Source organism: Streptomyces capillispiralis, from assembly GCF_007829875.1.
GTDB classification, from domain to species: Bacteria; Actinomycetota; Actinomycetes; order Streptomycetales; family Streptomycetaceae; genus Streptomyces; species Streptomyces capillispiralis.
In genome coordinates, this window is the sequence record NZ_VIWV01000001.1 from 1,881,454 (window position 1) to 1,939,124 (window position 57,671).

Here is a 57,671-nt window from a genome sequence, read left to right on the forward strand (position 1 = left end):
CACCGCCGACAGCAAGATGCACTTCCTCGCCGGTCTGCCCCGCCTGGACGGCAGCGGGTCCCTGGAGGACCTCGGCGAGGGCGTCGCCCACCTGGTCTCCGAGGTGTCCCGGCACTGGTCCGGCCCGGCCGCCCCGCAGGTGCGGATGCTGCCGCACCGGCTCCCGCTGGCCGACCTGCCCGCGCCGGAGCCGACCGAGGGCGGCGGCATGCGCCTCGCGCTCGGCATCGACCAGGACGCGCTGGAACCGGTCTGGCACGACTTCAGCCGCACCCCGCACCTGATCGTGGTCGGTGACACCGAGAGCGGCAAGACCAACCTGCTGCGCCGCATCACCCAGGGCATCACCGCCCGTTACGCCCCCCACGAGGCGAAGATCATCGCGGTGGACTACCGCCGCACGCTGGTGGAGGCCATCCCGGAGGAGTACCGCATCGGGCACGTGATCTCCCTGGACAACCTCCAGGAGACCATCGACGGCGCGGCCCGCGCGATGAAGACCCGGGTGCCGGGCGCGGACATCGCCCCCGCCCGGATGCGCCAGTGCGACTGGTGGACGGGCCCGCGCCTGTTCATCCTGGTCGACGACTACGACATGGTCTCCGGGAACTCCTTCCAGAGCCCCTTCGAGCCGCTCTTCGAGTACCTGACGCTCGGTTTCGAGACCGGTGTGCACCTGGTGGTCGCCCGCAGTGCCATGGGCGCCGGGCGCGGTCTGAGCGACGCGCTCATCCGCCGCCTCGACGAGGCCAACAACCCCGCCGTGCTGCTGTCCTGCCCGCCCACCGAGGGCCGTCTGTTCGGCGACGCCAAGCCGATCAACCTGCCTCCGGGCCGGGCGCAGCACATCGCCCGCCGCCGGGCGCGGCTGATGCAGACGGCGCTGGTGGAGGAGAGCCGGGGAAGCTGAGGGCCGCGGGATGCGGAGCACACGAGAGCGGCGGGAGCCACCTGGGAAGGTGGCTCCCGCCGCTCTCGTGTGCGGGGCGGTACGCGCGCGGCGCCCGCCCCCGTGCCGGTCCTGAGTGTCAGTCCCCCGCGGTGCCGTCCGCCGGACGCCAGCCGCGGGCGCGGGCCCGGGGCAGGACGAAGGCGGCCCACAGGACGGCGAGGACGGCGGCGGAGCCGAGGACGACGAAGACGGTCGCGCGGTCGGCCGCCCGGTCGGCGGCGGAGGTGTCGCGGACGGTCACGGGGTCCGCGGCCCGCTCGGCCCCGGCGGACCCGCCCGGCTCGCCGAGCACCGTGGTGACGGCGGCGTACGGGTCGAGCTGGGGGATGTCGGCGGGATAGGCGGTGGCGGTCAGCCGGCGCGCGACGGCGTCCGCGGAGTCGTCGGGGCGGGCGGCGCGGACCACCGCGGCGGCACCGGCGGCGTAGGCGGTGGCCACCGAGGCGCCGGCGCCGAGGTAGTGGCCGTCGCCGCGCGGGCCGCCGGAGACCACCCCGGCGCCGGGCGCGGCCAGGTCGATGCCGGTGGTGGGCAGGGCGCTGTCCGGGCGGGCACCATTGGGCAGCATGTCGGCGACCGAGAGGACACCCGGCTCTCCGGCCGGCCAGTAGGTGCGGGAGGGGATCTCGTCGGTGCCCGTGCGGGGCGGGTCCGGGGTGGCCGCGGCGACCACCACGGCGCCCTCGCGGCGGGCCTCGGCGACCGCTTCGGTCAGCGCCTCGTCCCGGTCCGGCAGGGCCACCGCGACGGCGATCACCGAGGCACCGGCCCCGGTCGCCTCGTTCAGCGCAGCCGTGACCAGCTCGGCGCTCGGCTGCCCGCGCTCGTCGGTGCCGCGCAGCGCCAGGATCTCGGCGTCCGGGGCGAGTCCGGCCAGGCGCGGGGTGTCCCCGCCGCTCCCGGCGATCAGCCCGGCCAGGAACGTGCCGTTGCCCACGCAGTCGTCGGCGGCGGCGCCCGCGGCGGTGACCCGGTCCTCCAGACCGGCCGCGCCGGGGTCGACCCCGGTGCCGATGAGGGCGACGGTCACGCCCGCGCCGGTGCCGTGTCCGTGCAGCCGGTCCAGGTCCAGGCGCTGGCGCGACCAGTCCTGCTTCTTCGCCTTCTCGCCGGAAGCGGGGGTGCAGGCCGTCTCCTCGGCGTCCGGGTCGAGCGCGGAGGGCATGCCGGGCAGTTCCTGTCCCTTGCCGTCGGCCGCCGGCGGGCGTACGGGGGGTGCCGCCTGGACCGTGGCGGCCGTGGGCAGCAGCAGGGCGGCGGCCAGACCGGCGCCGGACAGGACGCGGGCGGCCCCGCGGGCGGGCGCCCTCATCGGCCGGCCGCCTTCGGCGCCGCGGCCACGACGTCCTCGGGGGTGAGGATGCGCAGGTCGTCCAGGGTGGGCGCGGCCAGCGAACTGAGCCGTCCCGCCTGCCGGGTGACCATCGACTCGACCACCTGGCGGGCCAGGCGGGCGTTGCCGAAGGAGCGGTCCCTGGGCAGCGCGTCGAAGTACTCCTTGAGCAGCGGTCCGGTGCCCGGCCCGCACTCGTAGCCCATGCTCGTGGCCTGGGAGCGCACGATGGTGACCAGTTCCTCGGAGGAGTAGTCGGCGAAGGCGATCCGGCGCGGGAAGCGGGAGGACAGGCCCGGGTTGGAGGCGAGGAAGTGCTGCATCTCGTCGGTGTATCCGGCGACGATGACGACGACCTCGTCGCGGTGGTCCTCCATCAGCTTCAGCAGCGTGTCCACCGCCTCCTGGCCGAAGTCGGCGCCGCTGCCGCGCGGGGTGAGGGTGTAGGCCTCGTCGATGAACAGCACACCGCCGCGGGCCCGCTCGAAGACCTCGCGGGTGAGCTGGGCGGTGTGTCCGATGTAGCGGCCGACCAGGTCGGCGCGGGCCGCCTCGATCAGCTGGCCGCGTTCGAGGATGCCGAGCTGGGTCAGGATCTCGCCGTAGAGGCGGGCGACGGTGGTCTTGCCGGTGCCGGGCGGGCCGGTGAAGACCAGGTGGTGGCTGAGCGAGGGCACCGGCAGGCCGGCGGCGGCGCGGTGGCGTGCGGTGGTGATGAGGTTGACCAGGTCCGCGACGTCGCGCTTCACCTCCGCCAGGCCGATCATGTCGCCGAGGCGGGTCAGCGGGTCGTCCCCGGGGACGGCGGTCTCGGCGGCCTTCGCGGCGGCGGTGGCGGAGACGTCCTCCGGCAGCAGCAGCCGCAGGTCGCGCTCGCCGACCTGCGCCAGGGACGCGAGCCGGACCGCCTGCCGGTCAACCATCTCCTCGAACACGCCGCGCGCGGCACGGCCGTTGCCGAAGCCGGCGTCCCGCGGCATCGCCTCGAAGTGCGCGGCCAGCGCCTCCGCGGTGCCCTCGCCCAGCTCGTACTGGTGCTGGGCGCACATGTTCTCCATGATGGCGACCAGCTCGGGCACGGAGTAGTTCTCGAACTCGACGGTCCGCGAGAAGCGGGAGGCCAGACCGGGGTTGGAGCCGAGGAAGGACTCCATCTCACGGGAGTAGCCGGCCGCGACCACCACCACGTCGTCGCGGTGGTCCTCCATCAGCTTCAGCAGGGTGTCCACCGCCTCGCGGCCGAAGTCGGCGCCGCCGTTGCCGCTGTCCGCGGTGAGTGTGTACGCCTCGTCGATGAACAGCACGCCGCCGAGCGCCCGCTGGAAGGTCTCCGTGGTCTTGATCGCCGTACCGCCGACGACCTGTGCGACCAGGTCGGCGCGGGAGACCTCCACCAGGTGGCCGCTGCGCAGCGAGCCCAGTTCGGCCAGGATCGACCCGTAGAGGCGGGCGACCGTCGTCTTACCGGTGCCGGGCGGGCCGGCGAAGATCAGGTGGCGGCTCATCGGCGGGGCGGGCATGCCGAGCTTCTCGCGGCGCTGGGCGAGCTGGGTCAGGTTGACCAGGGTGCCCACCTGCTGCTTGACGTTCTCCAGGCCGATCAGCGCGTTGAGGGCGCCGAGCGGGCCGTCCGCGCGGTCCGGCGCGGGCCCGTCGGCGGCGCCGGAGCCGGCCGGGTCGGTGTTCTCGGCGCTGCCGCTGCCCCAGGCGTCCCGCTTGCCGTTGCCGGTGCTGTTCAGGCCCTCCACGGCGAGCCGTTCGCCGGGCGCGGTCTGCACCAGGCCGCCGCCCGCGTTCTCCCGGGCGAGGCAGTTCACCAGGGAGACCGGCGCGGTGGACTCCACCCGGAAGCCGTCCTGGGCGCCGCCGGTGGCCTCGCAGCCGCTGAGCGAGGCGAGCGCCCCCTCGTGGAGCAGGTAGCCGTGGCCCTGGGGGGCGTGCACGGCGGTGCGGTTGGCGGTCAGTTCGCCGCCCGCGGCGACGACCACGCCGTCCTCGCCGGATATCTCGACGCGGAAGTCGCGCACGGTGACGTTGCCGCCGTCCTCCACGACCAGGCCGTTGGTGGCGGTGTCGGAGACCCCGCCGCCGGCCAGGTAGAGGGTGCTGCCGGAGCCCACCCGTACGCCCACGCCGTTCGGCCGGACGATCTCGCAGTCCTCGGCGCGGCCGCGGGCGTCCTTGGTGGCCGCGATGCCGTCACCGGAGGGCTCCACCAGCCGGGCCCGGCGCAGCAGCGGGTTGGCACCGCCGCGCACCAGGACGGCGGGGGAACCGCCGATCACCTCCAGGCGGTCCAGTTCCGGCGCCGAGTCCTCCTCCAGGAGCAGCCCGGTGTCGTCGCAGTCGCGGACCGTCAGTCCGGTCAGCGCCGGGGAGGCGGCCCCGGCGACGCGCAGCGCCGCGCCCTGCGCGCCGTCGATCCAGCAGTCCTCGAAGGTGCCGCGCGCCCGGTCGGTGACCAGGATGCCGTGGCCGCGGGTGCGCGAGACGCGGCAGCGGCGCAGCACCGGGTCGGTGCCCTGCGCCAGCGTGATGCCGTTGGCCGAGGCGCCGGTGACGCGGACGTCCTCCAGGGTGGTGCGGCCCGAGCTGCTCAGGTGCACGCCGGTGCCGGTGTCGTGCACCACGGTGCGCACCACCGTCAGGGAGCAGTTCTGCTCCAGGGCGATGGAGGGCTTGTCGGTGGAGGAGACGTCGCAGTCCTCGACGCTGCCGCGGGAGTCGCCGTTGGCGAGCAGTCCGTTGCCGCGGGCGTCGCGCACGGTGCAGCCGCGCATGCTCGCCTCGCCCTGTTCGGCGAGGACCAGGCCGCTGGTGCCCAGGTGTTCGAGGGTGCAGGACTCCACGGTGGTGGGTGTGTTCGAGGTGACCACGATGCCCGCGCCCTGCGGGTTGCTCACCCGGCAGTCCCGCAGCGCGAGCGAGCCGGTGCCGCCGGCGAGCATCGCGGTCCAGGCGGCGCCGACCACCTCGCAGCCGTCGAACGCGGCCTGTCCGCGCCGCACGTCGACCGCGGGCAGCTCGGCGTCGCCGCCGCGCAGGGTCAGTTCGGACAGCATCACCGCGTCGGCGCGCAGCGCGAGCACGCTGCCCGTGCGCGGCCGGATCTCCACGGTGCCCCGCCCTTCGGCGGCGGTGAGGGTCACCCTGGTGTTGATCACCAGGTTCTCGGCGTACGTCCCGGGCCGGACGCTGATGAGCGCGCCGGTACGGGCAGCAGCGAGTGCCTCACCGATCGTCCGGTAGCGGTCCCGGTCCCCGGGCCCTACCGTCAGTACCTGGCGCGACACGCACCAACCTCCTTGCCACGACGGCGTCTTCAGCGGGCGCCCCCGGGCTTCGGGGGCGGATGTCGGCGAGCCGACGGTGCCATCATGCCTCGCCCATCGGGCGGGCGGATGCCGGGAGGGGGGTCCCGGTGGGTTCGGCGGGGCGTCCGGTCAGACGCTCCACTTCTGGTTGTCGGTGCCCAGGCAGGTCCACAGGTGCAGCCAGGCCCCGTTGCCGGAGTTGTTGTCCTTGATGTCGACGCACATGCCGACGACCGTGTTGACCAGGTCGTGGCGTTCGTTGAGGACGAACTGCTGGGCGTCGTTGCCGTTGCACCAGGTGATCTGGATGGGCGTGCCGTTGTTGAAGTCGGCGTTGGCCACGTCCAGGCACTTGTCCGCGATGCGGATGGTGCCGTCGGAGGCGAACTGCAGCTTCTGCGCGGCGGTGTTGTTGCAGTCCCACACCCACAGTTGCTGGCCGTCGCCGAAGTTGCCGTCCGGTACGTCGAGACAGCGGCCCGAGAGGTGGCTGCGCAGGGAGACGGGGGCGCTGAAGGTGACGGCCGTGGAGGGCGGTGCGGGCTTGTCCTTGTCGCCGCCGTCCGCCGATCCGCCGCTCCTGCCGTCCGGCTCGTCCTTCTTGCCGGAGTCCTTCTTCGGCTCGTCCTCGTCCTTGTCCTTCTCCTCGGCGGGAGGGGACGCGGGAGCCTTCCGTACCGGCTCCTCCGGCTTCTCGGACTTCTCGGTCTTCTTCCCGTCGTCGTCCGAGGGGCCGGTGCTGGGTTCGGTGACGGCGAAGTCGCCGGGTGTCTCCTGCCCGTCCCCGCCGAGTACGGTGCCGGCCGCCGCCGAGGAGGTCCTGGGGCCCTTGTCGTCGTTGCCGCCGAGCAGCAGGAACGGCACCGACACGAGCAGCGCACCGGCGACCGCGGCGCCGCTCAGGACGGCCTTGCCGGGCCGTCCCACCGGTCCGGTCCGCGGCTGCGGCCGGTCGATCGCGGTCGCGGTCATGGTGCGTACGAGGGCGGGCAGCCGGCTCTTGGCGGCCGCGGCGGCGCCGGGGTCGGCCTCGTTCTCCGCTTCGGCCCCGGTCCGGCCGCCGGGGGCGGCCGCGGTGGCGGGCCCGGTGCCGGCGTCCGTGCCGGGGGCGGTGGCCGCGGCGTCCGGCGCGGGCGTCTCCTCGGCCCCGGACGGCTTCGTACCGCTCCCGGCCTCGGAGGACTTCGCCTCCGTGGGCCCGGCGGCGGGCCGGGGCTGCCGGCCGGTCTCCGTCTGGGCCTCGGCCCGCGGCCCTGAGGTGGTGGCGGCCACGGCGGCGGCCGCGGCCGTCTTCTCGCCGTCGGATCCGGATTCCGCTCCCGGGGAGGCGGGGGGTTGCTGGGCCGAACGCGTCACGGGGTCCTCCCTGCGGTGTGGGGCGAGAATTCAGGAGAGCTGCCGGCGGGGCCGGCGGTGGGGACCTCGGCCGCCGGGCCGGTACGGTCCGCCGTACCGGAGGGCGCGCCGGAACCCTCCTGTGCCGTGGCGTCCGCCGCGGGCGCGGTCTCGTGACCGGCGCCGGGGAGACTGTCCGCCGGGACGACCAGGGGGGCCGCGGCACCGGCGTTGACCATCAGCAGGGCGCCCGAACCGCTCAGTGAACGGGCCAGCTCCCGAGCGGGAAGTGTGTCATGCCGAAGTGCCGGGGACATGAACGCGTGTGCCGGGGAGGTGAACAACAGCGCCACCGGCGCCCCGTCCCGCCCGGCGGCGGTGAGCGGCCCGCCGTCCGGTCCGCGCACCACCGTGACCTCCGCCCCGGCGAGCGCGGCGAGCGCCTCGTCCACCGAGCCGTAGCCGGTGGCGGCGCGCTGTGCCGCGGCGTCGACCGGGTCGGTGGGTTCCGGCCAGCCGAGCATCCGGGCGGAGGGCCGGTAGGCCGGGTTGGGGCGGTAGTCGCCCACGCCGCCGTCCTCGTCGGACTGCCACTCCCCGAGCACGGCCCACTCCGGCGGCGTCCGCCGGTCGGTCCACTCCGGGTCCACCACGCCGATCCAGTGCCCCGGCGCCCTGCGCGCGGCTTCCCGCACGGCCTCGGGTATGTCGGGGGTGTCGACGGAGCCGGTGGCGGGCGGCTCGGACGCGGGGGGTCCGGCAGCGGGGGCGGGGCCCGGACCGTCAGGCGCCGCGAACACGTCGCCATGCCTGCCCTCTTGTCGTTCTCCGGGCCGCATCTCCACCTGAACTCTTGGGTCCGTACGAGGTCCTGGGTGCCGTACGCCATGACGGCACGGGCACACGCCGACACTGATCGGATCGGGGAGATCTCAGGATGCCACACCGGCCCCGTCCGTTGGTGATCGGCAAGAGTCCGTATCGGCCTCCCACGTGACCGTTTGCTGCCCGAGTCGAGAACTTTCCGGGAGCAGTGAGGCGTGGGGGGACAAAGCGCCGGGACGGGTACGGCGGACTGAGGGGATGTCAGCGCGCCGACGGGCTAAGTTGGGTATGCCATCGGACCCGTCGACGTGCAGTGCCTTCCGGCCGGACGTCCAGGCCAGGGCCGTACGGGAAGACCTCGCAGCTCGGGAAGGTGTCGGATCGGCCCGCGGCCGCCACCGCGGGGGATCACGGGGAACGCGACGCCCGCTACCGGGCAGGACCGGCTCGCCTCGACGCGGCACTCGCCCGACGCCTGCCGGACTTCACGGCGTTCGTCCGACCCGTCCGCTGCCCGGGCGTACGCCCACCACCGACAGCTCCGCCACCGAGGAGGAGTACCGCATGTCCCCCCAGCACCAGAAACCCGGCGCGAACGCGGAGGCGGCCGCCGCCCGCGAAGGGGAGGCCGGGCCCCCGCCCGAGTCCTCCGCTCCGGGCGCCGGCGCGCCGAGCGCGGCCGCCGCCCCCGAGGCGCAGGCCGCCGCCGCCCCGAAGGGGAAGACCACCACCGAGGCCGAGCCGGGCACCGCTTCAGCGGGGCGGACCACCCCCGAGGCGGAGTCCGCCGCCCCGGCCGGGGAGAGCGCCGCCCCGGCCGCCGGCTCCGCGACCACCGAGGCGCCCCGGGAGGGCGTCGCCGTGGCGGCGGCCGTCGGGACGACGCCGCCGGGCGTCAGGACCGACACCGCCGCCGACACCGGACGTCCCCGCAAGCCGGTCCTGGCGGGGGCCGCGATCGTCGGCGCCGCCCTGATCGCGATACCGCTGCTGCTGGCCGGGACCGGCCGGGACGACACTCCCCCGCAGACGGCCGGGCTGGCCGCGGAGGGATCCGACACGGTCCTGAACCAGAGCTCGGCCCCCGCCTCGCTCGGTGACTACGTGGCCGAGAAGCCCAGTTCGACGCCGAGCGAGAAGAAGGAGAAGCCGAAGAAGGAGGAGGAGCCGCCGAAGGCCGTCGTCGTCGCGCCGCCCCCGCCCGCGCCGGAGCCGGAGCCGAGCAAGACGGCGGAGAAGAAGGCGAAGCCCAAGCCGAAGCCCAAGCCGTCTCCCAAGCCGGACTGGAGCACCGAGACCGTCTACGCGACCAGCGTCCTGGAGGTCAACCAGGCCTGGACCACCAACCGCATCCGCATGGTGATGCAGACGGACGGCAACCTCGTGGTCTACAACGAGGAGCGCAAGCCGATCTGGGCGTCGATGACCTTCGGCCCGAACCACCGGGCGATCTTCCAGGAGGACGGCAACCTCGTCATCCACAACGGCGAGGACCGCCCCATCTGGGCCGCCGGCAGCTACGGCCACCAGAACGCCCAGCTGGTCCTGCGGGCCGACGCCAAGGTGGTCATCCTGCACAACGGCAACGTCATCTGGTCGACCTGACACCTCCGCGGCGGGGGTCCCCTCCCGCCGCCCGCCGGGTCACGGCCCCACGGGGGTGCGCGACGGGTTCCACGACCCGTCGGGCACCCCCGTCGGCGTGTGCGGCGCGCGCCGCCAGGGGTGGCTGACGGGGCGGGCGGCCGACCGTCAGGTCCGTCGGGGCCGCAGCACTCCGGCGAGGAGCAGGACGAGCAGCCCGGCGAGCGGCACCACGAGCAGGCCCGTGCGCAGGCCGGCGGCGTCGGCGACGAGTCCGACGACGGGCGGGGAGAGGAGGAAGCCGAGGCGCATCAGCCAGGAGACGATCGTCAGACCGGATCCGGGCCGGAGGCCCGGCAGTTCGTCGGCTTCGTGCATGGCCGCGGGCACCAGGGTGGCGACGCCGAAGCCCGCCGCGGCGAAGCCGAGGACGGTGCCCGGCACGCTCGGGACGGCCAGCGCCAGGCCCATGCCGGCCGCGGCGATCAGTCCGCCGGCGCGGGCCACCTGCCGCTGGCCGAACCGGTCCACGAGACGGTCGCCGATCAGCCGGCCGACGAACTGCGCCCCGACCAGCGCGATGAAGCCGGAGGCGGCCAGGGTCGCCGAGGCGTGCAGGGAGTCGGAGAGGTAGAGCGCGGCCCAGGAGTTGCCGGCGTCCTCGACGAGGGTGCCGGCGGTGGCGATGAGGACGAGCGCGGCCAGCACGTGGACGACGCGCCTCGGCGCGGCCGTGTTCCGGCCCCGGGAGGTGTCGTGGCCCGTGGTGTCGTCCTCGGCGGCCGGTTCGGTGTCGGGTCCGGGCAGGCAGTGGCGCAGGGCCGCGCAGGCGGCGATCCCGAAGAGCACGCCCGAGACGAGCAGGTGCTGTCCCCGGGTCAGGCCCAGTGCGATCGCGCCGGCGGCCATGGCTCCGCCGGTGACGGCGCCGACGGACCAGATGGCGTGGAGGGAGTTGATGATGCTCCGTCCGTAGCGGCGCTGCACCCGCAGCCCGTGGGCGTTCTGCGCGACGTCGGTGATGGCGTCCATGGCCCCGGCCAGGAACAGCGCCGCCGCGAACGCGGCCACGGAGTCCGCCAGGCCCGCGGCGAGGGCCCCGGCGCCCGTCAGCAGTGTGCCGGCGACCGCGACGCGCGCCGATCCCAGCCTGCGCACCAGCACCCCGGCCGCCAGGCCCGCGGCGATGGCGCCCGCCGGGAACGCGGCGACGGCCAGGCCGTAGGCGGCGTTGCCGATGCCGAGGTCCGCCTTGATCTCGGGGTACCGCGGCAGCAGGTTGGCGAAGAGGGCCCCGTTGGTGAGGAACAGCACGGCAACGGCGGCACGGGCCCGCCGGTCGGCCCGGGTGGGCCGCGGCAGTACGTCGACAGTCATGCGGAAGAGCCTACAGGTGGAGCGTACGACCGTACACTCCCCTCTCACCTGCATGCTTCCCACAGGGAAGTAATTCCCCTTGCGGGTTACCACCCTCCTGGTCCTACGGTGCGTCCAGCCCGTCCCGACCACCAGATACGGAGTCCTCCCCGATGAGCGGAACGCAGCCCTCGACGATGCCCGCGGTCGCCTACCGCACGAGCCTGCCCGTCGAGGACGCCGAGAGCCTCCTCGACGTCGAACTGCCCGTGCCCGCCCCCGGCCCGCGCGACCTCCTCGTCCGGGTCGAGGCCGTCGCCGTCAACCCGGTCGACCACAAGGTGCGGCGGAACAACGACCCCGGCGGTGAACCGCGGGTGCTGGGCTGGGACGCGGCCGGCACCGTCGTCGCCGTCGGCGACGAGGTCGAACTCTTCGAGCCCGGCGACGAGGTGTTCTACGCCGGCGCGCTCGACCGGCCCGGCAGCAACGCCCGCTTCCACGCGGTCGACGAGCGCATCGCCGCCCGCAAGCCGGAGTCCCTCTCCTTCACGCAGGCCGCGGCCCTCCCGCTGACCTCGCTGACCGCCTGGGAGGGCCTGTTCGAACGCCTCGGCCTGCACGACGGGGCGCTGGAGCGGACCGGCACCCTGCTGGTCACCGCGGCGGCCGGCGGCGTCGGCGCCATGGTCGCGCAGCTCGCGCGCGCCCTGACCAGCCTCACGGTCGTCGGCACCGCCTCCCGGCCGGAGACCGTGGAGTTCGCGCGCCGGATGGGGGTCACCCACACCGTCGACCACCACCGGCCGCTGCCCGAGCAGGTGGCCCGGATCGCCCCCGAGGGCGTCGACCACGTCTTCAGCACCATCGGCACGGACCGCAACCTCGCCGCCTACGCCGAGATCCTCAAGCCCTTCGGCAGCGTGGTCGCCATCGACGACTTCGGCCCGGTCGAGATCGGACTGCTCAAGGGGAAGAGCATCTCCTTCCACTGGGAGCTGATGTTCACCCGCTCCCTGCACCGGACGCCCGACCTGGCCAAGCAGCACCACATCCTGACCCAGGTCGCCCGGCTCGTCGACGCCGGGATCCTCACCAGCACGGCCACCACCGACCTCGGCACCGTCAACGCGGCCAACCTGCGCGAGGCCCACCGCATCCTCGAATCCGGCACCGCCATCGGCAAGATCACCCTCACCGGCTTCGCGGACTGACCCGGCCGGCCGGGCCCCGGCGTCACACCGGGATCTCGTCCAGGTGGTCCTCGACCCAGTCGCGCAGCCGCGCCAGCGGCTGCGCGACGCCTCGGCCGAGCGCGGTGAGTTCGTACTCCACGTGGAGGGGCACCGCGGGGTAGACGGTCCGGTTCACGAACCCCTTCTCCTCCAGCCGGCGCAGGGTGTTGGTCAGGACCTTGGGGCTGACGCCCTCCAGCCGGCGCTGCAGCGCGCCGAACCGCCGCGGCCCCTCCTCCAGCGCGCCGATGACGAGCGCCGACCACTTGTTGGCCAGCAGGTCCAGCACGTCCCGGCACGGGCACTGCGCCGCGTACACGTCGTGGTGGTCGTGCCGGTCCGTCGTACAGCTCATGACCATCGGTCGCCCGTCCCGCCTTCCCGGATCACCTCACCAGCACTTCCCTCAGGGAAGCAACTTCCCTTGAAGGCTACTACTGCCCACGAGCGAGCGGCGGACCCGGGCGGGCTGTCGGCAGCCCGCCCGGGTCCGGACGGAAAACGGTCGCTCAGGTGCCGGCTAGCACTCGAGGCAGGGGTCCGTCCCCCAGCCCAGGCCGGTGATCCTGCTGTCCTTCAGCGCGCCGGCGTACGCCTGCAGTTCGTCGACGTCGCCGTGCAGGTACTCGCCCCAGCCGTCACCGGCCTTGCCCCGGCCGATCTGGAGGGCCCCGGAGCCGCTCCAGCCGTTCGGGACGGTCGCGGTGGCCCGGTCGTTGGTGTAGCCGTCCAGGAAGAGTTTGACCGTGTCGGCGGCGTCGTCGTAGACCACGGCGAGGCGGTGCCCCGAACCCTCGCCGCCGTCGGCGGACTCGATGTGGGAGACCACGGTCTCGGGGGCGCCGGGCTCGTCCCGCTCCGGCATGACCAGCTGCCACTGGTGCTGCGACGGTTCGTAGCGCACCTTGAACGCGTCGGTGTGCTCACCCGCCTGGGACAGCACGGTCATCGGACCCGCCGGTTCGGTGTCCGCCAGCCGCACGACCACACCGAGGGTGAAGCTGTCACCGGTGTCGACCACCGGGCCCTCGGCGACCGCGTGACCGGTCTCGCCGTCCAGCCGCAGGTGCCCGTCGCCGACCAGGGCGAACGGCACGTAGGGGCAGTCGGGGTCCAGGTCCGGGATGCAGGAGTTGTCGGGGCCCCGGTGGATCGTCGCCCCGTCGCCGAGGCGCAGCGGCGCCCCGTCCGTCTGCTCCGGGCTGGCGCCGTCCGTCGCGTTCTCCAGCGACCAGTGTCCCAGCAGCTCCGGTGTCCGGTACGCCATCTCGGCCACCTCCGCCGGCACCACGACCCGGTCGTGGACCCGTACGTCGCCGAGGTCGCCGTGCCAGCGCGCGAGGTACTGGTCCCCGCTGCGGGCGCGGCCGATCTGGAACGCGCCGCTCGTCCCGGCGGGTGCGGCCTCGGCGTCGGTGCCGACCGCGCGGCCGTTGACGTACAGGCGGGCCTTGCCGGTCTCCTCGTCGTACAGGCCGAGCAGGTGGGCCCACTCGCCGGTCTCCGGGGCGCCGCCCGAGACCCGTGCGTCACCGACGGCGAACGACCAGGCGGGGCCGGAGTCCCGGCTGGTCAGGCCGAGGCGGAAGGCCGCCGCCCCGTCCGTGTCCTGGCTGGCGGCCGTCATGGTCCGGTCGGTCTGCGCGGGGCGCACCCAGGCGCTGACGGCGAAGGTGCCGGTGGTGTCGACGGCCGGGACGCCGGGCGTGAGGTAGCCGTGGCTGCTGCCGTTGAGCGCGACGGTCGCGTCGGTGTCGGCGCCGCGGGGCGCGGGGCCGCCGAAGGTCACACCGGACCCGGCCTGCGCGGTGGTGCCCGCAGTGGCGGCCGCGCCCGTGGAACCGGCGGGGTCGTCGAGCTTCCAGTGGGCGACGGGCGCGCGCCCGTCCTTCACACGGAACCAGTACGTGGTGGTCGGGCTGCTGCGGCCGGAGCGGTCGATGGCGCGGACGCTCAGGTAGTCCGTGCGGCCCTGCAGGGGCAGGAAACGGATGGTGGCCGGTCCGCCCGGCTCGTCGGGCCGGGCGGTTCCGTAGGGTCCGCCGATGAAGTCGTAGCGGTACTCGACTACGTCCGGTGACGGCGAGTCCATGGTGAAGCTGCCGTACACGCCGACGCCGTCGGAGATCTGGTCCTCCGGGTAGTCGGGGGAGGTGACCACCGGCTTGTCCGGGCTGACGTCGTCGACGACGAACTCGCAGACGTGTCCTTCGCCTTCGGAGCTCCAGGCGGAGGCCGTCGTGCCGTCGTGCGCGCGGACGTGCCACGACACCACGGTGTTCGCCGGGACGTCCTCCGGCATCCGCCACTGCTGCGGCGAACCCGACAGCGTCTCGTACGACGTGTACGTGCGGCGCTGCTCGCTGCCCGCCGCGTCGGTCCACCACGCCTCGAACTCGCCCCTGACCAGGTTGGCCTCGGCGGGCTGGTTGTCCTCCTCCGGGTCGTACAGGACGGCGCGCAGGGCCGGCGCCGTCGAGACGTACGGGCGCTCCTCGCCGGAGGCGCACGCCTTGGAGCCCGTCGTGAGGTCCCGCACCAGCGGCTGCCCGGGGGGCAGGTTCTCCGCCGCGTACGCGGTCGCGGGCAGTCCGGCGCCCGCCGCCGCGACCACCGCGGCGCAGCACACGGCCGCGACGCGTGCCGCTCCGGTTCTTCGTCTTCGTCTCAACTCGTCCCACCCTGTTCGTCGTTGACGGCGCTGATGCCGTTCCTGCCCACGGATCACGTGAGCCGCCTGACGCTAACAGAGGTGACGGACACGATCGAAGCGCTTTCTGCCCCGCCCCGCCCCCGTCCCCGTCCGGGTGCCGGTGGTTCTCAGGCGTCCGTGGCGGGCGGGCCGTCCGTCCGTGTCTCCTTCGGTGCCTCAGGCAGTGCCTCTGTCGGTGCCCCAGTCAGTGCCTCAGTCAGTGCCTCAGTCAGTGCCTCGGCGAGACCGTCCGTGGCCAGGACCATGCTGACCGGCGCGGAGCTGTTGAGGCAGAGGCTGTGGCCCGGCGGGATCCGGTCGAGCAGGTCGGTCACCGGCAGCTGTTCGAAGCCGAGCGGGCCGGCGGCGTGGAGGTAGCGCGGGGAGGTGTAGACGGGCACCACCGCCGTGCCGTCGGGCGCCGACGCGCTCACCGGTTCGCCGTCCGCCGTGACCAGCACCGCGACCTCGGCCCTCGCCAGGGCGGCGGTGACGTCCTCCGCCGGGCCGTACCCGGTGGTGGCGAGCTGGACGGCGCGGTCCACGTCGTCGGCGGGCTCGGGCCATCCCATCGCCTCGGGCGACGGCCGGTACTCCTCGTTGTCCTCCCACTCGACGATCTCCCCGTCGGCGTCGGAGCGCCACTGGCCGACCACGGCCCACTCCGGCGGCGCTCCCTCCCCCTGCCAGGCGGGGTCGGTCAGATAGAGCCAGTGGTCGGGTGCCAGCCGGGCCGCCTGGACGAACTCCTCGGGGGGCGCGGGGTCCAGGGGGGCTGCGGCGGGGCCGTCGGCGCCGGGCTCACTCATCGTGTCCTCGCTTGCTGGGGTGGTCCGTGTTGTCGGGGCTGGGGCGGGCGGCGTCCGCTGCCGGGGGGTCCGGCGGGCCGTGCCGGGGGCGTGGGGCGGGACCGCCCGTCGTCTCCTGCGCGCGTGCCCGCAGTTCGTCCGCCGGGACGAGGAGCGACGCCGGTGCGGAGGCGCTGAGGAACAGCACGTCCCGGCCGGGCGGCAGCCGGTCGAGGAGATCGGGGAGCGTCATCATCACATGCGCGGGCAGCCGGTCGGCCGCCGCCCGCGGCGACGGCGGGAAGACGGGCACCGCGTACGCGCCGCCGGGTGCCCGGGTCCACGCCGGCTGTCCGTCCTCGGTCACGCACACGGCCACGGAGCCGTCCTCCGCGAGGGCTTCGGCCACGTCGGCGTCCGGGCCGTAGCCGGTGGCGGCGAGCTGCACGGCGGCGTCGGCGTCGCTGACCGGCGGGGCCCAGCCGAGCGCGGCGGGTGAGGGCCGGTAGTCCGGGTTGGCCTCCCACTCGACGATCTCGCCGTGCGCGTCGCTGCGCCAGCGGCCGAGCACCGCCCACGGGGGCGGGACCTCGTCGTCCGTCTCGCCGAGCCAGTGCCGGTCGGTCACCGACAGCCAGTGGTCCGGGGCGGTACGGGCCGCGGCGGTGATGTCCTCGGGCGGCACCGGGAATCCGGGCCGGTCACGGGTGACGGTCGCGGGGGGCGCCGGGCGGGCGGCGGGCGGCGGGGGTGGTGCGGGTGTCTCCTCATCGGCGGCCATCGGCGTCGTTCCCTTCGCTCGTACCGGCGTTCCCGCCGGCTCGTCCCGCTCCCCCGGCGCCCCCGGCGCCCGCGGCGCCCCCGGCCGCCGCTTCCGCGGCCCGGTCGGCCTCCAGCGCGTCCAGCAGGGCCCGCGCGTGCTCGTCCGGGAACAGGCCCTCACGGGCGACGTGGGTGCGCAGTTCCTCCTCGGTGAGCGGGTGGACGTCCCAGTAGCGGCCCCAGTTGTTCACGTAGACGGAGGCCGCCGAGCGGTCGAACTCGTCCAGCGCGTGCTGGGCGCCGACCATCACCTCGTGGAAGCTGTGGTGCCCCACGCCCACCAGCACGCTCGCCAGTCCGGACCTGATCAGGCCGAGGTCCACGGGCACACCGGCGAGCCGGGTCAGCCGGGCCACGTGCGTGATGATCCGGTAGGCGCTGCCGGAGGTACCGGTCAGCACCAGGCCGCCGGAGTCCTCGGAACGTGCCTGGAAGTCGGCGACCATCGGCAGGGTGTGCGTCTGCCCGGCGGGCGACCAGAGCAGCACGCCGTCCCGGACCGCGAGGCGCCGTTCGGCCGGGCTGAGCGGGGGCCGGACCTCCCAGGGACGCAGCGGGGTGCGCACCAGCGCCTCCAGCTCCTCCATCTCCTGGTCCTCGTCCTCGGGGTCCAGACCCGCCGCGAGGAGTTCGTCGCGCTCGCGCTCGTACCGCCTCATCTGCTCGGTGCGGTGCCGGTCACGGCGCTCGATGCCGATCACCGGGTGCTGGGGTTCGACACCGCCCATGAGGTACGGGACGAGGTCCCTGGCCACGCCGTTGAACAGGAAGTTCACCCGCTCGCGCAGGTTCCCGGACTCCACCACGCGGGCCAGGTCCTCGAACGAGGTGCCGACGGCGCCGCCGCCCAGACCGCTGTTGCTGCCGAACAGCCGGTAGTCCGTGCGGTTGTGCAGCGCGATCGCCCAGAACGCCCGTGCGACCTTGCCGAACTCGGCGTTCACCTGCTCGTGCTCGCCGAGGTGGTCGGCCAGCCGCTGCTCGAAGATCAGCGCCTCCTGCGCGTAGCGGATGCGGGCCAGGGCCCAGGGGGGTGCGGGGAGGTCACCGGTCCGGCGCCGGTGGTCCTCCGGCACCGGGGTGCCCTCCCGGTCCGTGGCCGGCTCCCGGCGCCGCGCGGGCGAGGGCACGGGCGTGGGGTCGTCGTCGGAGTCGGGCTCGGAGTCGGAGTCCGAGTCGGAGTCGGAGTCGTCGCGGGAGAGCAGGGGGCGGGGGTCGTCGTCGGAGTCGTCGTCGCGCGACAGGAGCGGGCGCGGGTCGTCGTCCGAGTCGTCGTCGCGCGACAGCAGCGGGCGCGGGTCGTCGTCCGAGTCGTCGTCGCGCGACAGCAGCGGGCGCGGGTCGTCGTCCGAGTCCGAGTCGTCGTCCAGGGACAGGGCAGGGAAGGACTCCAGGATCGGGCGGGCGGTCTGCCCCGACGGGCCCGCGAAGTCCGCGTCCGTCACCGCCGTCGTGGCGGGGGCGAAGAACGGGTTGGTGACGTACGGTCCCACCGGCGTGCCACCGGCCATCGGCTGCACCCCGCGGATGAACCGCCGGTCGATGCCGCCGGGGAACAGCACCTCCTCCTGGTCCGGGAAGGGCGAGGCCAGGCCGAGCGTGGCGTTCACGTCGATGCCGCCGGGGGCCTGGATGTCGTAGCGCCAGCGGTAGCGGCGGAACAGGGCGGGGGCGCCCCGCGGGTTCATGAGGGCGCTGTCGCGGACGTAGTCGGCGTTCGCGGTCGTGCTCGCGAAGACGGTGTCCGGGACCAGCGAACTGCCGCCGTAGACGTGGTCGATGAGGTGCACCATCTCGGGGCCGTACGGCTTGAGCCCCTCGCGGAAGACCCGTTCGGGTCCGTCGGGGCTGAAGCGGTACAGCGGGCCGTCGTGGTCGCGCCACAGCGCCGCGGGGAGCGTGGCGCCGGTCAGGGCGGCCGGGTCCGCGGCGACGGTGGCCGGGTCGACCGGCGGTGTCGGGCTGACCGGTCCGGTGGCGGGCCAGGTGACCGGCACGGGCGGGGAGCCCGGGTCGGCCGGGTCCTGCGGCCGCGTCACCAGGCGGGACGACGCGACGAGTCCACGGCCGGGCAGGTACCAGTCCCAGGACGGGCCGTCGGAGTACAGCCGCCCGTCCATGTCGGTGACGCCGCCGGCGGAGGGGCCGTCGGCGGTGTACTCGCCGCGCAGTCCGAGCGAGGGGATCTCGGCCGCGAACACGTGGAAGTCCGGGTCGTCCTGGCCGAAGCCCCACACCGTGTGGCGTTCGGTCGCTTCGACGGCCGGGAAGGCCTCCAGCGTCTCCTCGTACCGGCGGTCGAACTGTCCGTCGGCCGAGTAGGGCAGGGCCGTCGCCGCGGCCGGTGTGCCGGTGGTCGCCTGCCATTCGGCGTCGTCCCGCGGTTCGGTCGGGTCGGCGGAGGGCAGGGCCGGGCGGGTCCGGTGCCAGGTGCCGGTCCGAGGCCCGTCCGGCGTGCTCGTGGGCAGGTCCGTCACGAGGCCCGGCCGCGCCGGGTCGCCCTCGGACGCCGTGAGCGGGCCGTCGTACGTCCATACGGTCCGGTCGTTGCGGAGGGCGAAGTCGCGCTGGGCGCTCCACCGGCCGGCGCCGTCCCCGGACGTCAGCAGGACGAGCGGCCGGCGGTGGTCCGTCAGCGGCAGCTCGGGGTCGGACTCCAGCAGGGCGAAGAACTCGCCCTCGGTGACCCGCACGGTGCCGCCCGGCAGCCGCAGCACCGCCGTGCCGTCGGGGTCCGTCCCCGCGTGCGCGAAGTACGGGGCGGGGGCGCCCTGCCGGGTCCACGGCGCGAACCGGGTCGTGGTGGTGGCGGTGCCGTCGGGGCCGGTGGTGGTCGTCCGCAGGCGGGCGGGGTCCAGTCCGCCGGGGAGCGGGGCGGGGCCCCAGTTGCGGCCCTGGAGGGTGCCGTCGGGTGTGCGGATGCGGGCCTCGTCGGCGAAGGCGCCCAGCGTCTCCAGGTGGAAGACGGCCAGGTCGCCGGTGCGGGTCGCGTCCCGCCCGGCGGCGAGGGCCTGTTCGGCGAGGTCCCGCAGCCGGGTGTCCGCCGCCGGGTCCCACGGGGCGTCGGCGGGCAGGTGCAGCGCCGCGCGGCCCAACCGCTCCCGCTCCTGCGGCGACTTGGCGTCCAGCAGGCGGGACGCGCCGGTCATCGCCCACAGCGCGCGGGCGTGGCCGCGCGGCGGGACCGGTTCGGCGGGCGGTGTCCGCAGCACCGCCCGCACGGCGGTGTCGCCGCCCGCCGCGATCCTGTCCAGCGCGGACCGCAGCGCGGGCGCGTCCCATACGGCGGTGAGCGGGGCGTCGGGCGGCGCGGCGAGGGCGCGGTCGAGGACGGCCTCGAAGTCGGCGGGTCCGGGCGCCGGTTGGCCGGGCGGGGCGACGGCGAGGGCTTCCCACAGGTCCATGCGCAGTGGTGTGAGCGTGCTCAGGGCGGGGTCGTTCGCCCGCAGGTTCTCCAGCGCGCCGATGCCGCGCAGCAGACGTTCGTACCGGCCGCCGGGCACGCCGCGGTCGGCCTCCACCTCGTTGCCGAAGACCAGCTTCAGTGCCCGCACGAGGCGCAGGGCGCGCGGGCCCGATTCGTCCCAGGCGGGGACGCCCGAGGGGCGCGGGAGGGGGCGCAGACCCGCCGCCTCGGCCACCTCCTCGATCGCGTCGACCGGTTCGGGCAGGAAGGTCTCCATGCGGGTGAGGGTGCCGTCGGGCGTCGCCGCCAGCAGGCGCACGGTGTCGTTGTAGCCGGTCCTGCCGGTGGCGGCGGTGGTGATGCGTCCGCTGTGGTTGGCGGCGTGCTGCGCGAGCGGGACCTCCTCCAGGGGGTCCTCGACGGGCGGCGCGGGCCGGACGAGGGACTGCTCGCGCCGCGGGTCGCCCGCCACGCCGCCGTAGCAGGCCGCGACGTGCAGGTCGTCGCCGGCGGCCCGCTGGACCACCTCGGGCAGCCCGCCGATGTAGCGGCCGCCGGCCTCGGCGCCCAGCAGCAGCACCCGGCCGTCCTTGTGGGCGAGCTTCAGGCCGCCGGGCACGCCGTGCGCGTGGAAGGTGTAGACGGACGCCTCGGGGTCCGGGGTGGTCTCCTCGGTGCCGACGACGTGGAACTCGTCGCCGACGCGCAGCACATGGGCGCGTTCCCGCATGTCGCGGTAGTGCCGCAGCCGTCGTTCGCGCAGCCGCCTGCGGCCGTCGTCCGGCATCGACTCACGGCCCTCGAAGCGGTGGTCCGCGCCGACCAGCGGGCGGGTGTCCACGTCGCTGTCGCGGAACCGCACGCCGTCCACGGTGACCCACTCGCGGTCCACGGCCGGGGCGGGCGCGTCGGCCGGCGGATCGAACGGCACCCAGTCGCCGTACGCGTCGTCCGGGTCGGCGTCGAGGAGCGCCGGCACGGGGGCGCCTGCCTCGTCGGTGCCGTCGGTGCCGTCGGTGCCGTCGTCGAGGAGACGTCCGTCCCCGCTGGGCGCCCACACCCTGCGGCCCAGCCGCTCCGCCACGGCTCGCGCCAACTGGCCGTCTTGGGCGCCCGCGTAGGGGCTCACCAGCACGACCGGGACGTGGGGCGGCAGCGCCGCGAGGGCGGGGTCGGCGGCCAGCAGCCCGGCCAGCTCCCCGGGGTCCAGCTCACGGCCGTCGGCGATCAGGCCCTCGTGCCAGCCGGCCTCGGTCGCCACCACGTAGGCGGTGTCCCCCCAGGGCGCCGCCTCGTCGGAGACGCGGGTCAGCCGGCCGTCCCGCTGCTCGTACAGCCGGATCCGTGAGACGTCGGGGGTGGTGAGGCCGGTGCCGGTCCAGTCGCGGCCGCGCGGGGTGCCGTCGCGTCCGGTCAGCAGCGTGGCGGCGGACAGCAGGGGGTCCGGGGCGGTGAGGGCGGTGGGGGCGGTGGTGGGAGCGGCTGTGTCGGGCGCGGCTGTGTGGCGCCCGGCCATGTCGGGCGCGGTCGTGTGGCGCCCGGCCATGTCGGATGCGGCTGTGTGGCGCCCAGCCATGTCGGCCCCGGCCATGTCGGACGCAGCCCTGCCGGACCCGGCCGTCTCGGACACCGCCGTGTCAGACGTCGCCGTGTCAGGCGCCGTGCTGAAGGCCCAGTCCGCGTCCGTCGGCAGGGTGCGGCCCGGCCCGGTGGGGGCGGCCGGGGGTGCGGTGTCACGGCCGGTGGAGCGGGGCACCGGTGCCGGGAGGGTGCGCGGCGCGTCCTCCGGGGAGGCGGACTGGGCCGGGCTCGCCCGGTGCCAGGCGTCGGTGCCCGGGGTGCCGCCGAAGGCGGGCCAGCTGTGCAGCGTCAGCACCGGCTCACCGGAGTCGCCGGTCCCGGACAGGTCCGCCGGGAAGTCGGTCCACCACACGGGCCGCCCCAGCCACTGCGCGGTCCGCGCCGCCAGGTCCCCGGCGTCGGCGGACGGGCCCGCGAACGCCAGGACGACGGGCGTGGTCAGCTCCCTGCGCATCAACGGCAGGTCGTGCGCCATCAGTTCGAGGAACTCGTCGGCGGACACCACGTACGACTCACCGTCGAAGGACAGACTCAGCTGCTCCCGGTCCTGCCGGTCCGGGGTGACCCGCACCAGGTACGGGACCGGCGCGTCCGGGCCCTGCTTCCACGGCGCGTCCACCAGCCCCGCGGGCGTGCGGAACTGCGCCAGGTCGACGCTCGGCGGCCGCTGTCCGCCGGTGAAGTCCCGGCCGCCGCCGCGGGCCCCGTCCTGGACCGTGCGCAGCCCGGTGGCGGTGTACGCGCCGCTCTCCTCCAGTCCGTACGCCGCCGCCACGTCCGGGTCGGACGCCTCGCGGCCCACCGCGAAGGCGCGGGTGAGCAGGTCGCGCGCCTCGTCGCGCTCCGCCACGCCGGGGCGGGCGCCGGGCGTCAGGTGGAGCACCTGGCCGATGAAGTCCTCCAGGTCCGGGCCGGGCGCGGTGAGCGCCTCCTCGGCCTTGACCCGCGCCCAGAAGATCCGCGACCGCTCGACCTCGCCGACCTCGTCGGCCTCGATGTCCAGGGCGGTGGCGGCCTCGTCGTCGGGGTCGCCGTCGCGCATCCACTGGGCGGCGGCCTCCACCGCCGGCAGGTCCACGAATCCGGCCAGCTGGTCGCCCGGCCACATCGCCCACTGCTCGGCGGCGGCGGCCAGCACCCGGCGGGTGGTGTCCTGGTTCACCCCGGACGCGGCCTCGGGGTGCGCGGTGACCACACGCCGCAGCAGGTCGAGGGTGAACGGGCCGGCGTCGTCGAAGTCCGAGTCGGAGCGCCACATGTGGTCGATCGCCGCGGCGCCGCGCAGCAGGTCCGTGAAGTCGGGGGCGTCGTCCACGTCGTGCCCGAACGTCAGCCGCAGCGCCCGCACCAGGCGCAGCGTCCCGGCGCGCATCTCGTCCGACACCTGCCCGTCGCCGGGCGAGATCCCGGCGAGTTCCGCGAGGCGGTCCAGTTCCGCGTCCGCGGGCTCGGGCCGGAACAGGTCCCAGGCCCGGTGGCGGCCCTGCGCGTCGGCGTACAGCGTGCGCGTGTACCGGCCGTTGCTCCCCCGGGTGCCCTGCGCGCTGTAGGCCAGGCGCACGGTGCGGCCGGTGCTGTTCGCCAGGTGCTGGCCCATGGAGACGTCGCGCAGCGGGTCGGGGACGAACGGGCCGGGGAAGCCGTCGGTCATGGTGTTCGGGGCCGGCACTGCGTGGTCCCCGGGCGCGCCGCTCCAGCAGACCACCAGGTCGATCCAGTGGTCCTTCGGCAGGCTCGCCAGGCTCTTGCGCCGCCTGAGCCACGGCCCGGCCTCCCGCTCGTCGACGAGCCGTACGGAGCCGTCCCGCATGGCCAGCTGGAGGCGACCGGGTTCTCCGTGCATGTCCAGGCGGTAGGCGGTGTCCTCCGGGCCCGGGCGCGGGAGGTCGTACTCCTTGGAGATGCGGTCGGTGGCCGGGTAGAGGTGGACGAACGTCGACATCCGGTCGAGGTGGCGGTCGTCGTCCTCGAAGTCCCGGGCGTACTCGGCGGCGTGGTGGGAGGCGCGGCCGATCTGCCTGCCGGTCGCCGAGCTGACGATGGGCCGGGTGACGACCTCGTGGTGCCAGTCCGGTACGTCGTCGTCGGTGTCGGGGCCGAGGCCGGGCGGGCTGGCGATCCAGTCGCCCTGGGGGACGCCGGGGCGCCGGACGGTGTCGACGGTGCTCGCCGAGCCGGGGGCCGAGCTGAGGGTCGCCTCGCCGCTGTGCGCCCACACGGTCAGGCCGGTGCGGTCGGCGAGCTTGCGCGGCAGGTCGAGGTAGCCGTCGGCGGCGAAGGGGACGGCCAGCACGACCGGGGTGCCCTGGGGCAGTCCCTCCCGGGCGATGTCCGCCGCGACCAGTTCCACGAACTCGTCGACGCCCAGCTCGCGCGTGGAGCCGTCGGGCAGCCGCGCCTCCACCCGGTCGTGCCCTCCGTCGGCGGCGACGACGTAGGGGGTCACGCCGGTGGGCCAGGGGGTCGGCGTGGTATCGAGGATGTCGTAGCCGCCGGTGGCGTTGTCCTCCAGCTGGTCGCTGCGGGTGGTGTCCAGCTCGGCGATGTCGTCGTCGCCGTCCCAGTTGAGGCCCGGGACGCGGTGGCCGCCGACGGTGAAGTGGTGTGCGCGGTCCGGCGCGAGGACGCCCAGTTCCGCCAGGTGGAACGCGCCCAGCGTGGCCAGGCCGGTCGCCGCGCCGGCCGCCGTCGCCCGGTCCACCAGACCGAACAGGGCGTCGCGCGTGTCCTGGCCGACGGTCGCGCCGGGGTCGAGGTGCAGCACGCGGCGGGCGAGGCCGTCCACGTCCAACGGGGTCGTGCGCAGGGCCCGTTCGCGGCCGCGCAGGGTGTCCAGTGTCTGCACGGCGGCGGCGTCCGGGGTCAGGGAGACGCTGAACAGCGCCTGCCGGCCCAGGGCGGACGGGGTCACACCGTCGAGGGCGCCCGTGCCCGTCCAGTCGGCGGGGACGCGGGCCTGGGCGCGCAGTCCGACGGTGAAGTCGGCGGCGGTCAGGCGCGGTTCACCGGCGGGGAGGCCCTGCTGGAGGTCGTTCAGCGCGCGGTCCAGCCTCCGCAGGAACTGGGTGCGCGCGGTCTGTCCGCGCCGCCTGGCCGTCGCGGACTGTTCGGCGGTCTGCGCGCCGTCCCCGCGGCGGGCGTCGGCGCCGTACCCGGTGATCGACAGGCGCGGCAGTGCGGCGCCCGCCCGCCGGTTGCGCAGTCCGGCGGCCGCCACCTGCGACGCCAGCCGTTCGAGTGTCTCCTCGCCGTTCCTGGACGGCGCGGTCTTCCCCGGGTCGTAGGCCACCAGGCCGCGGGACGGCAGGGCGGGCAGCGGGCGGGCCGACGGCGGGACGACCGGGCTGGTGAACACCGGGGTGGTGGACGCGGGGCCGGTGGGCACCGGCACCGAGGTCATCTCCACGCCCTCCATGGGCTCCCCGGCCGAGGAACGCCCCTTCGCGGGGATACCGCTCGCCGTGCCGTCACCGCCCGTGCTCCCGGCATCGGCGTCCGTACCGCCATCGGTGTCCGTACCGGGACCGGTGTCCGTACCGGGACCGGTTTCGGTAGCGATACCGGTGTCGGTGCGCGGGGCCGCCGGCAGTGGCGGGTCGACCGGGCGGCGGCCCTCCTGGGCCGTGCCCTGGTCGACGGGCCGGGCCTCCTGCCAGTCGGCGGCCGTCGGGCTGGTCAGGGTGATCAGCGAGTCGACCAGCGTGGGCACCGGGCTGCCCGCGTCGTCCGTCCCCGACAGCTCCACCGGGAAGCGGCTCCACCACACGCCGCGGCCCAGCCGCTGGGCGATCACGTCGGCGACGCCCGGGGCGGGCCCGTCGAAGCCGTCGACCACCAGCAGGACCGGTGTCGTCAGGTCCTTGCGCCGCAACCGCACGTCCGCGGCGAGCAGTTCGGCGAACTCTGCGGCCGGCACCGGGAACGACTCGCCGCCGAAGCCCACGTGCAGGAGGTTGCCGTCCTGGAGGTCGACGGACGCCCGCACCAGGTACGGGACGGGCTTGTCCTTGCCCGACGCGTCCTGTCCGGCCCACGGGGCGTCGACGACCGCGTCCGCCACCCGGAAGCCGTCCAGCGCCGGCAGCGGGGCCGTGCCGTCCTTCCAGTCGCGGCCGTCGCCCAGCACGAGCCCCATGGTCGGGGACGCCTCGGACCCGTCGAAGGCACCGCGCGCCTCCAGGTCGTACGCCGCTGCCACGTCCGCGTCGGTCATGTCACGGCCCGCCGCGAAACCGCGGGTGAGCAGGGTCAGCGCGTCGCCGCGCAGCGTGTCGTCCACCTCGACGGCGGGGTCGAGGTGCAGCACCCTCGTGGTGAGCGCGTCCACGTCCGGGCCGGCCGCCCGCAGCGTCTCCTCCGCCTTGACCCGCGCCCAGAACATCCGTGCCCGCACGGCCGGTCCCACGTCGTCGGGGCCGGCGAGCTTCAGCGCGGCGACGGCCGCCGCCTCCACCGCGGCGGTGTCCCGGAGCCAGCCGGCGGCCGAGAGCGGCACCGGCAGCTGCACGAACCGGCTCACGCCCAGCCGGGCCCCGGACCGCCACGTCCGCGCCGCCGCGGCCAGCACCCGGCGGGTGGCCTGCCGGTCCGCCCCGGACGCGGCCTGCGGGTGCGCCGCGACGACCCGGCGCAGCAGGTCCGGCGAGAACGGGCCGGTCGGGCCGAGGTCCGGATCGACGTGCCACATGTTGTCGATCGCGGCGGCGCCGAGGAGGAGCGTCGGGTAGTCGTCGGCGTCCTCCACGTCGGGTCCGAGGACCAGCCGCAGGGTCCGCACCACGCGCAGCAGTTCGGCCCGGGTCCGCGGTGTCGGCTCGCCCTCGATGCCGGCGAGGGTGGCCAGCCGGTCCAGTTCGGCCTCGCCGGGCTCCGGGCGGCTGGTCTCCCACCACCAGCGGCGTCCGCGGGCGTCGGTGAACAGCACCCGCACCGGGTCGTCCTGGTAGTGGAAGGCGCCCTGGAGGGCGTAGGACATGCGCACCGTGCGGCCGGTGGTGTTCGACAGGTGCTGGCCCAGGGAGATCGCGTCGTCCTCGAGCGGATCGGCGGCGAACGGCACCGGGAAGGAGGAACCGACCTGCGAGAGGTCCTGCACCGCGCCGTCCTGCGGGGCCGAGGAGTAGCAGACCACCATGTCGACCCAGTGGTCCGCGGGCCGTCCGGACAGGCTCTTGCGGCGGCGCAGCCACTCCCCCGCCTCGTGCCGGTCGGCCGTCCGCGACCCGCCGCCGGCCAGCGGCATCACCAGGGCGCCGGGCAGGCCGTGGCCCGCGAGGTGGTACGCCTTGTCCTTCGGGCCGGGGTCGGGGAGCGGCAGCTTGGCGGAGTACGTGCCCGTGGCCGGGTTGAAGTGCACGAACTGCGTCATCTGGTCGAGGGCCGCGAAGTGGTCCTCGCGCGAGGGCAGTTCGGACGGATCGTGCAGGCTGCGGCCGATCTGCTGCCCGGTCAGCGTGCTGACGACGGGCTGGGACACCACGTCGCGGTGCCAGTCGGGGGCGCCGTCGTCGGTGTCGGGCGCCAGTCCGGGCCGGACCGGCAGCCAGGAGCCGTGCGGCAGCCCGTCCCGCCGGATCACGGCGATGGTGCTCTGCGCGGTGGCCGGGTCGGGGTGGCGGCGGGCCAGGCCGCTGTGCACCCACACGGTGCGGCCGGTGCGGTCCGCGAGCTTCCTCGGCAGGTCGAGGTAGCGGTCGCCGGCGAAGGGCACGGCCAGCACGATCGGGGCGCCCGCGGGCAGGCCCTTCAGCGCCGGGTCGGCGGCGACCAGTTCGGCGAACTCGTCCGGGTCCAGGTCCTGTGTCGTGCCGTCGGGCAGCCGTGCCGTCACCGCGTCGTGGCGCCCGTCGGCCAGGACCACGTAGGGCGTCACGTCCCACGGCCACGGGGCCAGGTCCGGCATCCCCGGAAGGAAGCCGCCCGACGGGTCGGGCGTGAGGCCCTCGACGAAGAGGCCGTCCAGTTCGGCGGTGTCGGACCCGTCCCAGTTCAGGCCCGGTACGCGGTTCCCGACGACGGTGAGGTGCCGGGCGCGGTCCGCCGCGAGCACGCCCGCCTCGTCGAGGTGGAAGGCGGTGAGCGCCGCCAGGCTGTCCGCCCGCCCGGCCGCGGTCGCCCGCTCCACCATGGCGTACAGGTCCTTGCGCATCTCCGGGTCGACGAGCACGAACGGTTCCAGGTGCAGGATCCGCCGGGCGACCGCGTCCACGTCGAGCGCCCCGGTGCGCAGCGTCCGGTCGGCGCGGCGCAGCGCGTCCAGGGTCTCCACGGCGGCGGCGTGGCCGGTCGAGGTGACGGCGATCGTGGCCTGCCGTCCGAGGTCCGCGCGGCTCACCTGCTGGGCGGCGCCCACGGTGGCGCCCTGGCCCGGGACCCGGGCCCGGCCGCGCGAGGTGATCCTGAAGTCCCTCGCGGTCAGCCGGGGGCGGTCCTGCGGCAGGTTGCGCTGGAGGGTGGTGAGCGCGTGCTCCAGCTTCTGCGTGAACAGGTCGTGCGCGGTCCGCGCGCGCTGGTCGCCGCGCTGCCGGGCGGCCTGCTCCCGCACCTGCGCGGTGCCTTCCTGACGGCCGTCGGCGCCGTACCCGGCGATGTCGACCTTCGGCAGCGGCACCCGGGTGCGCCGGTTGCGCAGACCGGCCCTGGCCACCTGGAACGCCAGCCGTTCGACGGCCTGCCGCGCGTCGGACGAGGGGGTCGTCCGCCCCTGGTCGAACTGGACGAGGCTGAGCCGGGGCAGCGGGGCGAGCGGGCGGCCCGACGAGGCGGCCGCCGCCGGTGCGGCGAACACATGCTGCCCGTTCTCCGTGGTCACGGCGGTCGGGTCCGCGTCGGCCGGGTCCGCCCCGGTCGGGTCCGCGTCGGTCATCTCCTGGTCGCCGGCGTCCGGTCCGGAGGGGTCGAGGCCGAAATCGAAGTCGAAGGCGTCGAAGTCGACGGTGCCGAAGTCGACGGTGTCGAAGTCGAAGGCGTCGAAGGCCGACAGGTCGAGGTCGTCGAGGATCGACATGTCGATGTCGTCGGCGTTCGTCATGTCGGTGTCGGGCATGTCCGCGCCGGTTCCGGACTGCGGCAGCGGGGTCACCGCCGCCTCCGGACCGGTCGTACCGCTCGTACCGGTCCGCGGCAGCGGCGCCGGGGCCGCCGTCGGCGAGCCCGTTCCGGCGGGTGCCGTGGCGTCCGGGGTGGCCGCGGTCGCGGGGTCGGTGACGTCCGTGCCGTCGGGGGCCGCGGCGTCCGCGGCGGGCGGGGTCCAGCGCGGGCGCAGGCCCAGGCCGGTGCGGAGGGTGTCGGCCAGTTCCGCGGCGGACGCCGTGCCGGTCCCGTCGCCCAGCAGGTGTCCGGCGACCCGGCGCACCGCGTCGCGGAAGCCGTCGCCCGCGTACCGGGCGTCGGCCAGGACCGGGTGCGGCTCCGCCGGCAGGACCAGGGAGACGGCGGCGGACCAGGCACGGGCGGTGTCCGCCGCGTCGGTGCCCTCGGGCACCGCGTCCGCGAAGTCGGCGTACTCCCCCGCCCACAGCCGCCGCGACGCGTTCGCGGCCGCCGTGGCCTGCGCGTCGGTCCAGGCGCCGGGCCGCGCCATCCGCACCCGGGTCAGGTCCGGGGCCTCCAGTGTGGTCGCGGGCAGCCGGTCGTCGCCGCGCAGCATCAGCTCGATCTGCTGGCCCGGGGAGAGCGTGATGCCCGCGGCGGCGAGCTCGTCCGTGCCGACGGTCTCGTCCGGGGAGGGGGCGGGCAGGCCGGACGGCAGGTCGTCGTCGGTGATCCGCGCCGCGATCCAGCGGCGCCCGTCGGCGTCCGCCGGGACGGCCGGGGCCGCGTCCCCGGTGTCCGGGCCGACGCCGCTCCCGGTGCCGGCCGGGTCGCCGGTGTCCCGCGCCGCGCCCAGCTCGTCCGGGGTGACGCCCAGGGTCCACAGGCGCGCCTCGGCGTCCTCCAGGGCGCGGCGCGCGTCGTCGACCGCGGCCCAGGCGTCGGCCACCGCCGTCCCGTCGCCGCTGATCCGCTCCGTCGTCGCGGCTTCGGCGGCGGCCGCGCGGAGCCCGGCCAGCGCCGACGCGTGCGCGTCCCAGGCGGCCGCGAGGCCGTCCGCCTCGCCGGTGCCGTCCGTGCCGTCCGTGTCATCGGCTCGGGTTCCGGAGGATGAGGGCGCGGGCGCGGCGGTGTTGGGCGCCGCCACGGCCGTGCCCGGCGCCGTCCCGTTGGTCACCGTGCCCGTGCCCGCGGGGTCGCCCTCGGCGGGTGTGGTCCGCCCCCACGTGCCGGGCGCGGCCGGCCGGCCGTCGGGGCCGGGCAGCAGCGCGACGGTGTACGTCCCCGTCGCCGGGTCGTGGTGGAGCGTGGTGGCGCTGTCGGCGCTCCACCAGTTGCGGGCCGAGTTGCGGGCGCCCTCGCCCGGGACGCTGCCCTGCGCCGGGGCGCCCGACGGCCGGGCGTGCGGCACCACCGCGACGACCTCGGCGTACCCGTCCATGCCGAGCAACTGCGGGTCGCGCAGCACCAGTTCGCCGAACTCGCTCGGCGGCACCGGACCCGGCATGCGGAGCCCGCCGGCGTCACCGTCGGCGACGTACACGAAGGGCGCCGGACGGTACGGGTCGGCCTTCCAGGGCGCGGGCTCGGTGCCGACCGGCACGAGCGTGCCGTCGGGCGCGTACCCCAGCAGGGTGACCACGGAGGGGTCGAACGTGCCGGGCGGCCGGTTGGCGCCGTCCAGTCCCCGGCCCCAGGCCTCGCCCTGAGCGTCCGTCAGGAGCCGGTCGGCGTCCAGGGCGCCCTGCTGCTCCAGGTGGTGGGCGGCCACCTCGTGGAACTGCCACGGGTCGCGGCCCGCGGCCGCCGCCCGCCGCGCCGCGACGACCGCCTCGCCGAACCGCGACGGGTCGGGGGCGGGCAGGTGCAGCACGGCGGCGGCGAACGCGCCCCGGTCCGGCTGGGGGCCGGTCACCTCGGCGATCCGGTACGACGCCCACAGCAGCCGCGACCACTCGTCCTCGCCCAAGGGGTCGCCCGCGTCGAGTCCGAGGACCTGCCGGGCGACGGTCTCGCGGTGGGAGGACGCGGCGAGGCTGTCGAGCATGCGGACCAGGCCCGGCAGTCCGATCCAGCCGGTCAGGGGGCCGCGCGCGCCGGCGTCCCACCGTCGTGCCGCCTCCGCCAGCAGGCCGCGGTGGTGGTCCGGCGTGAACTGCGGGACCTGTCCGGCCGGGAATCCGCCGTGGTAGCCGGTGAGGATCTGCTGGTACAGGTCGAGGGTGAACCGGCGGGCGCCGTCGCGGTCCAGCCGCGGGTCGGCCGCGCGCATCAGGTCGAGCGCGCCCATGCCGCGCAGCAGGTCCGGGTATTCGGCGGTCTCGTCGACCGTGGGGCCGAAGATCTGCCGCAGCGCGCGCACCAGTCTGAGGGCCCGCTCGCGGGTCGCCTCCGGGACGGGCCCGGGGCCGTGGTGCAGCCCGGCGTCGCGGGCCCGCCGGTCCAGCGCGTCCCCGGCCGGCTCCGGGCGGAACATCACCCACGGCCGGGTGCGGCCGCGCGCGTCGGAGAAGACCCCGATGTACGTCGTGGGATCACCGGGCCGGGTCTCGCCAGTGGAGTTCATGAACTGCGTGGCGAACACCGTGCGGCCCGTCTCGTTGGCCGTGTCCTGGCCGACCGCGACGGTGCCGAGCGGGTCGGGCACGAACGGCAGCGGGCCCTCGACGTGGTACCCGGGCACCTCGCCGATGCCGGCGGGTGTCGCCGCGTAGCAGATGAGCAGCACCACGGGGTGCTCCGGGGCGAGCGAGGCCAGGCTGCGGCGGCGGGCCAGCGTGCGGGCGAAGCGCGGCCCGTCGTCGTCCCGCCGGCCCTGCGGGGTGTGCCAGACGACGGCGCCCGGCGTGCCGTGGTTGTTGGCGAAGTACGGCGCCGGCAGGTTGAGTTCGGTCCACGGCAGCGGGAGGGGGGTGCCGCCGGGGCCGTAGGCGTTGCGCAGGTGGGTGTAGGACGTGACCGTGCCGAGCCGGCTGTGCGCCAGCGTCCGCGCCCAGCCGCCGCCCGGCGTCTCGGAGAGGTCCATCGAGATGTAGCCCATGGACCGGTGGTCCTGGGTGGCGACGGAGAGGGCGGTCACCCGGTCGTCCGGCTCGGCGGCGGGCAGCGTACCGGCGGGGGCCGGGGTGTTGACGAACCACTGGCCGCGGGGCGCCTGCTTCACCTCGTCCAGCAGCAGGACCATCGAGCGGCCCGGCACGTTCGGCAGGCGGCCGATGCCGGCCCGTCCGGTGGTGGCCCACACGTCGCGGCCGAGCCGGTCGGCGAGCCCGCGCGGCAGGTCGAGGGAGTCGGCGGCGGACCGTTCGACGTGGAGCAGCACCGGCGGCCGGGAGGGGTGGCCCGCCAGGTCGCGGTCGAGGGCCATCAGCTCGTGGAAGACCTCGGGCGGCACGGGGCGCGCGAAGCCGCCGAGCCCGCGCACCACGACCGCGTCCGGCCGGGCGGACAACAGCACGAGGTACGGGTCGGGGTCGCCGGACGTGGGCCGCCAGGGCGCGGGCTCGGGCCCGCTGTGGCTGGTGGTGCCGTCGGCGGCGCGGGAGATCCTGCCGGTGCTGCCCGTGTCGAGGTCGGCCGGCAGGGGGCGGCCGAGCCAGTTCCAGCCGCGCGGGCGGCCCTGGGCGTCGGTGAGCCGGAAGTCGGCGTGGAACGCGCCGCGCTGGGCGAGGTAGTGGGCGGACAGTGCGGCCAGGGTGCCGGCGCCGGCGGTGACGGGGGCGGTCGCCAGGCGGACCAGGGCGCCGCGCGCGGCGGCGTTCACCGTGTCGGACGGGTCGAGCAGCAGCACCCGGCGGACCACGGCGTCCAGGTCGAGGAAGCCGCCGCGCAGGCCGGGGTCGGCGTCCCGGAGCCGGTCCAGCCGTTCCAGCGCGTGTTCGGCACGCTCGCGGTCGACGCCGTTCAGGGCGCCCAGGCCGTAGAGCGCGTCGAGGACCGCCTCGCGGTGCCGCTCCGCCTCCTCGGGCAGCACGGTCATGGGCGCGGTGCCGCCCGGCTGCTGTCCGGCGGTGGGGGTGCCGGACGGGTTCGGCGTCTGCGGCACCGGAGGGCTCGGCAGCTGCGGCACCGGGTGGTTCGGCTCGGCGGCGACGGGCCGGGTGTGGATGGTCCGGCCGGACGGGCCCGGGCGGTGCGGGAGCACGGAGCGGGTGCCGCCGTCACGGGTGTCGCTGACCGTCGTCGGCCGGTCCTCGAGTTCGTCCAGCAGGCGCTGGGCGTGCTCGTCGGGGAAGAGGCCGTCGCGTGCGACGTTCTCGCGCAACTCCCCCTCGCTGAACGGGTGGACGTTCCAGTAGCGGCCCCAGTTGTCCGTGTAGTCCAGCCGCGGGTCGTGGCCGGCCACGTCGTTCAGGGCGAGCTGGGCGCCGCGCATCACCTCGTGGAAGGTGTGGTGGTCCACCGTCAGCGAGACGGCGAGCATTCCGGCCCGGATCAGCCCCAGGTCCAGGTCGAGACCCCACTGGTCCCGCATCCGGGCGGCGTGCAGCATGAAGCGGTACGTGGATCCGGCGGTGCCGGTCGCCACCAGCCCGCCCGTGTCCTCCGAGTTCCCCTGGAAGTCCGCGCTCATCGCGATGTCGTACACCGAGGTGGCGGGCATCCACGTCAGCCCGGAGTCGTTGACCGCGATCCGGCGCTCCGCCTCGCTCAGCGGCGGACGCGCGTCCTCCGGACGCGTCCGGATCGTCACCGAACGCTCCAGCTCCTCGACCGCCGCCGCCTTCTCCTCGGCGGGCAGGTCCGAGGCCTGGATCTCTCCGAAGCGCCGGGTGAACTCGGCGTAGGCGTCGCGCTGCCGCCGGCTCGGCCGCTCCGCCGCGATCTCCGGGTGCTGCTCCTCGGGGCCGCCGAGCATGGACGGCACGAAGTCCTTGGAGATGCCCTCGTACAGGAGCGCCACCAGTTCCCGCAGGTTGCCGCTGCGCAGCACCTGCTGCAGTGCCGGGCGGGACGTGCCGACGACGCCCGCCTTGTACTTGCTGGTGTCGCCGAACAACGCGAGGTTGCGCGGATGGTCCCGACGGGCCGTCGCCCACGCGGCGCTCGCCATCTTCCGGTACTCGGCGACCACCGCCTCGTGCTCGGCCAGGTACGCGCCGAGCCGCTTGTCGAAGGCGGCGGACTCCTCGGCGTAGCGGATGCGCGCCCGGACCCACGGCGGGGCGTCGCTGTTCCGGCGCTCCCGGCCCGGCTGCCCGGGACGGGCCGGCGGCCGTGACCTGGCCCGCCCGCCACCGGCCGTGGAACCGGCCGGACCGGACTCGGCGGACACGGGCCCGGCGGACGCGGGCCGCGTGGACACCGGGCCGGTGGCCGTCGCCGGGTCGGTGGTGGTCGCCGGGTCGGTGGTGGTGGCCGGGTCGGTGGTCGGTGCGGGCGTGGTGCTCACCGGCCGCGTGGGCTCGTCGGACCGGACGGGTGCGCCGGCGGGCGTCGTACGGCCCGACGCCCCCGGACCCGCCGGAACCGCCGGAGCCGCCGGAGCCGCCGGGACCGCCTGCCCCGCCGACGCCGGCGGGACCTGACGGCGGTCGTCGATGTCGACCGTCACGACCCGCCCCTGCGCCGGGTCGGTGGCGCTGCGCACCCGCTTGGCGTCCACGGTGAGGGCGAAGTCCCGCACCGTGACGGGTCGCGCCCCGCTCCCGCCGCTCTGGAACGTCCGCAGGACCTGGCCCAGCCTGGCCCCCAGCGCCTTGGCGACGGCGTCGGCCCGCTTCCGCCCGCTGCTCTGCGAACGGTTGCCGTGGCCGGTGACGGTGACCGCCGGCATCGGCAGTCCGTGCGCGCGGTTCCACAGGCCCGCGCGGGCCAGCGTCGTGGCCAGGCCGTCGATGGTGTCGGCGTCCGCGGCGGAGAGCGCGTGCTCCTGCTCCTCGAACCGGATCGTCCGCTGGTACGGGCGCGGCGCGTGGCCGTGCAGCACCACCGTCGTCAGCGGGTTGGCGACCGCGGGCGAGTTCTCCGACAGCAGGGCCGCGTTGACCTCGTGGGCGGACTCGCCCGGCCGCTTGCTGTAGGCCCGGAAGAACCACTGGTCCTTGTGCTCGACCACCGGCGCGGCGGCCCGGAGCACCTCCCTGGCGCGGGCGCGCGCGCCGGCCGCCTCACGGACCGCCAGGGCGTGCTCGGGCCGGTCCTCGTCGAAGTACCAGGGCAGTTGCTCGGCCCGGTGGACCTCGGCCAGGGCCCTGGCGGCCCGCGCGAAGCCGTCCAGGCGGGCGGTCCGCGTCCCGTCGTCGCCGGCGCGCCGCGCCTCGGCGGCGCGCTGCTCGGCCGAGCGGGCCAGCCGGTCGAGTTCGTCCTCGCCGTAACGGTCGAGGTTCTCGTCGATGACGTCGTCGAGGAGTCCGGCCGGGATCTCGCCGCGCGAGTGGTTCTCGTTCTCCAGCGTGATCTGGTGGGTGCCGTCCTCGCTGGCCAGTACGACCTGCGCGAAGTGGTAGGGGGCGTGCGGGCGCACCGGGTCGCCGGGCTTGGCGTGGTTGTGCGTGAACAGCTGCGCGCCGCTGTCGTTCGTGGTGCTGATCGACTGGATCAGGTAGCCCTCGCCGACTCCCGCCCAGGCGTGCTCGTTGACGCCGATGCGCCGCGCGGCGGCGGCCAGCGGGGTGCGCAGCGGGTTGTCCCGCGGCTCGTAGCTCAGGGCGCTGCCGTAGCGCTCGCCGGGGGTGGGCGCGCCGACCACGCCGCCGGTGAAGCGGTTGTCCCGGCCCGTCTGGCGGGCGGCCCAGCGGGGGGTGACGCCGTCGGCGGGCCGCGCGCCCTCGGCGACCTCCGTCAGCGCCTGCGCCAGGTGGTGGGTGCCGGTGACCTCCCGGCCGTGCAGGCCGTTCACCGGGGCGGTGGTGACCGCGCCGGACGGGTCACGGAAGGCGATGTGGGACAGGGGCGCGGCGGACTCGCCGGCCACCATCTGGGCGAAGTCCCGGGTGAAGGCGTGCTCCGAGGTGCCGGACTCCGTCAGGAACTCCGGTTCCACCCGGAAGAGGGGTTCGCCGTGGGAGCCGTCGTCCTTCGGCAGCAGCACGCCCACCGACTCGTCGGCCTTCAGCCGCACCCCGGCCCCGGCCGCCGCCAGCGCCGCCGAGGAGCGTTCGATCGCCGCGCGGGTGGCGTACACCTGCCGGCTGCGGCCGTTCCCGCCGTCCTCGGGCGCGAACGTCGCCAGGGTGCGGTCCTCGGAGATGCGCAGCGGCGGCCGGTCGGCCGTCCGGACGGTGCCCTGGTCCTGGCGCGGCATCACCAGCGCGGGCGCGTCCGTGCCGTCGTCGGCCCGGACGTCCCCGGCGGTCACCGGGAGCGGCGGGGTGAACAGGACGCCGTCGCCGCGCCGGTCGATGACGCCGTAGTCGCGGGTCGTCAGCGGCCGGGCCCTGCGCTCCTCGATCCGCCGTTCCAGGACGGCCTGTTCGACCATGCGGTCGAACTCCGCGTCCCCATCGCTGGTGGACCCGTCGTCGTCGGTGCCGGGATCGCCCTCGCCGCCGAGGTCGCGGGCCCCGGGCAGGCCGCCGTCCGCGGGCGGTTCGGTCGAGGCCCAGCGCGCGCCCGTGTCCCTGGCGCCCAGCTCCAGCATGAGGTGGCGGGTGCCGGCCGTGGGGTGCGTGGCCACGCCGACCGGCGCCTCGGGGTACCAGACGCGGCGGCCGGTCGTCCCGGCGACGAGGGACGCCACGGTCGCGGCGTACGCCGGCGGCAGCGCCAGGACGATCTCCGCGCCCCGGGGCCGCCGGGCGTCGTACGAGATGAGCATGGCGAGCTCTTCGGGGCTGTCCACCAGGAAGGTGCGCCCGGGCATGGCGATCTCGACGGCGCGGCCGGCCGGGCGGGCGGCGACCAGGTACGGGTTCCGCCACGGCGCGGGCTGCGGCACGACCCGGCCCCGGACGCGCACGGCGTACGACTCCAGCTCGGGGACGCTCTGCCCGGGCGCGATGTGGTCGCGGCCCACGGGGTTGCCGTCGTCGTCGCGCAGCAGGGTGGCCTCGTCGAGGGCGCCGCGCCCGGTCTCGATCTGCCGCTCGACGAAGTACAGGGAGAGGGCGTCGGCGGTCGCGAGGTCGTCGGAGGAGGCGTCGAGCGCCAGCGAGCCGAGCAGGTGGAAGTCCGCGGGCCCCGGCCCGGCCGCCCTGTCCATGTGCAGGACCTGCCGGGCGAGGTGGACCAGTCCGCCGCGCAGCGCCTGCTGCGTCTCCCGTCCGCCGGCCTGCTCCACGACGAGGTCGTACACGGCCTCGGAGGTCTCCCGGAGCCGGTCGCGCGGCACGGTCGCCCGGAACGGTCCGAACAGCAGGTCCAGCCAGCCCGGGTCGGCCCAGACCGGGGGCTCGTCGTCGTCGGAGTCCGACTCGGCGTCCGACTCGTCGGACGCCTCCGCGAGCGGGGACAGACCGCGGCCGGCCGGCAGCGGCGGCGGGACCGCGCCGTCCGGGCCGGTGTCCGGGGTGGGTGCGGGCAGCGACACCGGGTCGACCCACGCCGGCTCCCGGCGCTCCACCGGCGCGCCGCGGCGGGCGTCGGCCCAGCTCGTACCGTCCGGCGGGGTGTGCAGGTCGACGTCGCCGGCGACCGCGGCCCACAGCTGGAGGTGGCGCGGGCGCAGACCGGCCTGCGCCAGCCCGTCGGGGGCGGTCTCGCGGAACGGGCCGAGCAGGCTGCCCGGCGCGTGCAGCCGGCCGGGGTTGTCCGCGTCGCGCGTCTCGTCCCGCAGGAACAGCTGGTGCGCGAGTTCGTGCGCAAACTCCACCGGGTCGGCGTCGGCCCACCAGGCCCGCTGGTTCATGGGCCGGTCCCGGTCGACGAGGTCCACCGTCAGGTGGGGGTCCTCGTCCGGCGCGACCCGCTCGACGGTGACGTGCAGCCGGTCGCCGCCCGGCAGCCGGTGACCCGGCCGGTTGTAGAACTCCTCGACGCCCTGGAGCACCCGCTCCATCACGGCGTCGGTGTCGGTGCGTTCGTCGTCCCCGCGCAGGGCGAGGCGCACGGTCAGGTCGGTGACGTTCTCCCCGCCGTGGGCGAAGCGCCGTACGTCGAAGGCGGACCGCACGACGATCCGCGGGCGGTCGTCGAGGCGGGCGCGGGGCGGCGGTGCGGGCTCGGCCGCCGGGTCCGTCGCGGTCCGCGGCTGCGGCTGCGGCTGCGGCTGCGGCTGCGGCTGCGGCTGCGGGGCGGTGTCGGCGTCCTGGTGCAGCGGGATGCGCAGGGCCGTGTCGCCGCCGTCCTCCGGCACCAGGTACAGGGCCGTGGAGTCCGCCACGATCCGGTGCGGCGTCACGTCGTGGTCGAGGTCGGCCATGACGAGGGCGAGGGTGTCCATGTTGGCGACGCGGCCGATCCAGCCGCTGTCTCCGCGCAGGATCGCGCCGGTCGCCTCGTGCACGAAGTCGTGGCCGAAGCGCGTCCATCCGGACGGCGGGATCTCCGGACCGCCGGGCAGCCTGATGTGCCCGGTGTCGGCGACGTCGTAGCGGAACGGCTCCGAGCGCGACTCGGCGGGACGGGTGTAGGTGAACCACCGGCCGGGCCGGGGCCCCTCGGTGTCCGGCGCCTCGTCCGGGCCGGTGCCGGTGTCCGTCGCCCTGCCCTTGCCCTTGTCCGCTCCCTCGCCCGTGTCCGGGCCCGTGTCCGTGTCCGTTCCCGTGCCGGGCGGGGTGTCCGCCGTGGCGGCGGGCCCGGAGGCGGCGAGCGCCGGTACGCCGGTGAGGGGGACGACCGCGTTCGGGTCGACGCCGCCGTAGCGGGGCCGCATGACGGTGACCGGACGGCCGATCGGCCACTGCTCGGCGACCGGGTCGAGACCGTCGTCGGGCGAACCGCCCGGCAGACGGCCCCGGGCGCCGCCCGGACCACGGGTGGCGACCTGCCGGGGCCCGCCGCGGTGGTCCTCCACCGTGATGTCCACGGTGCCGGTGCCCGCCTCGGACGCGGTCGCCCGGCGGTCGCGCGCGGAGACCGGCTCCACGGTGAACCGGTCGGCGGTGACGTGCGGCCCCGGTGTGCCGTCCTGAAGCGCCGCCAGCGCGTCGGCGAGCTCCTGCCGGAACGAGGCCGCGACCGACTCGGCGCGCGCCGTCGCGATGTCCCGGCCGGTCAGGCGCCCGCCGCGCAGGCCGGTGACCTTGACGTCCGGCAGCGGCAGCCCGTTGGCGGTGTTCCACAGGGCGGTCCTGGCCACCACCTTGGCCAGGTACCGCAGGGAGTGCTGGGCGCCGTCGGGCGTCTGCGTGGCGCCCTTGTCGAAGGAGAGGGACAGCGGCAGCGCCTGCTGGCCGCGGACCACCACGGCGGTGAGCGGATTGGCCTCCGCCGCGGGCTTGTCGGCCAGCAGTTCCGCGTTGGTGTCGTGCGCCGACTCGCCCGGCCGCTGCGAGTACATCCGCATGTACCACTGGTGCTTGCCCGGGATGACCTGTTCGATCCGGCCGACGCGCTGCGCGGCGGCCCGGGTCGCGCCCTCCAGGGTGCGCTGTGCGTCGGCGCGCTCCGGTGAACCGGCGGGCGCCGCGCGCATCTCCAGCTGGGCCTGCTTCGCCCGTACCAGGGCCAGCGTCAGATCGAGGTAGCCGCGCAGCTCGGCGAGGTGCTCCTCGCCGCCGGACTCCTGCCGCTGCTCGATCTCGCCGCGCAGGCGCGCCGCGGTCTCCCGCAGACCGTCCAGGCTGTGTTTCCTGAGGTTCATCTCGACGGCCCTGCGGTGCCAGCTGTTGCGCTGCGAGGCCCGCGCGTGGTTCTCCAGGGAGATCTGGGTGCTGCCGTCCTCGCTGGCCAGGACCACGGTGGCGAAGTGATAGCCGTAGTGCGAGCGGTTGGCGGCGTGCTGCGGCTTGGCGAAGTTGTACTCCAGGCTCGGCTGGCCCTGCCCGCCCTGCGCCGCGACGGACTGGACGACGTAGCCCTCGCCGACGCCGGCCCACGCGTACTCGTTGATCCCGATCCGGCGCGCCGCGTCCGACAGGGCGTCGCGGCGCGGGTCGACCGGCTCGGCGAGGCTGAGCGCGCTGCCGTAGGCGCGGCCGGGCAGCGGGCCGTCGTCGCCGCCGGTGGGCCGGTCGTCGCGGCGGACGTACGAGGCCGCCCACGCCGGATCCGCCGTCTCCGGCGCCACGTCGCCGTCCGCGACATGGCCCAGGGCGTCGGCGAGGTGGTGCGTGCCGGTGACCTCCACCCCGTCGGAGGCGTTGACCGGCGCGGTGACCACCAGGCCGGTGCGGGGATCGCGGAAGACCATGTGCGACGTGCGGGAGTTCTCGGCCAGCATGTCGGCGAAGTCCCGGCAGACCTCCTCCGAGGACTGCCCGGAGCGGGTCAGGAAGTCGGGCGTCACGCGGAACAGCCGCCTGCTGCCCCCGTCGGGCGTGGGCAGCAGGATGCTCAGGTCCTCGTCGGTCCGCAGCCGCACCGCGAGGCCCGCGCGGGCCAGGTCGACCGACGCGCGGGCGACGGCCTCGGGCGTCGCGAAGACCTGCTGCCCGTACGCGCCGTTCTCGACCGCGAGCGTACGGTCCGGGGAGATCCGCAGCACCGGCCGCTCGGTGGCGAGCGTCTCGTGGTAGTCCTGCGCGGACATGTGCAGCTCGGGGGCGTCCTCCGAGTCCGTCAGCGCCCGCGGACTCTGCCGGGCGTCCCGGATCCCGCCGGGCTTGCGGAAGAGCACGCCCTCGCCACGGTGGTCCACGACGCCGTAGTCCCTCGTGGTCAGCGGCTTGGGCCGGCGCGCTTCGACCCCCTCGGCGTGCTCGGATTCGCTCCCGTACAGGTCGACGATGTCGGCGACGTCCCCTTCGCTGCCGTCGTCCGTGCCCGGTTCGACGGAGGTCCACGCCGTGCCGGGGCCGTCGGGGACGGGCCCCACGGTGATGTGGTCGGTGCCGGACCGCCAGTCCGTGGACGGACGGGGGTCGTGCTCCGAGTACCAGACCTTGGAGCCGGTCAGGTCGGCGAGGTGCCGGGCCAGGAACTCGATGTCGTCGTGCGGGAAGGCCAGCACGATGTCGGCTGCCGGGGGCCGCCCCGGGTCCCGCGTGACGAGCCGCGCGATCTCACCGGGGTCGTCGAGGGTGAACCGGCCGCGGGGCGTGACCAGGTGGACGGCTTCCGTGCCCTCCTGGGCGAGGACGACGTAGGGCTGCGTCCACGGCGCGGTCCAGGTGGTCAGGCCGCCGTCCTCGGTCTCCACCCCGTAGGCGTTCAGGGGCGGCACCTGGTCGCCGGTGCCGATCCAGTTGCGCGCGGTGCCGTCCGCGGTCTGCACGTGGGTGTCCCGGCCCAGGGCGGCGTCGTGGCGCGTCAGGTACTCGGCGAGGCGGTCGGCGTCGGCGAGTTCCTCCGGGGAGGCGCTGAGCGCCAGCGAACCGAGCATGAGCAGGTGCCGGTCCTGCACCGCGGCGTCGTCGTCGAGGCCCAGCACCTCCCGGGCCAGCTCGTTCAGTTCGTCCCGGACTCCGGTGGCGATGGACGTCGGCGCGGCGTTCGCCCGCGCCAGTTCCCGCAGTGACTCCGCCGTGTCGACGAGGGTCTCGTGCGAGAAGTCGCTGCGGGCGGCGGGGCCGAAGAGGGTGTCGAGCCAGACCTCCGGGACGGTCCGCGCGGCACCGTCCTCGCTGTCGGTGTCGCTGTCGCTCGTGTCGTCGGTGAACCGGAACTGGGCCAGCGCCTCGGACTCGGTCGTCTGCCCGGTCTTCGGTTCGGCGCCGGACAGCGTGCTCAGCTCGTACGCCTCCTCCTCGCCGTCCAGGCCCGGGACGTCGTTGCCGGCCGGAGTGCCGGCCGCCGGCTCGGGTGCCGGGGTGCCGGGCGACGGCTCGGGGTTCGCCGCCGGCTCGGGTGCCGGGGTGCGCGGGAGCAGGGGCACGAAGTCCCCGCCGCGGCGGCGCAGTCGCAGGTGGGGGGAGTCGGAGGACGGGCCGGGGTAGGTGTGGGCGGTGCCGTTCTCCTCGACCAGGGTGACGGTGGTGCCGGTCGCGGCGGCGGCCCACTCGGCCACCGCGCGGTCGGCCGCCGGACCCCACGGGGCCTCGGAGAGGTGACGGCGCAGGTGTCCTTCGAGGGCCTCCGCGCTGGGTGTGGGCGCGCCGCGGCGGACGTTCATCGGCGGGGGTGTGAAGAGCGTGTCGCGGTCGGCCGGGGTGCCGGGCAGGCCGTTCAGGCGCATCAGCCGGGCGGGCGGCGAGTCCGCGCGGCTGCGCAGCCGCCGTGCCTCGCGCCGGTCGAGGCCGGGCTGTTCGGCGGCCAGGTTCAGGGCCGTGGACAGCGCGCCGAAGAAGCCGTTGCCGCGGCCGGTGACGGTGCCCTGGGTGTAGGTGGCGCCGTCGGGCGCGGTGAGCACGCCGTCGCGGGCGAGGCGGTAGCGCGGGCCGGTGCCGTCGGCGGGCGGGATCCAGGGCGGGGTGGCGTGGCTGCGGTGCGCGGGCGGCTGCTGCGCCGCGGGCGTGGCGCCGCTTTCCGTGCCCGTGCCCGGGTCCGTCGTGCCCGGGTCCGTCGTGCCCGCGGGGGCCGGCAGCGGGGTGGCGGCCGGGGGCGGGGTGCCGGGCGGGAGGGCGGCGTGGAAGAAGCCGTCGGCGGTGAACAGGACCGGGTCGGCGGCGGGGTCGACGGCGGCCGGGTCGGTGCCGGGCGGGAGGAAGAGCTGTTCGTGTCCCTCACCGGTCACGACGGTGAGCGGGGTGCCCAGGACGCGCGCGGCGAGGGCGGGCAGCAGGTCGGCGCCGCCGTGGTCGCCGGCGCGCCGCTCGGGCACGGCCGGCGACCCGTCCGCGCCGCGCGTGCCACCTGCCTCCGTGTCCGGCCCGCCGCCTTGCGGGGGTTCGGCCGTGAAGGGCCGGGACAGGGCCGCGACGGCCAGCGCGACCCGCTGCTCGGGGGTCGGCCAGAACGTCACCGGGAGCCGGCCCAGCGCGTCGAACTCGGCCTGCTGCGCGGGGGTGAACGTCACTCCGGCGGCGTCGATCTCGGCCTGGGTGAAGGTGTCCTCGACGTCCAGCGCGAGGGCGTCGAGGAGGTCCTGGTTGCGGTCCTCGCCGAGCGCCCAGGCCAGCCGGTCACGGGCGGTGCCGACGGCCTCGGCGGTGACCGCGGGGTCGCCGGGGGCGGCGGTGAAGCGGCCGGCGAGGTCGGTGCCGAGCAGGTGCGGCAGCCGGCCCCGCTGCCCGGCGGCGGCGAGCAGCGCGTGGAAGAACGAGGCGCCGTCGTGCGGCACGTCGTGCAGTTCGCGCACCGTGCCGCCGTCGGGCGAGGTGAGGGTGCGGGGGGCGCCGTCGGTGCCGTCGGTGACCGTGTACGGCGCGGGCGCCTCGGAGCGCCACTCCGGCTCGGTGTACTCCTGCGGCCGGTCCGGCACCGGGACCGCGGCCGAGCCCTGGTGGTGGGCGGTGAGGCGGGAGGCGGCGAGGTGCAGCCGGTGGTGGGCCGCGGCGGCGTCACCGGTGCGCTGCTCCCAGCGGCGCACCTCCTCGCGGGCGTTCTGCCAGGCGGTGACGGCCGGGGACTCGGCCACCGCCCGCGGCAGGACGGTCGGCAGGTCGGGCCGGCCGTCGCCGAGCGCGGCCTGTTCCTCGGCGCTGAGGTCGAGCCAGGTCTCGCGGGCCCGCGCCCGGGCGTCGTAGTAGCGCTGCTCGGCCGTGGTGAGGTCGCCCGCCGCCTTCGCCTGGTCGTCCCAGGCCGCGCCGACCTCCTCGGGGAACGTGTTGTCGTCCAGCAGGCCGTACTCCCGGGCGACGTCCTCGCGCAGCCAGACCAGGGCGGTGGTCTCGCTCTCGGCGCCGCGCGGCCCGCGCCTGGCCTTGCCGAGCGCGCGCAGCGGGCGGCTGTCGGTGAGCCGGTGGTCCGCCTCGGCCACCGACAGCCAGGTCACCGGCAGCGCGAAGAGCATGCTGCGGTCGGCGACCACCTTGACGTGGGTGGCCTGGTTGGTGTCCGTGGCGCCCTTGAGCGTGGTGCCGTCGTTCGAACCGCCGATCGGGACCGTGGCGCCCGGGTTGGTCATGCCCGCGTTGCTGGTGCCCGCCAGCGGCGCGGTGCCGACGGCGCCCTCGACGTTGTCGGTGATGCCGGATTCCATGGCGTCGGAGGCCTTGGTGCGCCGCATGGCCTCCATGCGCGGCTTGTTCTCCACGGCGAGCAGCCGGGCGCCACGGCGGTGCATCTTCGCGTACAGGCGTGAGTCGGCGGTGTGGAACTGGCCGAGGAGGCGGGCGGAGGCCTGGGTGGGCAGCGGTGAGCCGTCCGCGCCGAGCGCCTCGCGGAACGCGGCGGTGAGGCCGACCTGTGTGGTGGCCTCCTGCTGGGCCTCGGCGGGGGCGGTGCCGAGGCCGGTGAGCGGGGTGTGGCGGGCCATGCGGACGCGTCCGTCGAGCACGCTGCCGGTGAGCCGCCGGCCGAGGTCGCCGTCGCCGAAACCGTCGGCGCGGGCGGTGGCCAGGGTGAGGGCGTCCCGCACGTGGGTCGCGCCCCGGACGTCCACGGCGAGGAGGCCGGCGCCGATCCGCTCGTCGAAGGGCAGCACGTCCGGGTCGGGTCCGCCGGACGGGTCGCCGGCGGCGGAGGTGCGCCAGGCGGCGATGCCCTCGGGGCGCGCCTCCTCGGCCGTCAGGAGCCGTATCGCGCGCTCCGGTTCCGGCACGTCCTGCTCGGTGAGCGCGCCGTCGGCGCCGTCACCGTCCGGGGTGAGCAGGCCGGCCGGGAGGATCTCGTGGAGGCTGCCGACGGGGGTGGTGGCGTGGGGGGCGAGCGGGTCGCCGGACGCGTCGACCATGGTGACGGTCAGGGTGTAGCCGGTGACGATCTCGGCGTGCGCCTGGGTGGTGGCGATGTTCGGCGTCGTGACGCTGCCGACGGTCTCGGTGCGGGTGCTCGACCGCTGCTTGGCCGCGGTGCCCTGGACGGAGGGGTTGGCGACCAGGATGCCGCTGCTGGCCGCGCGCTGGCCGCCGCTGAACGTCAGGTCGGCGCCGCGGTCCTGGGAGACGCCGTCGGAGTCGTCGCGCCCGGTGCTGCGGACGTCCTCCATCTCGATGCCGGTGCGCAGCCGCTCCACGGTGGTGGTGACCGGGGTCAGCTGGAACCGGACCTGCCCGGGGCTGCCGCCGACCGTCAGGTGGTGCGGCCGGGACCAGGCGCGGTAGCGGACCGGGAGGGCCAGTCCGTCGGTCGTCAGCTCGTGCAGGTGGCTGCGGAGGAAGTCCGGGGAGAGCCGCTGGAGGACCTGCTCCCGGTCGTGCGACGGCACCCCGATCTTCTCCAGCTGCGCCATCAGCCCCGGCACCATCGGGCTCGCGTCGAGCTGGCCGCTGGGATGGGTGGGGAAGCGGCGGCCGCGCAGGAAGGCGGGCACCCGGTAGCCGCCGCCGAGGTTGCGCGGGGTGCTGGTGTCCAGGCCGTCCGGGGCGAGCCCGGCCTCGATGACGTCCTGCATCGGCAGGTGGAACATCACCGCGTCACGGATGTGCTGGAGCGCGGCGGCGGCCCGGCGGGGGGCGAGGCCGCTGCCGAGGCGCGCGGAGAGCCGCCCGGCCGCGGAGCTGACCAGCTCCCCGGCACGGGTGCCCACCGTGCCCATCGCGGCCGTCCAGCGGTCCCGCACCGCGATGGTCTCGGCGGCGTCGGCGACGACCAGGTACATCCGGCCGGCGAAGGCGACGGTCGTGTTGCGTCCCCGGGTGAGCGTCTGTGTGAGGCCGCGGCCCCTGCCCCAGGCGTACTGCAGGGCGGTCGAGTAGGAGCCGACGAGCGCCTGCTCTCCGGGGGCCTGCTGGAGGGGCATGTAGGAGCCCTGGAGGCCGAGGGTGGTGCGCGTGACGGTGCTCGCGCTGCCGGCGACGCGGTGCTCGTTGCCGAGGGTGGCCTCCAGGCTGGTCGGCTTCGGGTCGCTCCTGACCCGCAGGTTGTGCAGTTCGCCGCGGATCGCGGCCTTCAGGTAGTGGGTCTGCAGGGGCCCGGCGCCGTTGAGTCCGGTGACGCGGGAGCCGAACGGACCCAGGTACTGGCCGAGTTGCCCGGCCACACTGAGGTTCGCCACGGCCCGGCGCAGCGCGGTGCGCACCGGGGTGCCGGGGGCGCTGACGTGCCAGGAGGTGCCCGAGGCACGGTCGGCGGTGTCCTGCATGACCTCCTGGCGCTGCGGTCCCCCCTCGGTGCCGAGCACCGCGTACGGGGCGCTCAACAGCCGCTGGATGAGCCGCCGGTCGGCCGAGTCGCCCCTGGGCAGCGGGCGGGTGCCGTCGAGGAGCTGGTCCGCCTCGGTGGCGGAGAGCCGCCGCGGCGCGGGCACCGCGGCCGGCTGGGCGGCCCCGGTGCCGTCGGGCGACGGGTCGGCCGGGGGGTACCGGTGGGAGCCGTGCACCGCGGGCACGGCCAGCTCGACCCGGCCCACGGTCTCGTTGCCCCGGCTGAACAGCGGACGGTCCTCGACCCTGCTGACGAAGACGCCGGCGCCGAGCACCCCGAGCGAGGCGAGGCGGGCCCAGCCGCGCGGGCGGCGGTGGCCCTCGAAGGAGGCGCCCAGCTCCACCCGGTAGCTGTAGAGGTCGGCGCCGTTCTGGAACGTGAGGTTGTCGTGGTTGACCGCGACCGTGCTGCGGGTGGCCTTCTGGTCGGTGAGGGCGTAGCGGGCGCCGACGGACACGCTGCCGGTCTGGCGCGGCAGCCCCACCCCGGGCACCTTGTCGTGGTCACGCGGCGAGATGCCCAGTTCGACGCCGGCGGAGAGGGTGCTGGACGCCTGCTGTCCCTGCCCGGAAACCTCGGTGCCGGTCACGGCGTTGCGCAGCGAACGCTCGCTCAAGGTGGTCTCGAACCGCCGGTCGGTGAGCCGCGCCCGCAGGGTCAGCGTGTGGTGGCCGCGCCGCACCTTGCCGTCCTCGGTGAGGGTGACCTGCACGCCCGTGGTGGTCAGCTCGTCCAGGCTCTGGGCCAGCGATGGCTGGTTGAGCGCCTCGCGCACCTGGCGGTCGTTGTACCGCGCGGTCCGCATCCGCCCGTCGCCGTACCAGAACGTGGCCAGCCGGGGGTGCCGCAGCATGAACGGCGGGACGAACAGCGACGGGTACGACCGGTGCAGGGTGTCGAGGACGGCGTCCGCGAAGACACTCAGGGGCTTCTGCGCGGCCTCGGACTCCTGGCCCTCCCGGGACGGGTCCTGGGGGGCGGGCCGCCCGTCCTGGCTCGGGCTCGGGCCGGGGTTCCGGTCCTGGTCCTGGCTCTGGCTCGGATCGGGGTTCCGGCCCTGCTCCTGGTCCCGGCCCTGGCCCTGCGCCTGGTCCTGGCTCGACAGCGGATCGGTCTGCGGGCGGTCGGGGACGAAGCCCTCGGCGCGGACCTGGCCGCCCAGGTGCACCGGGTCCTCGCGGGTGAGGTACCACGGCACGGGCGGCTCGGCGTCCGGGTTGGGTCCGGTCCGTCCGGGCGTACGGCTGTCCCAGCCCGCGAGCCGGCGCGCGTCCTCGGTGGACATCCAGTCCAGGCTGACCACCCGTACCGGCCGGACCGCCGACCGCGGTTCACCGGCCATGCGCACCATCAGGGTGCGCTCCACCCGGTACAGCGCGAGGGGGTGGTTGCGGATGCGCGCGGTGATCTTGCGGGCCGCTTCGGTGCCGAGGAAGTGGCTCCGCCCGGTGCTGAAGTCCCCCCTGACCAGCGGGCCGCCCTGGAGGCGTACGTCCGTCTCCGGGCCGGCGAGCTGGTAGTTGGGCCCGGAGGTGACCTGGATGCCGAAGCGGGTGTCGCGGACGTGAGCGCGCTGGTTCTGGTACGTGGTCTGGACGAGGTCGCGCACCTCCGTCTTCAGCGATTCGGCGACCAGGGTGCCCCGGTGCGGTATGGACCGCTCCACGATCAGGTGCCCCAGCGGGTGCTGGCTGCCGCCCCGGGTCAGCTCCGGTCCGCTGACCGGCCCGGCGAACCGCCCGAACAGCGCGAGCAGGCGCCCGGGACGGACGTACGAGACCAGGGTGCGGTGCGCGGAACTGCCGGGCCGTGCCGTGGACAGGGCGAGCGCCAGGTCCTCCGGGGGGTCCACCAGGTGCAGTGCGGTGACGTCGGTGGCCCGCGGCTCGGCCCCGTCCGGGAAGGTGAGCGTCTCCGGGGCCCGCCGGGGCCCGGTGAAGGGCACGGTGAGGTCGTCGGGCAGCCGCCAGCTCAGACCGTCCCGCACGGCGAACCCGGCGCTGTGCACCTCGCTGCGCTCCCAGCGGAGGACCGGTGCGGGCGTGCCGGGCGCGTTGTCCTGGCCGCCGGTCTTCGGCGCCTCGGTGACCCGGTCCACGCGCACCCGGTAGTAGACGTCGTCCAGGTGCAGGTGCGACCCCTCGTAGGACCGGTACTCGGACTGGTTGTAGGCCTGGGTGCCGAGGGTGAAGTCGGTCCTGCGGGTCCAGCCCAGCGAGAGGCCGATCTTCAGCAGCCAGTTGAGCGGCGGCCCCATGCTGAGACCGGCCGCGATCCGGCGCCCGAAGCCGACGCTGCGCCCGCCGCCCGTGCCGGCCTGCCCGCGCCGCATGCTGTCCACACGGGTGGTGCCGTCGTTCACCTCGGAGAAGCGCTCCCAGCGGTGGTACGGGACCGCCTCGACCGTCATCTCGTGGCCGACGCCCGATTTCTCCCGGCCCACGAAGCGGGCGCCGCGCGGGGCGGTGAAGGCGCCGGGCTGTTCGGTCAGCAGACGCAGCAGCTCCGCCTCGTCGAACTGGGTGCGCAGCTTCTCCGGCAGCTTCCCGAGGATCTCCTGGGCCACCTGCTCGGGCGAGCGCAGGGTGACGGCGCCGAGGCCGGTGAAGAGCCCGGTCGTCCGCGGGGTCGGGTTCGTGCGCCCGTCCGGGCTCCCGTCGTGCGGATCGGCGTCCGGGCTGAGCAGGGCGGCGGGCAGCCGGCTGCCGTCGTCGAAGGTGACGGTGCGCGGTGCCGGCCCCGGCGGGCGGACGTCCTGACCGGTCATCAGCCGGGCCGGGCGGTGCCGTTCGAGCTGGGTCTCCAGCGGCACCGGGGAGCCCCGGTCGGGAGTGTCGGGGCCGTAGACGTCGGTGATGCCGCCCATGCCGCGCAGCCACTCCCCGAAGGGGTCGGAGCCGTCCGGGTCCTGCGTGGCCGGGTCCTGCGTGGCCGGGTCCTGCGTGGCCGGGTCCTGCGTGGCAGGGTCCTGCGTGGCAGGGTCTTGGGTGGCAGGGTCCGGGGTGGCCGGGTCCGGGGTCGGGCCGGTCGTGGAACCGTTCGTGGCGGTGGAGGTCGTCGCCTGGTCCCGGGCGGTCGTGCCCGGGCCCTGGTCCGGTGCGGGGGTGAGCGGGGCGTCCGCGGGGACCAACGCGTCGAAGTGGTCGGTGCCGTTGTACGCCAGGTGCAGGGTGCCGCCCCGGCCGCCCGGGTGGAGCGTGGTGACGACGGTGTTCCCCGGCGCCTGCGGGTCGGGCTGGACGAGACGCAGGTCGAGGTCGAGGGTGTGGGCCAGCGCCTGCGGAAGCACGTCGGCGAAGGGGGAGGCCCACAGCCCGGGGAGTTCGGCCGCCGCGGCGATCAGTTCCCCGGTGCCGAGCCGCCGCGCGGCGGCGGGGGTGGGCACCACGTCGGCGAGGTGCGGGTAGGGGCTGTCCCGGAGGATCCCCTGCCACTGGGCGGCGTCGCCGTCGGTCACGACCGCCTGGGCGATCCGGTTCCAGTCCTCGGTGATCCGGCTCTGCTCGTCCGGGTCGGCGGTCCCGGCGAGGGCGCCCATCCGCAGGTCGTCCACCACGGCGAGCACCGGGTCCGGGGACGCCTCGGCGGCCGCGGCGGCCAGCTCGGACCCGGTGATCCGGTCGCGCAGCAACCGGCGCACACCGGCGATGTCGCGCGCCGCCCAGGCCGGCGGCACGGCCCGGCTGCGCGCGCCGTCGAGCAGCGCCCGGAACAGGCTGTTGCCGCCGCCGGGCGTGTCCAGCCGCCGGAAGACGACGCCGTCCGCGCGCACGGTGTCCGCCGGTCCGGGTGCGGCGGGGCCCTTGCTGAACAGGGTCAGCTCGTCGGCCGGGCTCGCCGGCCGGTCCGGGCCGGGCGTCGTCGGGAGCGGCGCGGGCCAGGCGAGTTCGGCGTGTTCGCTGTCGGGGCGGAAACGGAGCAGCGGTTCGCCGTCGGGGCCCCGGTGGGAATCGACGATCTTGTCGAAGACGGACTTGTCGAAGGTGGTCGACGGGTTCCAGAACATGTGCGCGCCGTGCATCACGGCGATGTCCTTGGACCGCATCTCCTCGATCAGCGCGTCGTGCCGCGGATGCGAGACGCGCGTACCGCCCGGCGTCGAGACGTCGAAGACGTCATGGTCACCGGTCAGGGGACGCCGCGCACCGTCCTCGTCCACACCGTGGACCACGCCGTCCCTGACGACGAACCGGTTCTCCGCCTCGTACGCGGCCATCGACGCGGCCAGCTCACGGAACTCCGTGGAACGCTGGTTGAAACGCGACAGGACCCTGTCCCACTGCCCCTCGGGAACCGCCGACGGCTCAGGCAGCACCGGCCTGAAGTACCCCACGAGCCCGACGGTCCCCGGATCGGCACCCAGGAAGGTGTCGATCTCGTCGACGGTCTTGGCCTTGATCTCCTGCGGCTTCGCCATCGCCCCGGACTCGAGCCACTTCGGAGCACTCGGGTTGGTCGGCCGTACGTCGATGACCAGACTGTTGTTCCGGGACACGTCACGGAAGCCCTTGAAGTTCTTCTCCGGCATCCCGTACGTCTGACGCGCCGTGTACGAATCGACCTCACCGCTCCCGACCGGCGCGGGCCAGGTGAGTTCGGCGTGCTCGTTGTCGGGGCGGAAACGGAGCAGCGGTTCGCCGTCGGGGCCCCGGTGGGAATCGACGATCTTGTCGAAGACGGACTTGTCGAAGGTGGTCGACGGGTTCCAGAACATGTGCGCGCCGTGCATCACGGCGATGTCCTTGGACCGCATCTCCTCGATCAGCGCGTCGTGCCGCGGATGCGAGACGCGCGTACCGCCCGGCGTCGAGACGTCGAAGACGTCATGGTCACCGGTCAGGGGACGCCGCGCACCGTCCTCGTCCACACCGTGGACCACGCCGTCCCTGACGACGAACCGGTTCTCCGCCTCGTACGCGGCCATCGACGCGGCCAGCTCACGGAACTCCGTGGAACGCTGGTTGAAACGCGACAGGACCCTGTCCCACTGCCCCTCCGGAACCGCCGACGGCTCAGGCAGCACCGGCCTGAAATACCCCACGAGCCCGACAGTCCCCGCATCGGCACCCAGGAAGGTGTCGATCTCGTCGACGGTCTTGGCCTTGATCTCCTGCGGCTTCGCCATCGCCCCGGACTCGAGCCACTTCGCAGCACTCGGGTTGGTCGGCCGTACGTCGATGACCAGACTGTTGTTCCGGGACACGTCACGGAAGCCCTTGAAGTTCTTCTCCGGCATCCCGTACGTCTGACGCGCCGTGTACGAGTTGACCTCGGCCGGCGCCGGCGGGAGGGACGGCCGCTGTTCCGCGGGGGCGGTGGTGGCGGGCGCCGGGTCGTGCAGGCGGCGTGCCAGCTCGGCGGTGTCCTCGGGGTTGAGGCCCAGATCGGACAGTGGCAGCGGTGCGTCCGACAGCGCCCAGGCGATCTCCGCCGAGGGCGCGTAGGAGAGTCCGCGCACGTCCTCCCGCGAAACCAGCGTGGACGGCGGCAGTTCGGGCGGCGGCGGGGGCAGCAGGGCGTCGAGCGTGGTGTCCGGCCCGGCGGCGGCCCGCAGGTCGGCCGCCGCGCGCAGGAACGCGGTGTACTGCTCCGGGGTGGGGCCGGTCGCCGGATCGACGGCGGTGCCGCCCGTGGCGGTGTGCCAGTCGGTGACCATCCGGTCCAGCAGGTCCGGGGTCATCCGGCCGTCGCCGTAGCGGGCCGCGGTGCCCGGGTCGAGCCAGCGCAGGCCGTCCACGTGGGCGAGCCCGGCGAGCAGCTCCCGGTTCTCCGGCCGCTGTTCGGCGTCCGGGCCGAGGGCGCCGCGCAGCGTGCGGACCTGCTGGAGGGTACGGGCCAGGGCGAAGGCGTCGGCGGGGCCGGGACCCGCGTGCAGGCCGGCGTCGCGCGCCAGCGCGTCCAGGTCGGCGCCGGTGGGCTCGGGGGTGAACAGCCGCCACCGCCCCGGCCCGTCCGGGCCCTCGGTGAGCACCGCGCGGACGTTGCCGTCCGCGTCACGGGCCGTACCCACCTCGGTCGTCGGCGCGTACACCGGCCGTCCGGTCCTGTTCGCCACGTGCTGCGCCACGGGCAGACCGGCGACCTCCGGCTGCCGCCCGGTCTCGCAGGAGAACAGCACCAGCGGGCGGTCCCGGTCGCCGTCGCCCGCCCACGACTTGAGCACCTCGCCGAGCTGCACACCGCTGACCTTCACGGTGGGACGTGCCGCGTCCTCGGTGCCGAGGGTGACGGTACGGGGGGTGCCGTGCGAGACGAAGTAGTCGGCGCCCCGCTCGGTACCGGAGCCGGGGAGCGCGGCCGGCGGTCCGGTGAACACGGTCCGGCGGACGGGTGGCTCCGCGACGGTCTCGGCGGCGGTTCCCCGGGGCGGAGCGGCTGTCGGGGCCGGGGCGGCGGACGTGGTGCGCACGCCGCGGAACGTGTCCTGCCCGAGCAGCGCGCGCCGCCCCGCGTCCCGCGCCGTGCCGTCCTCGGCCGGCCCCTGCGAGATGGTCAACGTCTGCACCGCGCGCCCCGGTTCGGGCCGTACGACCGTGTCGGGGACCAGCCGCCGCAGCTGCGCCACGGGCACCGACTGGCCGTCCAGCGTGGTGACGGCCGGCTGCCCCGCGGCCCGCACCACGATCCGTCCCGGCGGCGGCGCCGTCACGTCGGTGACCGGCGCGGTGTCGCCCGACGGGGTGGTGGTGGCCGGGGGCGGAGGCGGCGTACCACCCCTGCCGGGTCCGGACCCGCCCACCCCTTCGGCCGTGCCGCGGCCGTTGATGTCGCTGTCGCTGTCGCTGCTGCTGTCGCTGTCGCTGTTGTTGCCGGACTCCAGGTGGAGGTCGGTCGCCGGCTCGGTGTAGGGGCGGGACAGGGTGGCGATCTTGGTGGCGGCGGGCTCGGGGGTGACCGTGGAGTCCGGGCCGGTGCCGTTGCCACGGGTGGGCGGCGCCGTCTCCGCGCCCGTCTTCGGCGGCTTGGCCGGGTCGGTGGTGAGCGGACCGCTGTCGCCGTCGGCCGTCCCGGTGCTCTGGGTGACGGGACGGGGAGCGGGGTCGGACACCACACCGAGTGCGTCGGCGAGCGGCAGCAGCACGTCCGCGCCCGGGAACGCGGTGTCGGTGTCGCTGCCGGACTTGTCCTCGGCACCGGGGGCGGTGACGTCCGTGCCGCCGCCGTCCGGCGTGACGGCGGGCGGCGGGCCGGTCAGCGGGCGGACCTTGACCGGGGCGCCCGGCGCCTCACGGGTCAGCTCGACGGCGGCACGCACCGGGCGCCCCGCCCCGTCCGACGCGACCGCCGGCCCGAGCACCACGGCCCGGTCGGTCCCCGCGCCGTCCAGCAACTCGGCCGCCTCCGGCGACCCTTCACCCGGCGGCGGCAGCTGCGAGACCACGATCGTCAACGGCGGCGCCTGGGTGAACGCGGGGTCCCCGAGCCCGCCCTTCACGTCACGCACGTCGCTTCCGTCACGCAGGTCGCGAACGTCGGCGGTGTCGGTGGTGTCGGCGTACGAACTCGACGTGCTCACCTTCGGCGGAGCAGCGGTGAGATCCGCGTCAGCCGAGTTGCCCGTCTTTAGTGCGGGCGTGGGCGCGGCCTCCGGAGCCGCGAGGCCGTCCGGGGAGGTGGTGGTCTCCGGGGAGGTGGTGGTCTCCGAAGAGGTACGGATCTCCGGAGAGGAGGAGGTGGTCTCCGGCGGGGTCGTGGTCTCCGGGGACGGGGAGGAGTCCGAGGTCTGCGTGGACTGCGAAGTCTCCGAGATGTCTGAGTTCTCCGGGGTCCGCGAGATCTGCGGACTCTGCGCACCGTCGTCCGCCGTGATCTGCGTGCCGTCCCCCGCGACCGTGCCGTCCGGGGTGCGCGTGGCCGGGGGCGGCTGCGTGGCGGAGGGGCCGGCGGCCGGGTTGCCGCCGGGAGAACTTGTGCCACCCGCCCGGGCCCCGGTGCCGCCGGACGCCGAGGAGTTACCGGCTCCGGACGTCGAGGACGTACCGGTCCCGGATGCCGAGGACGTGCCCGTGCCGGGCGCCGCGGTTCCCGTGCCGGGCGTCGCCGAACCGCCGGCCCCGGGCGCGACGTTCGTACCCGCCCCGGGCGCGACGTTCGTACCCGGCCCAGAGGCAGCTGACGTGTCCGGCCCGGTGGCCACGGACGGTCCCGCTCCCGGCGCCTCGGACGTCCCCGTGCCGGGCGTCGTCGTACCGCCGGTGTTCCCGGAGGCCACCGAGCCGGTGTCCCCCAGGCCCTCACCCGGCGTCGGCGACGTCTGCCCGTCGTCCTGCCCGGCGACGTCTCCCGAGGAACCGCCGGTGAAGTCGGCCGTGTCCACCGACCCGTCGTCGCCGACCGAGCCACCCGACGCACCGAGCCCGGCACCGCCGGACGTCCCCAGCCCCGCACCACCCGACGACCCCAGCCCCGCACCACCCGACGACCCGAGCCCCGCACCACCCGACGACCCCGACGACCCCGTGAGCGGAGTGTCCACGGTGACCGGCGTGCCGAAGCCGTCGAGGGCGCGGCGGACCTCGTCGGCGTCGATCTCGGCGGCGGGGCCGTTCCCGGCCGGCACCACCCGCACCTCGGGCAGCTGGGACAGGCTGCTGTGCAGGCCGTCGCGGACACCGACCTCGGCGCCGGCGGGCAGCGGGGAGCCGCGCAGGGCGGCGATGTCACGCAGGGCCTGCTCGCGGACCTCGGCGGAACCGTTGTGGACCTGCTGCCACAGCGCGTTCTCGGCGGCGGTCACGGGCAGCGTGCCCGGGGTGTACGGCGGCGGTTCCGGCGTCGAGTACGGCGGCGGGTTCTCCGCGGCGTACGGCGGAGGCGCCTCGCTGCCGGTGAAGTCCCCCTGGGGGCCCGTGTTCTGGGCGGTGACGGGCGGGGGCGGGGCGAGGGACGAGCCGTTGCCGCCCGTCAGACCGGCGCCCGTGAGACCCGTACCCGAGGGGCCGCCGGTGCGGTCGGCGCCGTCGCCGTCCGCACCGGTGTCGCGCGAGCCCGGGGCGCCGGCGGAGTCCCGCGTGTCGGCATCGGTGCCGCCGCCGGAGACGGTGAGTGGCCGGTTACGCAGGTTGTCGATGGCGTGACGCAGTTCCGCGGCGCTGTTGATGGCCGTGTCGGTGAGCGTGGCCTCGACCTGGCTGCTGAGGCCCGCGCCGACGAAGGTGGACCAGCTGGTGGACCAGTCGTTGTCGAAGGCACCCTTGATGAGGACCTCGGCGAGCGCCTCGCCGGCGCCGGCGGCGAGGAAGTCGGCCGTTCCCTTGAGCCCGTAGTGCCCGGCCAGCGCGCCCGGCCGGTCGGCGTTGTTGCGCCAGATCTGGTTGTTCCGCCACAGGTTGGGGTTGTTGCGGAAGGAGAGCGGGTCGTTTCGGAAGGTGATCGGCGTGTTCGTGGGGTTCGGACCGCCGTCGTACGGGGTGGGGTCGGGGCGGTCGTTGGGGCCGTTGGGGCCCGGCGTGGGGTCCGGGTTCGGCTTGTAGTCCGGGCCGTTGTTCTTGAGGTCGGGGCCGGGACCGTCGTTCTTCAGGTTCGGTGGGTTGTTCCTGAAGTCGAGGTCCGGGCTGTCCTTGAGGAAGTTGTTGTCGTAACTCTTGACGATGTTCCTGGCCCAGCTGTCGAAAATGCTGGTGAGCCCGCCCGCGGCGGCACCGAACGCGGCGGCCTTCCCGATGTCGCTCCAGTCGATGCCGTCGGGACGGCGGCCGTCCGGCGCGAAGTTCATCATCGCCAGCCGGACCGCGAAGGTGGTGAACGCCTCGGCGAACGCCTCGGTCAGCGAGGGCGCCAGGTGCAGCCGCTGGAGGAGGTGGCTGAGCGTGGTGAGGATCATGAACCGGCTGCGCAGCTTCGCCATCATGATCTGGCTGGCGGAGGCGCCGCCGGTGAAGAAGGACATCGCCAGGTAGATGGCGATCTCGATGAGCAGCCGGATGACCTCGGCGATGACCTGCCACTTGGACTCCATGATGTCCATGGAGGTCTTGCGCCGGCCCTCGGCGATCTTGTCGAGCTGCTCGGCGAATTCGCGCAGGTAGTTCTTGCCGCCGTCGTCGATGAGCATGCCCATCGCCTTGGCGTACGACTTGGCCAGGTCGTCCGGCATGGACTCGGCGATGTCGTGGACCGACTTGTCGATCAGGGAGGAGATCCGGTCGAGCTTGCGGCCCAGCCCGGAGTAGGGACGCCTGCTCTCGAAGGCGAGGTCCTCGTCGGCGTCGATGAGCTTCTCCCCGGTGAGGATGAAGATCATCGCGTTGACCTCGGGCGACGGCTGGATGCTCACCGAGCGCCGCCCCGGGGGCCGTGCGGGCAGGACGGAGCGGCCGCTCCCGGCAGGACGGTGCGGGAGCGGCCGGCGGTACGGAGGTCAGCGGCGGCCATGCCCGCCCGGGCCGTCGCCGTCCAGGCCGTGGGTCTCGACGCGGTTGTTGCTCCGCTCGATCTCCTCGAGGTTGTGGTCGCGGGTGTCCTTCATCATCCGGACCTGGCTGACCGTGGCGTCCGTGATCCCCACCAGCGCGTCGCGGATGGACATCATGGTCTCCTTGGTGGTCTGCCGCTCCTTCTGCTCCTGCGGCTTGGCCTTCTCCGCGAAGTCACCGCTCGTGCCGGGCCACTTGACCGTCGGCGCCAGATCGTCGAGGAACTCCTCGGTCATGCTCTTGGCGAGGGTGCCGATCTCCTCCAACTGCCGCGCCAGCGCCTCGATCCGGTGCGGGTCGACGTAGTACCGCTGTCCCATCGTCAGTCCTCCCCGTCCTCGTCGAGCGCGTCCCGCCACCCGGGAGTGTCCCGGCCGGCGCGTGCGGTGTCCTCGTCGTCCTCGTCCAGTACCTCGGGGCCGAAGATCCGCTCCCAGTCGAGCTCGAAGCCCTTCAGCTCCGGCACGTTGCTGCTCGGCTCGGTGAAGGGCGCCATCGCCTTCATCACGTGCCGGTTCATCTTCACCCGCGCCGCGCTCGCCGCCTCCAGCACACTGGCGGCCAGTTCCTGCGGGGACATGTCGCGGTACTTGTTCTCCAGGAACTCGATCCCGGTGAGCTCTCCCTGGGGGCCCACGGTGGCGCGGACCGCGCGGTCGGAGGAGAGCACCGCGAACGACGCCTGGCGCAGTTCGCGCTCGGTGCGCGCGACCGCCTCCTGGGCGGCCTGGAGTTCGGCCATCGCCTTCTCCAGCCGCTTCTCCAACGGTTCCGTCATGCCCGCACCGCCCTTCTCCGTTGCTCCGTCACCACGTCAGCCGCCGTCAACCACCGCGCGGGTTATGCGCGGTGGACCCCGCCGCGCCGGCCGGGTCCCGTGACGGACCGTCTCATGGCGAACGGTGTCACGGTCGAATGCCCCGGACATGAACGCAGGTGCCGACGAGGTGAACAGGCCACAACTTCACCAGAACTCTCGACTCCGTACCGCACGCGCGTGCGTCGGTGTTGATCAGCCAGGAGCCCAGAATGCCACACGAACTCTGCACACGGGGGCCCGCAAAGGCTCCGTATCGGCCCTTGACGTGCCCGTTTCCCGCCCGCTTCGAGCATGTTCCGGAAGTGGCGTGACAGGGGCGGACAAAGCGGCGGATCGGGCGGGGCGCGGAAGACGTCACCCGCCCGATCCGAGGAGCCACCATGCCCGGTCGCTTTCCGGGTCGGCGAGCGGGGCACCTTCGGGGCGGCCGTGACCAGCCGGCTCGTCCGCATCGTCCCGCAGTTCTTGCTCACGGGCATCGTCACCGTCTGCGCGGCCGAACTCCTTTTCCATCCGCACCCGGTTCGGCGCCGGCGCCCTCGCGTACAACCACGCACACCACCGTTGCAGGTGCGGTTTCCGGAGGGTTTCGTTTCCGACGGGGTAATCATCACGGCGACACGGGATTCGCACAGGGTGATATTCCTGGCACCATCCCCGAAGGAGACGGCGCCGACGCCTTCGCCCACTGCTCCCACATCGCCGCCCGGGGGCTTCCGTGAGCTGCTCGAAGGCCTGAAGGTGTCGTTCGACATCGTTCAGGACCAGAAGGGCCCGATGGCCGAGAACATCGTTCCCGCCTGACACAGCGCTCACGCGTACGTCATATCCGGGGCCGGGGAGACTCCGCACCGGACCGCATCACCGACCGGTGACGAATTCCCGTCGATCCGATCCCGCCCCTCTCGTTTTCCGGCCCGTATCGGCCTTCTCCGCGCCGCTCCTCAGCTGCGGGAATTCCTTGACGCGCGCCCCGCCGGGTGACATTGCGTCGGCAAAGCGAAGCCGCACGTTC

General features: G+C 75.2%; 15 protein-coding genes and 1 pseudogene (1 of these 16 running past the window's edge). 4 read left to right on the top strand and 12 right to left on the bottom strand.

Annotated elements, in window-relative coordinates; translation table 11 throughout:
- Nucleotides 1-910 carry the end of a type VII secretion protein EccCa gene (gene eccCa, locus FHX78_RS07610; RefSeq protein WP_145866698.1) on the top strand. It extends 3,095 nt beyond the left edge of the window, so the window shows 910 of its 4,005 coding nt (coding positions 3,096-4,005); the start codon falls outside the window, past its left edge; it ends in the stop codon at nt 908-910.
- A 118-nt stretch (nt 911-1,028) separates the two neighbouring features.
- Here eccCa and FHX78_RS07615 read toward each other — a convergent pair whose 3' ends face one another.
- From FHX78_RS07615 to FHX78_RS07630, 4 genes are all read right to left on the bottom strand, one after another.
- Nucleotides 1,029-2,264: a S8 family serine peptidase gene (locus FHX78_RS07615; protein ID WP_145866699.1), complete on the bottom strand. Its 1,236-nt coding sequence runs from the start codon at nt 2,262-2,264 to the stop codon at nt 1,029-1,031.
- Nucleotides 2,261-5,578, bottom strand: coding sequence for a right-handed parallel beta-helix repeat-containing protein (locus FHX78_RS07620; RefSeq protein ID WP_145866700.1), 3,318 nt, complete (start codon nt 5,576-5,578; stop codon nt 2,261-2,263). Before FHX78_RS07620 ends, FHX78_RS07615 begins: the two co-directional genes overlap by 4 nt.
- Nucleotides 5,579-5,728: 150 nt before the next feature.
- Complete coding sequence (locus FHX78_RS07625; RefSeq protein ID WP_189908594.1) at nt 5,729-6,955, bottom strand: ricin-type beta-trefoil lectin domain protein; 1,227 nt, start codon at nt 6,953-6,955, stop codon at nt 5,729-5,731.
- Complete coding sequence (locus tag FHX78_RS07630) at nt 6,952-7,773, bottom strand: type VII secretion system-associated protein (RefSeq protein ID WP_145866701.1); 822 nt, start codon at nt 7,771-7,773, stop codon at nt 6,952-6,954. Before FHX78_RS07630 ends, FHX78_RS07625 begins: the two co-directional genes overlap by 4 nt.
- Before the next feature lie 550 nt (nt 7,774-8,323).
- Here FHX78_RS07630 and FHX78_RS07635 point away from each other — a divergent pair.
- Nucleotides 8,324-9,364 (top strand): mannose-binding protein, encoded by a 1,041-nt coding sequence (locus FHX78_RS07635; protein WP_145866702.1) that lies wholly within the window; start codon nt 8,324-8,326, stop codon nt 9,362-9,364.
- A 147-nt stretch (nt 9,365-9,511) separates the two neighbouring features.
- Here the strand turns inward: FHX78_RS07635 and FHX78_RS07640 are convergent, their stop codons facing one another.
- Nucleotides 9,512-10,720, bottom strand: coding sequence for an MFS transporter (locus FHX78_RS07640; protein ID WP_145866703.1), 1,209 nt, complete (start codon nt 10,718-10,720; stop codon nt 9,512-9,514).
- Nucleotides 10,721-10,872: 152 nt separating this feature from the next.
- On the opposite strand from FHX78_RS07640, the gene FHX78_RS07645 reads away from it, so the two are divergent.
- A complete protein-coding gene (locus tag FHX78_RS07645) occupies nt 10,873-11,913 on the top strand; it encodes a zinc-binding alcohol dehydrogenase family protein (protein WP_145866704.1) in 1,041 nt (346 codons plus the stop codon).
- Between the two features lie 22 nt (nt 11,914-11,935).
- Here the strand turns inward: FHX78_RS07645 and FHX78_RS07650 are convergent, their stop codons facing one another.
- The 7 genes from FHX78_RS07650 to FHX78_RS07695 form a co-directional block, all read right to left on the bottom strand.
- Complete coding sequence (locus FHX78_RS07650; RefSeq protein ID WP_308439675.1) at nt 11,936-12,289, bottom strand: winged helix-turn-helix transcriptional regulator; 354 nt, start codon at nt 12,287-12,289, stop codon at nt 11,936-11,938.
- Between the two features lie 165 nt (nt 12,290-12,454).
- A complete protein-coding gene (locus FHX78_RS07655) occupies nt 12,455-14,026 on the bottom strand; it encodes a laminin G domain-containing protein (RefSeq protein ID WP_229923976.1) in 1,572 nt (523 codons plus the stop codon).
- A gap of 728 nt (nt 14,027-14,754) precedes the next feature.
- Nucleotides 14,755-15,435: a type VII secretion system-associated protein gene (locus tag FHX78_RS07660; protein ID WP_145866706.1), complete on the bottom strand. Its 681-nt coding sequence runs from the start codon at nt 15,433-15,435 to the stop codon at nt 14,755-14,757.
- Nucleotides 15,428-16,195, bottom strand: coding sequence for a type VII secretion system-associated protein (locus FHX78_RS07665; RefSeq protein ID WP_145871767.1), 768 nt, complete (start codon nt 16,193-16,195; stop codon nt 15,428-15,430). Before FHX78_RS07665 ends, FHX78_RS07660 begins: the two co-directional genes overlap by 8 nt.
- Nucleotides 16,182-55,697: a lonely Cys domain-containing protein gene (locus FHX78_RS07680; protein ID WP_167531711.1), complete on the bottom strand. Its 39,516-nt coding sequence runs from the start codon at nt 55,695-55,697 to the stop codon at nt 16,182-16,184. Before FHX78_RS07680 ends, FHX78_RS07665 begins: the two co-directional genes overlap by 14 nt.
- Before the next feature lie 84 nt (nt 55,698-55,781).
- Nucleotides 55,782-56,156 carry a hypothetical protein gene (locus FHX78_RS07690; protein WP_145866707.1) on the bottom strand — a complete coding sequence of 125 codons (375 nt, stop codon included), beginning with the start codon at nt 56,154-56,156 and terminating at the stop codon, nt 55,782-55,784.
- Between the two features lie 2 nt (nt 56,157-56,158).
- Nucleotides 56,159-56,614 carry a YbaB/EbfC family nucleoid-associated protein gene (locus tag FHX78_RS07695; RefSeq protein ID WP_145866708.1) on the bottom strand — a complete coding sequence of 152 codons (456 nt, stop codon included), beginning with the start codon at nt 56,612-56,614 and terminating at the stop codon, nt 56,159-56,161.
- Between the two features lie 683 nt (nt 56,615-57,297).
- Here FHX78_RS07695 and FHX78_RS07700 point away from each other — a divergent pair.
- Nucleotides 57,298-57,460: pseudogene (locus tag FHX78_RS07700) on the top strand (cold shock domain-containing protein).
- The last annotated feature ends 211 nt before the right edge of the window (nt 57,461-57,671 follow it).

Coding starts and splice junctions, on each gene's coding strand:
- FHX78_RS07615 (WP_145866699.1), bottom strand. CDS start 2,264: ATGAGGGCGCCCGCCCGCGGGGCCGCCCGCGTCCTGTCCGGCGCCGGT.
- FHX78_RS07630 (WP_145866701.1), bottom strand. CDS start 7,773: ATGCGGCCCGGAGAACGACAAGAGGGCAGGCATGGCGACGTGTTCGCG.
- FHX78_RS07635 (WP_145866702.1), top strand. CDS start 8,324: ATGTCCCCCCAGCACCAGAAACCCGGCGCGAACGCGGAGGCGGCCGCC.
- FHX78_RS07640 (WP_145866703.1), bottom strand. CDS start 10,720: ATGACTGTCGACGTACTGCCGCGGCCCACCCGGGCCGACCGGCGGGCC.
- FHX78_RS07645 (WP_145866704.1), top strand. CDS start 10,873: ATGAGCGGAACGCAGCCCTCGACGATGCCCGCGGTCGCCTACCGCACG.
- FHX78_RS07650 (WP_308439675.1), bottom strand. CDS start 12,289: ATGAGCTGTACGACGGACCGGCACGACCACCACGACGTGTACGCGGCG.
- FHX78_RS07655 (WP_229923976.1), bottom strand. CDS start 14,026: ATGGACTCGCCGTCACCGGACGTAGTCGAGTACCGCTACGACTTCATC.
- FHX78_RS07660 (WP_145866706.1), bottom strand. CDS start 15,435: ATGAGTGAGCCCGGCGCCGACGGCCCCGCCGCAGCCCCCCTGGACCCC.
- FHX78_RS07665 (WP_145871767.1), bottom strand. CDS start 16,195: ATGGCCGCCGATGAGGAGACACCCGCACCACCCCCGCCGCCCGCCGCC.
- FHX78_RS07690 (WP_145866707.1), bottom strand. CDS start 56,156: ATGGGACAGCGGTACTACGTCGACCCGCACCGGATCGAGGCGCTGGCG.
- FHX78_RS07695 (WP_145866708.1), bottom strand. CDS start 56,614: ATGACGGAACCGTTGGAGAAGCGGCTGGAGAAGGCGATGGCCGAACTC.